Origin of the sequence: Vibrio sp. RC586 (genome assembly GCF_000176715.1) — a bacterium.
Classification (GTDB): domain Bacteria; phylum Pseudomonadota; class Gammaproteobacteria; order Enterobacterales; family Vibrionaceae; genus Vibrio.
Genome location: NZ_ADBD01000010.1, coordinates 459,815 through 513,369, shown reverse-complemented (window position 1 = coordinate 513,369; position 53,555 = coordinate 459,815). Strand labels below are relative to the sequence as shown.

Sequence of the window (53,555 nt, the reverse complement as noted above, 5' to 3'; positions counted from 1 at the left end):
ACTAACAGCCCAATTGCGTGGGTGTTGGCAATGTGTGCCATTACCGCAATCAAGGTTTCTACACTATGTCGTTTTTCCACGTAGCGACGTACGTAATTCGTGGCGAGCACCGCGTCAATTTCCCGAAAGAAGTTATGGCACAGGCTTTTCAACGAACCATCATGCGGGCAGTCAATTTTAAGGAAAACGATCTGAGTGAAGTTGTAGGCTTCGTGATATATCAACTGGGGATAGGTTGCCAGAATACGGTTCAATGAGCTTGTCTTGCCTGAACCAGAACAACCAATAAACGCCAGGCTCTTAGCGGTGGATTCCACGTGCTCGAACCGGAAAACTGTCAAATCCCCCTGCATGACCCGCTCATAACCATTCTGAATGTGGGCATTCAGTTCGCCTGTCGCCAGATTTCTGCCAACATACCCTTGTCGAAGCATGACCGATAATTTTGACTCCAACTCAATGTGACGGGATAGCGGCTGGAAAAAATTGTCGAGTAATTGAGATATGACATGAATACGGGTCTGGCCATCAAGATAAACATCGGTTGGGCGAAACGTAATTTGACCCGATAACCCGTCCTTTAGCTGACGCCGGTCCAGGATTGGCGGCAAAGCTTCAATAAGAGGGTTTCCCTGATACTGACTGATCCCGGTATCATTATAAATCGCCTGTACCATGCCTTTGGGTAGTGTCATTCATCATCTCCAAACAGGTCATCCAGAAAATCAGGGAAAGCCCCGTCTTCGGATTGATCAGTCAAATACCTGACATCTGCTTTAGGTTTTGACTCAGTAGGCTTGCTATCTGCTCGACGTTTCTGGCGTTCCTGCTCACGGGCTTCCCGCCGGTTTTGGTTGATGCCGGCCAAAGTTTCTGTTTTCGATTCACCAAAGTAGGAAGGACGTAGCTTTTCCGCGTTTTGGATAGTTTCCTGAATCAGATTTTCCAGCGATCTTTTACTTTCCCTCTCCTTCAATTTAGCTGCCGCTGTTGATTTTCGTTGTTGCTGCTGACTGTCCCATAACTCCCACATAGACCGCCCCCTAAATTCCCTTGAGCGGTCGGTTAGCGAGCACCCCCAGTAATCTGTTTTTGTTGCATCTGGGAAGACATAAATGATGTCGGCAACCAAGGGGTCATACGCCGCCCAAAAGGGGCCAGGTCGCTGCTGCCCGGTTCTATGGAGCCAGCCTGACGCCAGCAGTTCTCTACAGGTATAAAAGGCACCAAAGCATTGAATGCCGTAATCGGAAAGGGTTACTTTTTGACGAGGCAACAATGCCAACTTCAACGCCGACTCCGATGTGTTACGTAGCCGTCCGCTACGATTTTGAATACCCCATTGCCAGATATTAATCGGTACAGGTGCGAGGGTATCCGGCATATCCGGATCGCGGTCATACTTGACCAATACCGAACTCTGGTTGCGATGCAGGATAGAGCCAATAATGATTTTAGTGAAATCATCCAATGTAAGTGTTGCATCCAACCGATAATCTTTCCCGCCGCGCTTTTTGATGGTGGTTCCAGCAACCACTCCTGGTGCAAACGGTTTGAAGTCTGCTTGAATAGTACGAAAATGCCGCTCAACGATACCCTTCGCATCCCCACGATAAGGTGGTGTATTTTCAATCCGAACACCAAAGGCCTGCTCCAGATATTCAATTTGATGACCCAGCAACTCACCGCGATCAGCCAAAACTGCGTCCGGCAGTCCAATCGATGGCCAATCCTCTGGCTCGATGTCATAACCGAAAGACTGGCATAGCTGAGATTTATCGATCATGGCGTTCACCAGTGCCAACATAGCAGTCACATAGGAGGGGTTTTCAAGTCCCACATAGAAACCAGCAATCAATCTGCTATAGACATCGACAACCACGTACAGGGTTGGTCGGCCAATAATCTTTTGTCTGTCAGCGGAGAGCAGATAGATATCGGCAATAGTCGCGTCGATCTCGTAGCGTGCACCGGGACCATGAACTCCGGTTGTGGCTGTTCCTTGTAACGGCCTGATGTCCTTTTGATATTCGATTTTATTGACTCTCAGCCGGATACGTTCAGGCCGGACATATTCCCGCTCGTAGAAATAACGTAGTTGAGCAACTGTAGGGAAGTTTTCTTTCGGTACATCGGGATGAGCTGTTTCAAACATGCCCTCGAAACGTCGATGAGCATAAGGTAGAGAATGATTCTTCTCGGTCAGATAGTGGCGATCAAGTACAATGCGAAACATGCGTTCAACACCAGTATCTACAATTGCGCCGGTACCCGGCGCTATACTTCTCGGACGCCCTAATTTTTTCCCTGAAGCTGTGCGTTTCTTTCCTCGCCCGCCTGATTTATCGTAATCCGGAAGAAGCGCATTTGGTGTGCAACCTCGCTGCCAATATTGGCGAAGATAGGCATATATTGTTTTTTTAGCTGTTCCAGATTCAGTAACAACCTGCTGAACCAGTGCGCCTCGACCGCTGCGATAATAGATATCCGGTTGGTGTATTAAAGGCTCAATAACGGCCATACGCTTGTCCCGGATTTGCTGTGCTACTGAGCCTTGTTCCGGGAGCTGAGCGGCAAGATGCGAATAGGGGTCATCAACTTTTTTTAAAGTCTCAGAAAGAATGAAGTCTTCCACCTCTGCCAGAGAAACCCGTTCAGGAAATGCTTTGTCAGAATCGATATTAATCCATGTATATCGAATATCTGAGACATCAAGAATACGATACCGAGCCTCTCCGAATACCACGACATCATTGATTCGCAACATAATAATTCCTCAATGATTCAATATCTGAAGATGCTTGTAATTCCCCTACAGACAGAGTTGACCAAGGCTTGGTGATATCGAATAAGAAAACCCTCAAAGCTAATAGCGAACGTATCTTTTGCAGGGATTCGCCTGGAGAGAGTGAATAGGCTTGATCGAGCATCATTGCAACCTGAGAAATCAGCAAAGTTGGATGATTTATAAAAAAGCTCAGATAAAGGGAAGCCATATTCAGAGTATCTTCGATCCCATCCAGAACCAATTGCGCTGGATACATCCAGGCAATATTCTTGGTGACAGTCTTGGGGATTTGTTTTTCAGTCAGCAAATACCATGGCACTTCCTTTAACGCCCAGTACCGCCGTTCAAGTTCCAGTTTTTCGATGGTTCTAGGGTTTGAAAGATCTGAAGAGGTTTTTACCTGAATAGCCATTCTTGGAAGCTCAGGCTTATTAGTGTCCACTAGAAAATCCGTGGACATGACTTGAATTTGTCCTCGTACTTCGGGATGATGGATACGCGCTTGCACTGCAAGTTCAATGGTATCTTCTAGTCGGAGAGGATATTGCTCCCGGATATCAGTGACAGATGGATTCCAATCAAACAGAAAGAACGCTGCCAGCTCTAAGTCTGACAACAGATGGTGGGTTCGTTGAGTCTGAAATCCCCAGATACGGTGAGATCGTCCTGCAGAAGGCAGGTCTCTGACTGTCAGCCAGGGTTGGTAATCTTTTCCTGAACCCTGTCCGCGACCCTGTTTAACCCATTTCAGGGAACGAGAATCAAGGGATAAGCTGGTCAAGCTCCGTACCTCCGACATTTGCGAATAAAGTATACGGAGCCAAGTTACCAGCTTTATTTACTAGTTACCAACTATATTTAAAAGTAACCTACTTTATTTTAATCCCACAAAAATTGATATTAATTGTAAATAAATGAGGTTATTATGAAATTTAAAGTGTTGTCAATTAGTCTGGTTTTAGTGTCATCTGCTATTGTTACTAATGTATATGCAAATTCTGGTACGATTTTATTTAGTGGTGAAGTCGTTGATTCAACGTGTGACGTTAGTGTCAATGATGGTAACAATTCAGTTGTGTTGCCATCAGTGGCATCGAGTCAGCTTGCAAAGCTAAATGATGTAGCAGGACGAACCAATTTCACTATGAGCTTGACTAACTGCTCAGGGGCTCAAAATAACGTTTCTGCATTTTTTGAGTCTGGTACTGATGTTGACCCAGCTTCAGGAAATTTAAAAAATAGTGCTGCAACTAATGCTGCTACTAATGTTCAACTCCAGCTAATTGATAGTGACGGTTCTATAATTAAAGCAGGTAATACTAATCAGATTACTGGAAACGAAAAGGCAGAGATTAGTTCTGGTGCTGCAACTTTGAATTATGCAGTGCAGTATTTTGCAACAGCAGCCGCCGCAGCGGGGGCAGTTACAAGTTCAGTAACATATTCACTAAGTTATAATTAACTAATCATGGCACGTAGTTTATCTACGTGCTATCAAACGCTTAATTAAATAAGAGGTTCTTGATGTTGGTTATGCGATTGGTAGTACTTTTGTTTGGAATGCTAATATTTCACCAATCTTATGCAGGAGTTGTTCTAAACGGAACAAGAGTCATTTATAAAGAGGGTCAAAGAGAAGCACAAGTTCATATAGATAATAATGATGAAAAGCCGTATCTCTTACAAAACTGGATTGATGATGGTCAAGTTGATGCTTTGCCTACTGATATACAAGTTCCCTTTGTTATCTCTCCACCAATTAGCCGAATTGAGGCAAATAGTGGATTGGTTTTAAGAATTTTCTATACTGAAAATTCATTACCAGATAATGTTGAATCAGTGTTTTGGTTGAATGTGTTAGCTGCACCATCAAAAAATAAGTCATTAGAAGGTAAAAATCAACTACAGGTTGCTTTTAGAACAAGAATAAAATTGTTTTATCGCCCTAAATCGCTGAGTTCTCTATCTTTATCTAAGTCTTTAGAAAGCATCATAGTTAGACGTGTGGGTAATGAGGTGAAAATTAATAATAAAACCCCATTTCATCTCTCTATTTCTAAGTTGACTATTCAGTCAGAAGGTAAAGTCTATGAAATCGAAGGAAATATGATATCACCAAAGCAAACTAGTACTTATCGTTTCTATAACTTACGTAAATTACCCCAAGGGGCTACATTTAATATCTATTATATTAATGATTACGGTGGGACATCTGTAATTGAGCGAACTCTTGAATAATATTTATGGCCGTAGGGAGATTAATTTTGTATTTTATTTTAATCGCGAATTTTTTGCTGTTTTTCTCATTCTCAGTATTTGCAGATGATAATATAGAGTTTGATTCATCCTTTTTAAGGCTAGAAAATGTTGATATTACAAAGTTTTCTCAATCAACCTATGTTCAACCTGGAGTGTATAAGTCTACAATTTATTTGAATAATACTTTTTTTAAGTACGATTCGATTGCTGTTAATAATAATGGCTTGTGTTTACCTGCTTCTATTTTTGTTGAGATTAACCTTGACTTCAATAAGATACCTGATGAACTAATTGAAGATATAAAATCAGGCAGTAGCTGTATTTATTTAGAAACACATATCGAAGGTTCTTCTTTGGACTTTGATATTTCATTATCGAGAGTGGACATACAAATACCACAGGTTTACTTGTCTAAAAATCCTCGGGGGTATACAGATCCTGCTCTTTGGGATGAAGGCATTGATGCTGCATTTGTTTCATATAATATCAATGCGTATAATTCAGTATATAATGATAGTTCATCTGTCAGTGCTTATATTAACTCCGGTTTGAATGTAGGAGGATGGTATTTCAGGCATAAAGGTAATGCCATTTGGTCATCAGCGGATGAGTTTAATTATTCTAATATTAATAGTTTTTTAGAAAAACCAATACCTGAGATTAATGGAAAAGCAACGGTTGGTTTGGTTAATACGGAAGGTAAGCTTTTTGATTCTACAAGATTCTTTGGCGCACAGTTAATAAGTCAAACACAAATGCTACCAGAGTCACAACGTGGTTACGCACCTCAAATTCGTGGTGTTGCTAGAAGTAATGCTCGTGTAACTGTGTCTCAGAATGAGAAAGTTATATACGAAACAACCGTCTCTCCAGGTGAGTTTCTTATTGATGATTTATATCCTTCAGGGCATGGAGGATACTTAGATGTTGTCATTTATGAAGCGAATGGTTCTGAACAACATTTTTCAGTTCCCTATGATTCTATGCCTCAGTTACTACGGTTGGGTGCTCATGAGTATTTTGTGGCTCTAGGTCAATATGATGATGATTCTCTTCTAAGTAACCCATTGTTGCTAGAAGGAGGGTATCAGAGAGGTGTTCATAATTCAGTGACCATCTATGGAGGTTTACAAGGAAACCAAGATTATATCGCAGCAAAAGCCGGTGTTGCAGTAGGTACCCCTTTTGGTGCTATTTCTGCTGATATTACTCAATCCCACACACAACTACCCCGAGAATATGAAGATCTCAATGGGCAAAGTTATGAATTACAATATAGTAAAAATATTACTTCTACAGGAAGTAGTATTTCACTAGGTGGCTATCGTTATTCAACGGAAGGCTATTTAGATTATAAAATGGCAATGAGAGCAAGAGATGCTATAGAAAGAGGTAGTGAACTTAAAACATATAATTCAAAAAATAGATTTGTTTTAAATGCTGGTCAACAACTATATGGTTCATTTGGACAGTTGCAGTTTACTGGTATTTTTGAAAATTCTTGGAAAGATGAAAAATATTTAAATCAATATCAACTGTCTTATTCGAATGGTTTTAAATCAATAAGTTATGGGATAGGTGTTAATAGAAATGAAGATGAGAATCGTAAATTTGAAACTAACTATTCATTTAATTTTTCTCTGCCGTTGAGTGTTTTTTCTAATAATACTCAACCACAACTTCGTATAAGGTCTTTTCACGATGAGGCGGGCAGTCGGCAGCAAATTGGGTTAAGCGATATTGTTGGGGATGAATCTCAATTTAGCTATGGAATTAGTACGACACGGGATAATAGATTTGATGATTCTTCATTGGATTTAAGTGTTGGCTATATTGGTAAGTCTGCGACTCTTTCTTCGCGTTGGAGTAGAGGTAATAACTACAATACTCAAAACATTGGTGTCTCTGGCTCGATAATAGGGCACTCAGGAGGTGTTACTTTTACGCCTTTTACTGGCGATACATTTGCTCTGATTGAAGCTAAAGGAGCTGAAGATGCTTCAGTTAAGGGATATAGAAAAATCAAGATTGATAGCAATGGATACGCTGCAGTTCCTAATTTACAAGGATATAGAGAAAATAACCTTGCTTTAGATTTAACAACAGCTCCTTTAGGAATTGAGGTAAATAATGCTTCTAGGCGGGTTATTCCTTTTGAGGGTGCAATCGTAAAACTTAACTTTGAGACTCAATTTAGTGTACCTATCTTGGTTCAAAGTCATTCTTCTGGTGGACGTCTTCCCTTTGGATCGGTAGTGAAAAATGTAGAAGATGAAACAGTGGGGTATGTTGCTCAAAATAATCAACTCTTTGTACGCGTGGGTAAACCAGAAGGGAAATTATTGGTAGATTTGGGGGAGCGAACTTGTTCAATTGCTTATAGCCTCTCAGATGAACAACTGAATTCAGAAAGTCTAGCTATTGTGAACTCAAATTGTCTGTAAATATAGGAAGACTAAGAATGGTTTTAGATTTTCTTTACAGGGTTAATCAAAGTATCGGTATTAAAATGAAAAAATGTACTTCGACCTTGCTTATATTGTTGTGCCCATCCACTGTTTTTGCCCTATCAGGGAATGATAACAGTATATATCCGCATCTGTTTATCGGATTAAGTGGTGAATATATTAAGACTCAAGGCAGTGATAGCTCAGAAACATCAGCTTTGGGTGTTAATATAGGAAATCAAATTAACCGAAATGTGGCTTGGGATGTTGGTTATCAGTATGTATATGATCCTTATAGCAATAAAAGTGCAGATACAGGTATTTTTAGTGTGGCTGGTCGTTATGATTTATTCCTTGGCCAGAAAACCAGCTTATATTTTAGGGGGGGGATTGGTTACTGGATGATGGATTCTTATGCCGATGCGATAGCGAATAAAGAGAGTGCTAATGGAATTTCTCCTTTAGGTGAGTTAGGCGTTAATTACCGACTAACACCACAGGTGTACTTAAATATGGGTTACAAGTATATTAATGGTATCGGAAGGATAGACACAGGCATCTTTAACCAACATGCTTTAGTTTCTAGTGTGACTTATCATTTTAAAGGTAAATCTTTTGAAAGTATCGTTACGGCTCCATTGCCAAAAAAAGCTCCTGAGCTAACTTACGAACCTCAGAAGCTACTGGCAGTAACACTTGATTCTAGCGATATTCACTTTGACTTCGATAGTAGTGAAATAATTTTAACTAGATCCCTGAGTAAAAAAATTAGTCAGGTCATAAAATTCTTATTTGATAATCCAGAAATAAAAATAGAAGTTATTGGTCACACTGATTCTGTTGGTAGTCAAGAGTACAACCTCGTTTTATCGAAACAACGCGCTACATCTATTGCTCAATTAATTATTGATGGTGGCGTGAGTATTAATAGAATTAATATTATTGGTAAAGGGGAAGACGAACCAATTACAACTAATAGTCATGCTATGGGCCGAGCCCAAAACCGACGAGTAGAGATTAAAGAATGAATTTTAGAACGAAAAATAGACGTTAAGATATGGGAACATATTTTTATCCTCGCATTATATTAAAATCATACTATTAGTGGGAAAGTAAGAGGGTGTAATGAAAAGTATAATTTTCTTGTTTTGTTTAGTTTTGTTAGGGAGTAATAATGCTTTGGCATTTAGCTGTACATATGCAAATAACAATTCTCATTCAATAAGTCTTGGGGATGTTAAAGACATAGGGAATGAGATTGTTTTATACAATTTTCTTGCACAGACTTGCTCCGGGAATTTGCATATAGATTATCAAGATGCTTTGCGGATCTCTGCTGTGGTAAAGTCTACAGCTTTGATTGGAAGTGGCTTAGAGATTCTATTTAAGAGTGAAGCTGGTAGCTACTATAGTTGGGATGATGGTTTAAAAGGGCGCTGTATTTGGCCTGTGGAGGGAACCTACTGTCAAGGATCCAATTACAATAATGTGAATCATTATACTTATTCGATGAAAGGTAAAGTAGTGTTAAGGCGTGTCTCTGGAACAGAAAGTGGCGTAACAATACCAGCTGGGACAGAACTTGCGTCACTGCAATTTCAGCAGAGAGGATATTATCCATCTAGTCCTGCTACATGGGGAGGAAATTATTATACAATCGCTTTTAGAAATACGGATTCGTTAGATTTTCCAACCTGCAATATAGACAGTGCAAACTTGGATAAGTCAGTAATACTTCCTTCAGTAGATAAAAATGCTTTCTCTAATGTTGGTTCAACAGCAGGATCTACTCAGTTTCAATATGATCTTGATTGTGAATCTGGGGTGGCTGTAAATGTAACCTTGGAAGATGGTAATAATCTTTCTAATACGAGTGATACTTTTGTCTTGCAAAATGATTCAACGGCTAGTGGAGTTGGAATTCAAATGTTACACAATGGTGCACTTATTCGTTTTAAAGAAAGAAATGTTTTAATTCCCAGTGCGGCTCAAGGGAGTAACGTGATCGCATTTAGTGCTCGTTATATTAAAAATGCTGTAAATGTAGAGCCAGGTTCAGTTAAAGCAAATGCTATTATTTCATTTGATTATTTATGAGTGTATAAAAATTCCTATTAATGAATACCTTAACTAAAGTTTGGTTTTTTTGTGATCTGTTGTTATAAAAACGTATTGTTTTGTCTGTTTTCTTCACATTTCTTCTTTGTCTAGGTCGGAAATCAGCTATTTCTCTTCTAGTCTGATTAACGGTAAGAGGTCGGACTTCTTGCCTTTTGATGACCTACCTTCATTTTGTGAACATGGCATAACGCCTGATGTATTCAAGGATTGGAGGCAAAAATGAGAAGGAATATCCCTTGAATAAAAATATATTACTCATTGCTCTCTCTCTGTTTTCTCCCTTCCTGTGGGCAGGAACCAGTGCTACGGCATTAAATCAACAAGGCTATACTCAAACTCGTTATCCCATTGTTTTGGTTCACGGCTTATTTGGCTTCGACTCTTTGGCAGGAGTGGAATACTTTTACGGCATTCCGCAATCTCTGACTCGTGATGGAGCAAAGGTGTACGTGGCGCAGGTTTCGGCGACAAACAGCACTGAGCGTCGAGGCGAGCAGTTACTCGCGCAGGTGGAATCGCTATTGGCAGCAACCGGCGCAAAAAAAGTGAACTTGATTGGCCACAGCCACGGAGGGCCAACGGTTCGTTATGTGGCTTCTGTTCGACCAGATTTAGTGGCCTCGGTGACCACTATTGGTGGTGTGCATAAAGGCTCGGCAGTGGCCGATCTATTGCGCGGCACCATTCAGCCAGGCTCGATCAGTGAGCAGGCTGCAGTCACGGTGACCAAAGGTTTTGTTGCCTTGATTGATTTACTGTCTGGCGGAGAACCTCATCCGCAAGATCCTCTCGCATCGCTTGCCGCACTTACGACAGAAGGCTCACTGAAATTCAATCAATACTATCCGGAAGGCGTTCCTACATCCAAGTGTGGAGAAGGCGCGTATCAAGTGAATGGTGTGCGTTACTACTCATGGAGTGGGAGTTCCACCGTGACGAATTTGTTAGATCCGAGCGATGCCGCGATGGGGGTGTTAGGGTTGGTATTTAATGAGCCGAATGATGGATTGGTTGCCACTTGTAGCACTCATCTTGGCAAGGTGATTCGTGATGATTATCGAATGAATCATTTAGATGAAATTAATGGGTTGTTGGGTATTCATTCTTTATTGGAAACCGATCCGGTGACGCTGTATCGCCAGCATGCCAATCGTCTCAAACAAGCCGGATTGTAGGAGTTCGCTATGAAGAAGTTCGCATTGAGTTTTGGTGCATTGGTGGTTGTGGGAGGACTCGGTGCGATCTTTTGGCTTTCAACGCAACCCGCTATGCCGATATCTGTGACCCCATCGCAAGCGGATATTCAGCCTGATAAATCTAGCTCACGAGACTTGTTAGAGTATTTTCTCTCCGGTTTAGGTGAGTCCTCAATGCCAGAGATCACTCAACAAGTGCAGCAGTATGAGCAGGAAAACCAAGGATTTTTGATTGATGGTGATCTGTTTGAGCGCTATGTGCGTTATAAGGCAGCGCTTGCTGAATTGACCTTCCCCGAGATTGATGGCGCGCTCACTGCACAAGATTGGTTGCAATTGCACCAAGCTTTGCTTGATCTCCAAGCTCAGTATTTTTCAACGGAGCAACAGGCGCTCTTTGCTGAAGAGAATCGCTTACGCGAGTTAGCTATTCAAAAACAGTTGATTCTTGAGCAGTATGGCGAGGAAGAAGGGCAGAAGCATTGGCAAGATTTACTCGCAGAACAGCCGGATTTTATTCAACGCAGTGAAGCGGCAACGCAACTGTTACCTCAATTAACTCAAATTGCACAAGGTGATGAGCAACAGCGCTATTTGGCGCGTGTCGCTCTCGTTGGGGAGCAAGGAGCGCAACGTTTAGCGGAGTTGGATGATTCCCGTAGTCAGTTTGAACAGCAATTCAGCCAGTATTATCAGCAGCGCTCGGCTATTTTAGCTCGTGCTGATCTTTCTTCATCAGAGCAGCAAAGCCAGATTCAGCAGTTACGAGAAACCTCTTTTGCGCCAGAGCAGTGGCGGCGTATTGAGGCTTTAGAACGTTTGAGCGATAACGGGCAGTAAAAAAGGGCACCCAAGGGTGCCCAAAAATGTGAAGGAGAAGAGAAAATTACAGTTTAACTTTAATGATTTTAGTATCTACCGCACCGCGGTTATCCATCACTTTCAATACCACTTCGTGCTTACCATAACTTGGGAAAATAGCGGTGAAGATGCGTCCACGTTTGACTTGGCCGTTTGGCAGTGTCCACTCGGTATCCACTATGCGCCCATCACGATCGGTACTGGTTGACCACATAGTGACCCAACGACCCAAGTGAATATAGCTAGCACTGGCTTTGGGGGCCATATTCGGTTTTTCTACCTTGATGGTTTGGTGATGAGTGTCCGTTGCTCCTTTATCATCGGTCACCGTGAGAGTGACTTGATAAGTGCCCGCTTTCGCATACGACCAAGTGGGAGCTGCTTCGGTACTGGTTTCGTGATTACCAAAGTCCCACAAGTAGCTAACGATGCTGCCATCACTATCACTGCTGGTGTTTTGCGAAGTGACGTTTAGCCCTTCCACTTTCAGTTCAAAACGAGCAACGGGCGCGATGTTTTCTGTGGTAGCTTTAGACAAACGCACAACACCGTATTCATTCTCTTTACTTTGTGAGAGCAAATCGATCTTCAAGCCAAATGGCATCACTTTGCGGCCAGAATCTGGCGCTTGTGGTGAGCTGTAATCTTGATCATCTGAGAAGGAAGCGTTACCCGTTAAGTTAACATCTTCCAGTGTATTGCCATCGGTAGTGACCAGTTTCAGTGGCGCTTGATCAAACAGAGAGAAAGCGGCATCACGTACTTGGAAGCGAGTTTGCGCGGCTTCACCCGTTTTCGACCACACCAAAGCATTTTGGTCGGCATCGACAACGCCTAGCCAGCCTTCACCGGGATGTTTGCCAACCCAGTTATCTGCGTAGGATTCATCCACATACCACACCAATAAACCCGGTTCGAACGACATTAATTGCCCAAAGCGTTTCAAATTTGCTAAACCTTGGTCAACGTCATTGTGGCTACGCCATTGCAGCAAGTAGTAATGGTTAGCTTCATGGAAGCCGCCGTTTTTGGTAAAACCATTGAACGCAAAGCTGGATTCACCTTCAGCGTTATCAATCAGACTTTCGCTACCATCCACATCAAGACGTAGGTCATCCACATACAGACCTTCCATAGCGAGGCCGCCATCGGTCACGTAATCAAACGCCAGTTCAACGGTTTGTCCTGCCCATGCGGAAAGATCAAACTGCGCATCCACCCATCCAGAAGAGTCACCGGAAATGGCAGGCACTAAACCTGTATTATACGGATCGTCCAAGGTGGTGATGTTGCCTGCAATTTGTTGGCCGTTAATCAGCACGCGGGCATAGTCGTAATCTTGCTCAATCTGGAACCATGCCTTAAAGCGCAGTGTCGCGTTGCTACCAGCAGGGATCGTTAGCTGACGGCTCATGCGGTTTTTCAAATCATCGCCACGATTGGAATAGAATGAAAACTCGCCTTCCGCGGGTTTTATCCCCTCAACACGTTTGAGCGGCAGAGTGACTTTCACCATGTTGGGGCGAGTGTTGTCCGTGGTTTGGAACAGTGTCATTACCCGAGGTTTGGCTTCCAGTTCATCGATCGACAGTTGTTCATCATTAATCCAGCGACCGCCGATCGCGTTTTGTAAAAACTGTTTTGACCAAGAACTGAATGCGGTGGGTTGTGTTCCGCCAATTTTTCCTGCCCAGCTACCGGAAGACATGATTGACCAGTAGGATACTGGTTCACCAGCGCCTGTGTATTGGGTGTCGTACTCATCGGGTAGGCCTAAGTCATGGCCATATTCGTGGGCACAAACCCCAGCTGCAGCATCAATCGGTTGGATGGTGTAATCAAACGCAGCGTATTGTCCGCCAAAGCGTCCAGGAACATTACTTTGAGTGCCTTGAAGTACATGGTATCGGCCGAGGTTAAAACGGTGTGACCAAATCGCATCCGCCCCTAACACGCCTCCGCCGGCTTCTTCACCGACCGATGCATGGAAAATCATCAAGTGATCGATAACCCCATCAGGTTCACGGAAGTTACCGTTACCGTTGTAGTCGTAACGATCTTCGATGTCGTAATCGGCAAGGTTGATATTAGGGTCGCGTGCTAACTGGTCGAGAGCTTCACGCACTAACTCTTGTGCGTGTTGATCGTTGTTTGTCGTGGGTGAATTGCCCCCATAGTAGGCGGCATTTTTTGACGCACGATACCAACCAGCGGCTTGGCCCGACACGCCATAAGTGTTGCCAGACTCGCTTTCGTAGTACTGACGCATCGAGATGAAGTTTTCACCATTGGGTCCGGTGTAACCTTTATCGGAAAACAGTAAGTCTTGATAGTGAGAAGGCTCATAGCGCTCGTAGAGCATTTCGGTATGCTCTTTGGTGAGGCGGTTGTCATCCCATGGTAAGTCTGGGAAATCAATCAACAAAGCCAACACTTTATCGGTGCGTTTTTGGCTTACATCCAAGGCGAACACGCGTGCTTTGTGCGGGCCTTTTTGCTTATCAATCACTTTGAGAATTTTGGCTCGCTTCTCAAGTGCTTTCTTGCCAAATTGCGCATCGCCTTTAAAGCCTGAGCGAATTTTGTTATCCAAATATTGCTCTAATGCAATCCGTTTATCACTGTCAGAAGCATCCGCTGGAATTTGCCCAGTACGAATTAACATTTCAATTAATTTGTCCTCATTCACCACGCCTAAGTCAACGGGTGTTTGAGCATATAAACCACTACTAAAACAGGTCGCTACAGCGGCAGCTAATAGCGTTTTTCTGATTGTTTTCATTTTATTTCCTTAATATTTCCTTATTTAAGGTGTGACATAGCTAACCGAATTAATTCAGTTAACCAATTAGGGTGAGATTACTCCGTGTCTGGATTAATACAGTGTTGTTTTAATGCGCTATTTTTATTTGTATTTTCCTCATTAATTGAGGAAGGAGTTTCATTCGAAGGTGTATTAATGTTCTTCTTGCTGAACTTCTGTTGTAGATAAAGCGAAAGGGCTTTCTGCTGTTGTTCGTAAGAAAGTCCATCACAGATAACACCTTGCTCAATAAGGGATTCAATCAGCTTTTCATCATTAGGGAGAACATTGGCAAACAGCATGCTCGATTGGCATGCAGCCCAGAGCCAGAATAAACGATGCATAATACATATCCATATGTAAAACATTTGTAACAATTTATGATTGTCGTAAATTCATAGCAAGTGTGAATTATTGTAGCTTTTAAATAAAATCACATTTACAACAGTTTTGGTAAACAAATGGAAATGGAGTTTAATTATAAATAAGACAATTAAATATGCGTCTATTTTACATTAATAATGATATCTATATCGATATAAAATGCTATAACTGCTATGCGGATTATGTAAATGCTGAATAATATCGGATAACAGCTATCATTAATCTTTATTGAAAGAGAAGTAATATGCTGAATATTTTCAAGTTACAGAGTTAGAGGTAATGATCAGGAATTTGATCTTGCTTCAATAATGAGTGGGCGCACTTATACCACGCAATCGCAGTGGGCTCCGCACTGAATAACACCGATGCGATCGGGAAAAGTGCATCGGTCGTGCGGTGTTCTGTTCCATACAGTGAGCCGTTGAACGCGGTAGAGAAATCGGCCATAAGCCTTATCGCGTCAGCGTTTAAATTGACGTTGGGTAATATTTTTCTTCCCGTATTGCGCACTGTAACTAAACATGCTTTATTGAAATCAGTAGTATTTTTTACAGGACGTGGTTATGTGTCGCTGGCTGGCTTATCAAGGAAGCCCCATCTATTTAGAGCAGTTAGTTTATCAACCAGAACATTCATTAGTTCATCAAAGTTTGGAAGCGCGCAAAGCCGTCACCCGTGTCAACGCGGATGGCTTTGGGTTAGGTTGGTACACAGAACGTAGTACGCCGGGGCGTTTCCACGAAGTGTTGCCCGCGTGGGGTGATGAGAATCTCCGCTCACTGGCACATCATATTCGTTCGCATCGTTTTATGGCGCATGTTCGTTCTTCTACGGGCACGCAAGTTTCCCGCTCGAATTGTCACCCCTTTATCTATAACCATTGGATGTTTTTACACAACGGCCAAATCGGTGATTATTGTGCGGTGAAATATGAATTGGAGCGTTCTCTGCCCGAGCATTTGTATATCCGGCGGACAGGGACAACAGACAGCGAATTGATCTTTTTATTGATGCTCAAACATGGTTTGGAGCGTAGCCCAATTGAAGCAATTCGCTTAACCGTAGGGGAGATCGAAGATTTGCTGAGCTCAAAAGGTGTGGTGTTGCCGTTTAAAGCTTCGATCTGCATTTCGGATGGAGAGCAGTTTTGGTTAGTGCGTTATAGCAGCGACGGTCAGCCACCAACGGTTTACCGAAAACCGTGGCAGGATGGCATTATTCTGGCGTCTGAACCACTGGATGCCTGTCCAAATTGGCAATTGGTTGAACCACAAACCATTACCCACGTTTTCGGCTCTGATTGCCAGCAATACACTATTTAAAACCTTTCCCACACATTTAATTGTACAAACTCTGGCCATTCTTCTGAATTGGCTAGGGTTTTGTTGTTTCTCTCATTTCTCAACGGTTGCATTGTCACGATGGTTTTGATTATAGTACCGTCAATTAATGAGAATAAGTATCAAAACTATTCGCTTTGTATTTTTAACCATGATCGGAAGAAACATATGAAACCTCTTTTTCATTGGGCTACTTTAGGATTGCTGGCTTCGTTTGCAGTACAAGCCGAAACTGTCACGATTGAACACCGTTTAGGGAAAACAACGCTAGAGCAGAAGCCACAACGTGTGGTGGTGATCGGCGTTGGCGCTTTGGACGCAATGGACAGTTTTGGTATTGAACCTGTTGCGATATCCAATTTTGATGGTATGCCAGAGTATCTAGCGAAATACAAAAGTGACCAATACCCGAAAGCGGGTTCGCTGTTTGAACCGGATTTTGAAACCATTTATACCCAAAAGCCGGATCTGATCATCATTGGTCCTCGTGCGTCAAAGAGCTACGACGAGCTATCGAAAATCGCACCAACCATCGTTTTTGCCGCAGAAGCTGACCAAGGCTATTGGCAAAGTACCCAACAGCAGTGGCGCAACTTAGGCAAAGTGTTTGCGATTGAATCTGCGGTAGAAGCCAAAATTGAGCAAGTTGACGCGCAATTTAAATCGATCATGCAATACAACCAACACAACAAGAGTGATGCCATGTTGGTGATGAGCTCAGGCGGCAACCTGACGACGTTTGGTGCGAATTCGCGTTTCTCTTCTGTGTACAAAGATTTTGGTTTTAGCGAGACCGTGCCTGTGAGCAAAGAGAGCAGTCATGGTGATCTGATCTCTTTTGAGTACATCCGTGAACATAACCCGAAAACCTTGCTGGTGGTTGACCGTGATAAGGTCGTCAGCAAAGCAGAATCGAATATCCGTCAAACGTTTGAAAACGATCTGGTAAAAGCGACCACAGCGTACAAAAACGGCCATATTGCTTATCTTGATGTTACTGCTTGGTACATCGCAATTGCTGGAGTGAAAGCCACAGAGCAGATGGTTGCCGATATGAAAACATCGGTCGGTATGCAGTAGTAGATGCGGAGGAGGGGAAACCCTCCTCTGGTTGACAAGCTGAGGTTAGCTTTGAAAAAGTTATTGCTTGTTTTAGGCGTGATGAGCTTTTGTTCACTGTTTGTTGGCGTGGGGCATTTACCGCTCGCCAGTTTGATTCAAGGTGATGCTGCCGCTTGGCAGTTGCTGCTGACCAGTCGAGTACCAAGATTATTGGCCATTCTCCTGTCAGGCGCGGGTTTAAGTATTGCCGGTCTTATCATGCAGCAAATCAGCCAAAACCGATTTGCCGCTCCTTCCACCTCTGGCACCGTTGAATGTGCCATGCTCGGTTATGTGCTGAGCCTCGTGTTGTTTGGTCATGGCGATAATTTATGGCTGATTTTTGGTGTCGCCATGTTGGGCACCTTAGTGTTTGTGTTTTTTATCCAACGTATTCAGTTTAAAAACGTCATTTTTGTGCCGTTAATCGGCATCATTTTTGGCAATGTGATTGATTCTCTCGCGACCTTCATCGCCTACAAATACGATGCGATCCAAAACCTTTCCGGTTGGGCTGTGGCTAATTTTGCCAACTTGCTTAAAGGTGATTTTGAATTGCTCTATTTGGCAATTCCGGTGGCGATTTTTAGTTACCTGTATGCCGCACGGATTTCCGCTGTCGGAATGGGGAAAGATTTTGCGACCAACCTTGGCCTGAAATATCAACAAGTGATGATCATCGGTGTGGCATTGGTGTCGGTGATGTCGGCGACCGTGGTGATGATTGTCGGTCAGTTACCTTTCTTGGGGTTAATCGTGCCGAATTTGGTCAGCCAGTATTACGGCGATAGCCTGCGTAAAAATATTCCGCTCACCGCCATCTTTGGTGCGTTGTTTGTCTTGCTGTGTGATTTGGTGGGGCGAGTGATCATTTTCCCTTATGAAGTGTCGATTTCCATGATCATCAGTATTTTGGGTGGTTCGGTGTTTATTGCTCTGATTTTGCGAGGGCAGCGTAATGCAGGATAGAACCAAACTACTGCTGCTGATCGCCGTTTCGTGTGTCTTTGCCGCGCTGTTTATTGGCGTTGGGTTGAATGCCGATAACTATCAGTATTTTTTGTCACGCCGTGTGCCGAAAGTGCTGGCGATGGTGTTTGCGGGCATTGCGATCGCGCAATCTTCATTGGCGTTTCAAACCATCACGCATAACCGAATTCTCACGCCGAGCATCATGGGATTTGACTCCTTGTACATGTTTACCCAAGTGCTGGTGGTGGTGCTGTTTGGAGGCATGAGCAGTATTGCGATGAATGTGTATTGGAATTTCTCACTTTCTGTTGCCGCAATGCTGAGCTTTTCTACCTTGTTGTATGCCTTTTATTTCCGAAGTGGGCATCGCAACTTGATCGTGCTTTTATTGCTGGGTGTCATCTTGGGGCAGCTCTTTTCTAACATCGCCTCTTTCTTTGTGATGTTGATGGATCCGAACGATTTTGCCTCAGTGCAAGCCAATATGTTTGCGAGCTTTAATAACGTCAACACCAAGCTGGTGTATGTGGTGTCCCCATTGCTGTTATTGGCCTGTGTGTTTTTGTATCGCTTACACCGCGTGCTCGATGTGTTTTGGCTGGATCAGGACAATGCGTTGAGCCTTGGGGTTGATGTACACAAGGTGACGTGTAATGTGATGTTGCTGAGTGCGCTGCTGATTTCGATCTCCACCGCCTTAGTGGGGCCGATCCTGTTCTTCGGTTTGCTGGTGACGAATCTGACTCGTGAATGGTTCCATTCTTATCGCCATTCCACTTTGCTGATCGCGGTTTCTGCCATGTCGGTATGTGCTCTGCTCGCAGGGCAGTGGGTGATCGAAAAAGTGTTCCATTTCGGCACTACCTTGAGTGTGGTGATCAATTTTATCGGCGGGATCTATTTCCTCTCGCTGTTACTTCGCAATAAAGTGGTTTAGCTATGATTCAACTGGAAAAACTCACCAAACATTTTGGCACTAAGCGCGTGGTGAATGATGCCAGTGCCCAGTTTGACAAAGGGCAAGTGACGGCGATTATCGGCCCGAATGGGGCAGGTAAAAGTACCCTGCTTTCCATGGCGAGCCGTTTGGTCAACCGTGATGCCGGAAAAGTGTGGATTGAACAGCGTGAATTGGTGGATTGGAATACCAAAGCGCTGGCTCAAAAATTGGCAGTCTTGCGTCAATCGAATGTGCTCAATATGCGTTTTACGGTACGTGAACTGACGGCTTTTGGCCGCTTCCCTTACAGCCAAGGGAAATTGACTGCGCAAGATGAACAGATCATCAACCAAGCGATTGAGTACCTCGACCTAGAAACCATTCAACATCAATATTTGGATGAATTGAGTGGCGGCCAGCGCCAACTGGCGTTTATTGCTATGGTGATGGCGCAAGATACGGATTATGTGTTCCTCGATGAGCCATTAAACAATCTGGATATTAAGCACTCGCTGCAAATCATGTCCACGCTGCGCCGTTTAGCTCACGAGTTGAATAAAGCCGTAGTGGTGGTGATCCACGATATTAACTTTGCCTCTTGCTACGCCGACAAAATCGTTGCGCTGAAAAAAGGGGAAGTGGTAGCAACCGGTTCTGTACCAGAGGTGATCCAATCCGAAGTGCTGAGTGAAATCTACGAAACGCCGTTTAATGTGATTGAGATGCAAGGCCAGCGCTTGTGTCTTTATACTTTACCGGAGTAATAGATGTTACCCAGCCTGTTTTAATTCCACAAAAGCCTGCGGAGAGATACCAAAGGCTTTTTTAAATGCGGCAGTAAAGTTAGAAGGGTGAAGGTAACCCGCTTCATAAGCCGCTTCGGTAATCGTCACTAACCCACGCTCTAATTGTTGGCGAGCCATTTGCAAACGTCGATGACGAATGTAGTGAGCCAGCGTCATGTTTAGCCGAGATTTGAACTTGCGCTGCAAGTTGGACACGCTCATCGCATGCTGTTCGGCGAGCTGGTTCAAACAAATCTCCTCACGCAAATGCTGATCGATATAGCGTAGCAACTCGTTAATCACGCTTTCCGTTTGCGCATCGTGGATGTGAGCGGGTGCCGTTTCGTGTCCGGAGCATTGCAGTATGGCTTCATGAATCAAATTCCAAGTCAGTGCCTCACGCTCGATATGCTGACTCAATGTCGGCGAAGCTGGCGTTTTCAGCACCTCTTCGACCTTCTGCCAGCCAAGATCGGAAAGCGACAAACGAGCGAACGCTTTATCTTGCTGAATAAAGTTCAATAACGGGCAATCTTGAGTCGCGAATTTCTGTAGTTTATCGGGACTCAGGATGATGTTGAGTTTTCGCACCTGCATACCTTGGTGCAGGCGACGATGGAAAATACAAGGTTGTCGCAAGTTCACCATCAAGGCTTGAGGCCCATCGTTGGCACACAAGTCAAACTTGAGATCGTCATAGGCAAATTGCAGCGTTCCTTCCAACAGTAAGGTGATAACCAATGCCGGTGAGCTGGTGGTCATCACATCGCAATCCGTCAGCTCAAGGCTACAGCCACCATGCAGAATAAAACCACTTGGGCTGGCGTACTCAATAAATCGACCTTGAGCCATCACAGGCTTATTCAGGTGTTGAGCAACAATTTGCTCATCATTTTCTTTGACGACATGGCACGCCAAAGTGACAGCTTGCCGCTTGGGCATCGCTGGATTCTGTCTTTGCGCATTTCCCATAACTGATGTGCGATTTTGCATAACGGATTCAACTTCTCTATCGGTTCGGCTCAATTTAACATATATGCGAATTGTTATCATTTGTATTTTTGGGAATTGAGTTAGTATGGATATTTGCAAGAAGTCTGCGTTATGGCTTGCGATGACCGCAGCGATGTCAGCCAACGCGGTTGCTGAGCAGAAAGCGACACCTGAGCAGTACACCACGCCAGAGCAGGAAAACGTAGTGGTGTGGGGCACAAAAGTATCGAGCAGTTCGGAATCACTGACCACGGATGATTTGTCACTTAAGCAAGCGGATCATATGTCCGATTTGCTGCGTGATATTCCGGGGGTAGATGTAGGCGGAACGCACTCGGTCAACCAGCGCATCAATATTCGTGGCTTTGGTGAAACCGATCTGGACATTCGTCTGGATGGGGCTTCACAGCACGCCAACATGTTCCACCACATCGGCAATTTAACCTTGAACCCAGACATTTTGAAATCGGCGGATGTTCAGGTGGGCAACAACTCGGTCACTCAAAATGGGTTAGGCGGTGCGGTGTATTTTGAAACCAAAAACGCTAAGGACCTGCTGGTGGGCGACGAGCAGTTTGGTGCACGCATTTTTGGCGGCTATGCCTCTAACGATAGCCAACAAGGTTCGCTGACCGTTTACGGCCAATTGAGCGAAACCGTGGATGCCATGGTGTACGGTCAAGGCATTTCACGTGACAATTTTGAGGATGGTTCAGGCAAAGAAACCTTCGGTGTTGCGGGTGATACCTACAACGTATTGGCAAAAGTGGGTTTTGAACCGGCAGACGGTCACCGTTTCCAACTCTCTTATGATGTGTATCGTGACAAAGGGGATTATTCACCACGCCCTGACATGGCGGGCACCGCGAACGAAGGTTTGACCAAAAATCGCCTGATTCCAACCCGTTACGATCGCGATACCATTACTGGCTCATATGAACTGAAGCAAGATCAGCATCGCGGTAAAGTCACCCTATACAGCAGCCAAACCGAAATTGATCGTGATGAAACCGTGATGGCTGGCGCTTGGCCGGGTAACCGTGTTTCTCACAATACGGCAACCAACCGTAACGTGGGCGCGAATGCGCTATTCCAGTCAGATTATGAACTGGTCGAGTTTCGCAACCAGGTGACGTATGGTTTGGATTACATCGATCAAACCAGCAAAGCCACTTATGGCAGCACGCCATTTATGGAAGAATCGGCCATTTCCACCGCATTGTTTGCCGAGAACAAACTGTATGTCACCGAGGCTTGGTCAGTCACCGCTGGCCTACGTTTTGATGATTTCAAACGTAAAGCCATGACGGGAAGTAAAGATTTCGATGAACTGACTTGGTCACTGGGCACGGAATGGGATGTGAACAGCGATTGGACACTGTTTGCCAACGCCCGCTCGCTGTTTAAAGGCCCTGAGTTACTGGAAACCTTCGTTCGCTATCAAGATGTTGCCCGTTTAGATGACAATATCAAAGCGGAAACGGGCCTGAATACTCAAGGTGGTGTGCGCTTTGATAAGAAGTTTGGTGAGCATTTTGTTGGCGCTAACTTCACCCTGTTCAACACCAAAATCGATGATCATATCCGCACCAATAACAGCTACCTGATCAGCAATGTGGGGGATATGGAAATCAAAGGCTTCGAGCTGAGCACGACATACGCGTATCAAGCCGCAAGTGCCAAATTCTCTTACGCTCGCTCGGATGCGGATGATGTCACTAACGGTGGTCCAATGCTCAACTCGGTGGGTTCAAGTGCCGACATGGGTGATAGCCTTGCACTGACGCTTGGTTACCAAGCCGATTCGTTCGATACCCTGTTTGGCTGGACGTCGATTGTGGTATTGGATGAAGACAACGTGGTTGCAGGTTCAGACAAGAAAGAAGGCTATGACGTACACAACCTCTATGCGCAGTGGACGCCATACTCAGTCCCCAATCTTGTCCTGACTTTCGGCGTGGATAACGTGTTTGATGAGCTCTATGTTTCTCATGCATCACGTATTGGCTTAGCGAGAAGCTTTGTGGCCGATGATTACGAGCCGGGCCGTAGCTACAAGTTGTCTGCCGCTTACCAATTCTAATATCTCACCCATACTATCAAGCCCGCATTGTGCGGGCTTTTGCACTGGAAAAATTCTATGCCATACCAATCAAAAGCTATCTTACAATCCGAACATGTTGCCAAATACTTGGTGACTTTATGCCGTCATTTTGCCCGCAAAGTTCCAGCAACATGGGATGAAGCTCATGGGCGAGTTGAATTCCCCGCGGGTATCACCACTTTAACCATTTGTGAGCAAAGCCATACACTCACCTTTGTGTGTCAGGGAGAAAGTGAACAAAAAGTGGCTGCTCAGCAAGCGGTGATCAACGCACACATCGATATGTTTTCACGCCGTGAATCGATCACGCTCGATTGGCAAGCGATACCGTTTGCATAGTCACTAAGCATCAGGTTGCCTTTCGGCATTCATCCCTTACTGCATCAGCGTTCGTGGTCGTTGACGAACGCTGTTTTCTTTCATTAAAAATTGAAATATTTCTCGGCTAAAAAGAAATCGGTTCTTGCTTAAGATCAACAAAAAAACGTTTCTATTGCACAAAAAACTAAAACAAAGTTGAAAGATTAAAAAAATATTGAATAATGCTAGTTCTATAATGACGAAGCAAAAATGCTTCCCTTTAACGTCTGAAACAGGATACAGCCCCCATGTCGAACTCGTATGTGTTGGTCATAAACTCTGGTAGCTCATCATTGAAATTTGCAGTGATTGATTCCCAAACGGGGGACGCTCTGATCTCAGGCCTCGGCGAGTGCTTCGGCCTGCCTGAAGCAGTGATCAGTTGGAAATACCAAGGTGAAAAAACGGAGGAAGCGATTACCGCTGCCGATAATCATCACCAACATGCGATCAACCGCATTGTGGGCTTAATGGAAAGCTTGGGCTTTGCTCAAGACTTAGTAGCGGTAGGACACCGTATTGTGCATGGCGGTGAGAAATTCACTTCAACCGTTCGTATTGATGAAGAAGTACTGGCAGAAATCGAAAGCTTGTCCGATCTTGCTCCGCTCCACAACCCAGCCGGTGCAATCGGTATCCAAGCTGCTATGGCCGCTTTCCCAAGCTTGCCACAGTTTGCTGTGTTTGATACCGCCTTCCACCAAACCATGCCGAAAAAGGCATTCACTGGTGCTATCTCTCATGAACTGTACAAACAATACGGTATCCGCCGCTACGGTTTCCACGGCACTAGCCACTACTATGTAAGCCGTGAAGCTGCCAAGATGCTCAACAAACCGATTGAGCAAGCCAGCTTCATTTCGGTTCATCTGGGCAACGGTGCTTCAGTCTGTGCGATCAGCAACGGTCAATCAGTGGATACCTCAATGGGCTTCACCCCATTGGCGGGTCTGATGATGGGCACACGTTCAGGCGATCTAGACCCAGGTATCATTGAATTTTTGATGAAAAAAGGCTGGAGCCAAGAGAAAGTATTTGAAACCCTGAACAAGAAATCAGGTTTCTTGGGTGTATCCGGCCTCACTTCTGATGCTCGCGGTATTTTGGAAGCGATGGAAAACGGTCACGAAGGGGCGAAACTGGCGTTTGAAGTGTTTACCTACCGTGTTGCGAAATACATCGGTTCTTACTTGATCCCGCTAGAGCATCTGGATGCTATCATCTTCACCGGTGGCATTGGTGAAAACTCGCTGCCGATTCGCCGCGAAATTCTAAGCAACCTGAAGCTGCTTGGTTTCGTGGAAGATGAAAAAGGCAACGAAGCCGCTCGCTTTGGTAACGCCGGCATCATTGCTAAATCTGAATTGCTTAACGCAGTGGCTATGGTGATTCCAACTAATGAAGAATTCGTGATTGCTCAGCAATCCGTTGCGCTGCTGTAATCATCTCTGCAATATCTTAATAAAAGGCGAGCCATTGGCTCGCCTTTATTTTTCCCTACCATTCAAAAGAACTGAATAGTTTGTATTTCAGGCTTTGTTGCGTAATTCGGTCAGAGAACCAAAATACCTGCAATTGAGTAGTTCTTATACAACACACTGTGTTTCAGGCATACCAAGCCCTGTAAGCTTGTTCAGCGCTTTAATCATGGCGTAAGTTTCACCAACCTGAGCATTGTTGTTTCTCAGACTTAATCGCCCACCTAACAACTGCTTCACTCGATACATTGCTGTCTCTGATAGTGAGCGTTTATGATAGCCGTACCGCTTTTTCCACTTATTGTTGGACCCGTAGAGCTTCTGGCAACCTACCGCTAAATTTCTAGGGTGACCATTCTCCCAGAAGGCAGCCCCTTCTCTAGGAGGGATGAGTGGAATAGCTCGCTTGAACCGTATGGCATCGTGGCAATCCCTTGTGTCATAAGCGCCATCACCAGATATCTTGATAATTCTTCGGCGTGTTTGCTTGAGCAAGTTAGGAAGGACTTCTGCATCGGTAACATTCGATAAACAATGAGCTATACAAACAAATCCGAGCGCGTAGTGCGCTCGGATTTGTTTGTTTTTAGGTATGGTTAACCACGGCCCAGCATGCGTGCCATGGTTGAATCTTTATCAATAACTTGGTGTTTGATCACTGCCACTATATGCAATACGACAATCGCGATAATGATGGGCGGTGCAGTTTTGTGGATTGTTGAACCGAGCTCTTGTAACCAAACTACTTTTTCACCAGCCGCAACGAGCGTATAACCAAACACATCGAGCGCACGTCCACCGGCAATATTCATGGTAATGCCTGAAAGTGGTATTGCTAGTGTGGCAAGCAGTAGTAAACCATGTACGGCTTTAGCCATTTTTTCCTGCCATGCCGGCATCACAGAGGCGGGTGGAATAGCCCCCTCGCGGATACGCCAAATGACGCGTGTTAAAGCAGCGAGAAGTACGATGACTCCAAACGATTTATGTAGGGCAATTAACTCCATTTTTTCTGGCCCTCGTGGCAAATCGGCCATATATGCCCCGACAATAAATACGCCGATGAATGCTAAACCAATTATCCAATGCATCGCGATTGACGTTTTTGAGTAAGTTTTTGTGTTATCCATAATCTAATTCCATAGGTTTCATAAGGTCATGGCTATTATGGGCGATTTGACGGTTTTGTGAACGGTGTGTGAGTAAATTTACGTAAATGTATGAAAAGGTAACGAGAAAAAGTAAGGGAAAATACACACGAAATCATTTGTGAATGTGAAGAGAGAGTAGCAGGGGGAGCTGCTACTCTGAGGCTTGAAGTTAAAATTTACTTAGTGCGATAGTGTCAATGAGCATATTTAGATCACAGCTCTACACTTTTCACCATACCCGCTTCAGCATGCCCCGGGATGTTACAAGCAAATTCCACTTTGTTGTCACCTTGGAAATGCCATAACAGCTCTTTGGCTTTGCCCGGTTTTACGGTGACAGTGCTGCCGCTGTCGTGTTCATGGTTACCCATTTGACGCATCATTTCACGGTGTTTCAGTTGCTCCGCGGCTGAACCAATCGAAAATTCGTGATCGATTTTGCCTGTGTTCATCACCACAAACTGAACCACATCGTTAGGCTCAATGGTAACGTCTTTCTTGAACGTGATCTTCATGTCATCACTCAAAATCACGTGTACCACTTTGTTTGCTTTCGCGCCCGGTGCTGGCATTCCCACATCAGACATGCCTTCCATGCCCATCATCTGAGAGTGATCCATGTTCATCATGCTGTGGTCCATTTTGCCACTCATCTCGGTTTTGCCCATGTTGCCATGATCCATCTTGGAGTGATCCATGGTGTTAGCAAAAGTGGTGGTTGCGGTGAAAGTCAGTGCCATCGCAAGCAGTGTTTTCTTCATCATTGTCATGTTCCTTTTTTGGGTTTCGTTTTGTTTGATTTTTACGTTATTGAGCGGGGCGGTTTGCCCCGCGATCTTAGTGTTTTGGAAGCTCTTTGCTTTTCCAGAGTTTGAAAATGGCGGGCAACACGAGCAGAGTCAGCAAGAGTGCGGATGCCATGCCGCCAATCATTGGGGCTGCGATGCGTTGCATCACCTCCGATCCTGTACCTTCGCCATACATAATGGGGATAAGGCCAATGATCACCGTCAGAACCGTCATCATGACTGGGCGCACGCGTAAACCGGCCCCTTCACGAATAGCCTCAGTGAGATCTTTCATGCTCAGTGGCTGATGATTCTCTTCGGCATCCAACTTTTTGTAGTGCCATGCTTGGTTGAGGTAAACCAACATGATCACGCCAATTTCAACGGCAACCCCAGCAAGGGCAATGAAGCCAACGCCAACTGCAATCGATAAGTTATAGTTTAGGTAATGCATTAACCACAGGCCACCGACCATAGCGAGGGGAAGTGTCGCCATGATGATCAGCACTTCACCCACGCGTCGGAAGCTGAAGTAAAGCAGCAGCATGATGATGGCGAGCGTGATTGGCACCACGACACTTAAACGATCTTTGGCGCGTTCCATGTATTCATACTGACCAGACCAAGTCAGCGCATAACCAGCAGGCAGAACTAATTGTTCTGCGACAGTTTGCTGTGCTTCTTGCACGTAAGTCCCCAGATCGCGACCATCAATATCCACAAACACCCAGCCATTTGGGCGTGCGTTTTCGGTTTTGATCATCGGTGGGCCATCTTCATAGCGAATGTCGGCAACATCGGCTAGCGCAATACGCGCACCGTTCGGAGTGACGAGCGGTAAGTTTTGCAGTTTCACCACCGAATCACGGTAATCTTGCGGGTAGCGAACGTTGATTGGGTAACGCTCCAGTCCTTCAATGGTTTCACCCACATTCATACCACCGACAGCAGTGGAGATGACTTGCTGCACATCTTTAATGCTCAAGCCATAACGTGCGGCGGCGCGGCGTTTGATATCGATGGTCACGTAGCGTCCACCTGCCACACGTTCAGCGTAAACCGATGCGGTGCCTTGAACACCTTTCAGGATCGGTTCAAGTTGCGCGCCAATTTTTTCAATCTCCTTCAGCTCTGGGCCTGAGATTTTGATCCCGATGGGCGTCTTAATGCCAGTCGCAAGCATGTCGATACGTGTTTTAATCGGCATGACCCAAGCGTTGGTTAAGCCGGGGAACTGCACCAGATTATCAAACTCCTTACGCAGCGATTCGGTGGTGACACCTTCACGCCATTGATCACGAGGCTTTAACTGAATAACCGTTTCAATCATGGTGAGCGGCGCAGGGTCGGTGGCGGAATCCGCACGGCCAATTTTTCCCCATACCGTTTGTACTTCCGGCACAGTTTTGATCAGCTTATTGGTTTGTTGCAGCAACTCACGCGCTTTACCTACCGAGATGCCCGGATAACTGGTAGGCATGTACATCAAATCGCCTTCATCCAGTGGTGGAATAAACTCACTGCCGAGTTGACTGGTGGGGTAATAAGCCGACACCATCAAACCCAAGGCCAACACAATCATTGACTTAGGGTATTTCAGGCTGAGGTTCAAAAGCGGGCGATACAGAGCAACTAAACCACGGTTGACTGGGTTTTTATGCTCTGAAAGCACTTTCCCGCGGATGAAATACCCCATCAGTACCGGCACTAAAGTAATGGCTAGACCTGCTGCCGCCGCCATCGCGTAGGTTTTGGTGAAGGCGAGGGGAGAGAACATTTTCCCTTCTTGCCCCTCCAGAGCAAACACAGGCACAAAGCTTAAGGTGATGATCAGCAACGAGAAAAACAGTGGCGCGCCGACTTCTTCTGCCGCTTTGCCAATCACTTGCCAGCGGTTTTTGTCCGTGAGTGGCGTTCGCTCAATATGCTTGTGAACGTTTTCGATCATCACGATCGCACCATCCACCATCGCACCGATCGCAATCGCAATCCCCCCCAGTGACATGATGTTGGCGTTGATACCTTGCCAATGCATAACGATAAAGGCGGAAAGAATGCCGACAGGCAGACTCAGCGCGATCACCAAGGAAGAACGGATGTGGAACAGAAACAGCGCGCAGACAATCGCTACGACGATGAACTCTTCCGCCAGCTTCTTCCAAAGGTTCTCAACCGCAGCATTGATTAACGTTGAGCGATCATAGGTGGAGACGATTTCTACCCCTTCCGGCAAGCTGCGTTGCAGTTCTGCCAACTTGGCTTTGACGTTGTCGATCACCTGACTGGCGTTTTCACCAAAACGCATCACGATGACGCCGCCTACCGCTTCACCTTCGCCGTTAAACTCGGAAATGCCACGGCGCATTTGTGGACCGATGTTGATGTCAGCAATATCGCCCAGCAGCAGTGGTGTGCCTTTATCGGTCACTTTAAGTGGCAGTGATTGAATATCTTCAATGCTGGTTAAGTAACCCGTGGTGCGCACCATGTGCTCCGCTTCGGCGACCTCAATAACTGATGCGCCGGTTTCTTGGTTACCGTTTTGGATCGCCATGTTGACTTGCTGCAAAGTCAGGTTGTACGCGCGCAGTTTTGCCGGATCGATCTGCACTTGATACTGCTTGACCATGCCGCCAACGGTCGCGATTTCCGAAACTCCTTCCACCGTTTGCAGTTCGTATTTTAAGAACCAATCTTGCAGGCTTCTGAGTTGGGCTAAATCATGCTTGCCGGTTTTATCTTGCAACACATAGCTGTAAATCCAGCCCACCCCAGTGGCATCTGGGCCCAATGTCGGTTTAGCATTGGCAGGCAGTTTTGGGGCAACTTGGCTTAAATATTCCAACACGCGCGAACGTGCCCAGTACATGTCGGTTTTATCATTGAAAATGATGTAAACGTACGAATCGCCAAAGAACGAGTAGCCGCGAACGGTTTCTGCCCCCGGCACCGCTAACATGGCGGTCGTCAGCGGGTAGGTGACTTGATCTTCTACCACTTGCGGTGCTTGTCCGGGATAGCTAGTTTTGATGATGACTTGCACATCCGACAGGTCCGGCAACGCATCCACCGGCGTCATTTTCACACTATAAAGACCACCCAAGGTGAGAAAAAGGGTAGCGATGAGCACGAGAAATCGGTTGTTGAGAGACCAACGAATAATGGCTGAGATCATTGTTGACCTCCGATGGCTTCCAGTTGTTTCAGTGAATATTCAGAGCCATTTTTAGCCACTAGAAATCGGACTTTCTGGCCCTCTTCAAAGCCGGAAAGGTTGATGTTATCGCCCACGGAAAAGTTGATTTGACCTGCATCCCAGCTCCATTCAGCAACCGGGAGGTGTGATAGCGTCACCATGCCGAACTCGGCCATTAAGGTTTGTATATCTCCTTTGAGCCAGACTTCTGCCGCGATTTGCGAGTCGCTGGCTTTAACATCAATGATCTCATATTGGCCGGAGTCGTTTTTCTGCATTTCAAACTCAATTGGCTGACCTTTTTTCAGTCCGCTCAGATCAACGCTTTTAGCAACATTGAAGTTCATGGTCATGGCAGGCCAATTCCATTGAGAAACCGGTTGATGGCTGATGGTTAACATGCCGTGATTGGCCATCACATCGGTAATTTCACCTTTGGCCCATGCAGTTTCTGCTGGGGTTTCAACACCATTGATGCGCGAAAGATCCGCCGTTTGGCTTGATTCTGAATCGAGCATGAAATGCGCGGAGGTGACGATGCGATCGGTTTGCGTTAAGCCTTGCAGCACTTCGATTTTGTCATCCGCCTCGCGGCCAATTTCAATACGCGCTGAGCGATATTTGCCTTCGCCTTCTGCCAGTACCACACGAGTCATCCCACCTGAGCGGATCACGGCCGATTTCGGCACCGTAAGCACTTTGGAATCACTCACTGGCTGCAAGGTGATATTGGCAAACATATTGGGCTTGAGTTCGCCATTCGGGTTGGCAAATTTCAGGCGCATTCTGAGTGTGCGCGTTTTAGGGTCAAGAATGGGGTAAACATAATCCACTTTGCCTTGCCACTCTTGGCCGGGAAGGGCATCCAAAGTCATGCTGGCTTGGCTACCTTTGTTTAACCAGTGAGCTTGGCGCTCAAACACTTCGGCATCCACCCACACTTCGTTGAGTGGGCCTGCGCTGATCACGGCTTGCGCTGGAGATAAATATCCCCCTTCACGAATATTCAGGCTGGCAATCACGCCGTTGGCTAACGCTTTCACTTCGATGGTTTGGGAAGCTTTGCCACGACGAATCACTTGATTGATCTGCTCACGGTCGACGCCAAGTGAGCTGAGCCTTTCGGTTGCCCCTTTGACCAGACCCTCACGACCGGTTCGCACCGCGTTCAACAACTCTTCTTGTGCTTTTACCAACTCGGGAGAGTAGAGGGTAAACAGCACATCGCCTTTTTTCACTTGCTCGCCCACCGCGTTGATGTAGAGCTTTTCTACCCAACCGGAAACGCGCACGTTGGTTTGCCAAAGTTGGCTTTCGTCAAACGCGATATAACCTACAGTTTCAATACGAGGTGACAATTTGCTGAGTTCGACCTGTGTCGTTTTCACGCCCAGATTATTTTCGACCGCCGGATCGATTTTCACTGTGCCCGGTTTGTCATTACGGCTCGCTAAATCTTCGGCATAAACTGGGATCAAATCCATCCCCATCGGTGATTTGCCCGGTTTATCGCGTTTGTAATTCGGGTCCATCGGTGCAACCCAATAAAGTGGCTCATTCCCCCCTTTACTGTCTGCAGTGGAAGCCATCGCACTCATATCGTGGCTATTGAAGTATTGGTTAGCCGCAAAGCCCAGAGTGCCGCCAATCAGTAAAGCAATGGTTGTGGTTTTTAATATTTTCATGAGGTTATTCCTTGGCAGATGAGCGACGACTAGATTCAGCATTCAGTTCAGGTTGGGTGACGGAGTAATCAAACCCGCCAAGCAACATGGCTAAATTACTGCTGACTTGGTTGTAGTCAGTGATGAGGCGCTGCCATTCCAATTCGACAGCCAGTTCATCACGAGTGGCGGTAATCACATCATTGAACTGCGAAGTATTGTTTTGATAGCCACGTTCCACTGCTTTGGTGCGTGCTTTGGCTTGATCAAGCAAAGTGGTTTTGTAACGTTCGAGGCGTTGCTCAAGATTGGTACGGTCAACCAATAGGGCATTGACCTTGGCATTCATCTGCGCAAGGAGCAGATCTTTTTGCGATTTGGCAGCCCCCACTTGATATTGCGCAGCGGCATGGTTGCGATCTTGGCGATTCCCCGTAAATAACGGGATGTCCATCGTTAAATAGGCGCTCACCAGATCGGAAGCGGGTTCTCCCTTCATGTTGTTGGCTTGGCGATAGGCGTACATCACTTCCACCCCAAATTGTGGCGTGTACGATTGCTCGGCCAATTCCACTTGAGTTTGGTTCACCGCAATATTGGCATCGGCCATACGCACCATAGGGTGCTGTGCCAAGAGTGGGAAATACTTGCCTGATGACGTGGTTTCGAGCAAATCATCCAGCTTTTGCCAATCCAACTGATTACTGGTTTTCAACTGAACTTGATTGGAGAGCCATTCACTGCCCAACCATTCGGACATTTGTGAGAGAAGTCGACGCTGCATTTGCTGGTTCGCTTGCAGTTTTTCTTCTAACTGGCTGACTTGCAGTTGAGCATTCAGCAGATCTTGCGCTTCATTTTTACCGATGGAGTAGTTGGTGCTGATGAAGCTTTCTAGCTCGCGCATTAAGCGCTGATTTTCACGCAACACACGTTCCGCCTGTTGCTGATAACCCAACTCCAACCAGAGTTGAGTGATACCGTTGGCGACTTCGCGCTCCCGATTTTCGACTTGCAAAGCCATACCATCGGCTTGTTGTGAGGCTTTTTTGCCTTGCAAATCTAAGGTATCGCCGCGCTCAAATTGTTGCATTAAACCAACGGAAATATTGGTCATCGCATCTTCATCAAATTTGAAGCTATCGACCGGCAAACCACCAAAACCGACTTTGAGTTTGGGGTCCATGAGGGTAGTCGCGGCAACGCCGGTTTCTCGCATGGCTTGGGATTGGGCATAAAACTGCTTACGGCTTGCATCGTTGGCGAGCGCTTGTTCAATAAGCAGAGTCAAAGGATCGCTTTGGGACAGTAACTGCCCTGAAGAAGTCGCAGAAGACTGCGCCATCACAGGTGTTACGACCAGAGCGGAAACGCTGATACACAGCGCCAATAGGCTCGGTTTCATTTTTTCTAATCCAATCTGCACGTCAAAAAAGACGTGAAAACACACGTCACGGCTCACAGGAGCACAGTGACACGACGAATTTGTGATTGAATTAAGCTATTGGAGGTCGATAGAGGGATTGCTGCCTTTGCACCACGGATTTGGCGGATTCATAGGGAATCAAAGCCAGTTGGTATTGTGCAGGTAGGCTATAGGCGGTTTGCGGTAAAAACGCGAACACACTCACGCATGCAGCGGTACAACAGTTATGGATCGAGGGAGCATCACTCATGCAATGGTTTGAACTTTCCTCCATTGAGGAGTGGCTCATCGGCATGGAGTGAGACATTTGGCTGCTATCCATCATCACGCAACCGGAAGGTGCTTCAGCTTCAGATTGGTGAACGGAGGCACTGATCATTTGCCAAGTCATTAAAGGCGCGCTTGAAGCAATACTGGAGCTCAGCATGGTAAACATGCTGATGATGGAGATCCAGAATATGCGAAGAGGAGATAAGCGCATTTTGTGCCTTGAATGAAAAACTTAGCCGTAATTTAAAGCTTTACCCTAGGGTAAGGTCAAGTGATGTTTTGGGTATATTGAGATAGTATTTTGCGAGAAATCGCGCATAATCCTGCTATTCAACACTCAAAGAAGAGATGACCTATGACTGATTTTCAATATTACTTTCATCAACTTCCTTGTTTTGACTGTAAAAAAACCACAGTAAGCACGGATCTGGGCTGGTTAACGGCAGCAATGAAAGAGGATGTATTAGCACAAGTGGCAGAGCTGATTGCACAAGACAACGTTGAGCCAGATCTTTCCGTGAACATAACTTGTACTAAAGAAGAAGCGCGCGATTACTTATTGCTGAATTTCTACGGTTACTCAGAAGAAGAACTGGCAAATCAAGTAGAAGCGGAAGATGAGCAAGAAGTCGTGGATGAAATCGCTGAACTTGTGGCAGAAGGCAATGGCGCGATTGTTTTTGAACACGAAATCGCTCTGCAAAGCTGTACTGATTGCGAAATGGATGAAGAGTAAAACAGATTTAATCCAGTGACTTTCTGTGCGGGTGGCGATGAGATTTTTCTCTAGCTCAAATAAAAAATCCCTCAGTGTTGGCTGAGGGATTTTGTGTTTTAGGGAGGGGAAATTAGAGTTTATCCCACGCCATTTCCCAATGGCTGCCTGTACCCGGTTGGTACTGAGTGGTATTGGTTGTCCATTGTTGACAGTAGCCAGAGTATGGCCATGGCTTACATTGGTAGATTGCGCCATCCGAACCTAGCACTTTGGTGCCAGCAACATACTCTTTCAAACCGTTAGGGAAGGCAAAGTCATAGTCACCTGGTGTTGGTGGGGTTTGTGGCTCAACCAACATAAAATCAAGAGTTTGCTGATCTTGCAGATTGCCATCGCGATCTTTGATACGAGAAACCAGCATGTGGTGCCCCGCTTTGGCTTCACTCAGTTCTAAGGTTACTGATTTCAGCTCGCCATCCGTCATCGCTTGAGTCCAGCTCGCTAGTGGTTTTTGGTGGTGGTTATAAACCGTCAGTTCTGCGGTCATTTCACCTTGTGCTTCTAGTGTCAGGTCAAGTTGAACAGGCTGCTCGCCAATTTCATATTCTTTCGCTAGACCTGAAACCGTCAGTGAATACTCAGGCTGTGGCGCTTCAATTTGGTAGCCAATTTCAACACGTTTCAAACCGCTGCCTTCTTTCAGGTAAATCGGGTTAGTGCCGTAAACTGGAACAAATTGATCGCCATTAAGCTGACCAGCTCGTTGCTGTTTTTGCGTTTGGTTAATTTTAGTCGCCAGAGCGTAAGACCATTGATTAGCTTGGGTTAGCATCTCAGAGTCGATTTTCAGCTCGGTACGGTAAGCTGGGTTTTCTCCGGTTGCATCAAATACTCGTGTGTACACGGTATCGCCAATGCTGAGATCCATGCTTGGAATGATTTGTCCGGCTTGGTTCCAATCTGGTAACACAGGGCCGTTACCATCAAATTTTACATCAATCACGTTATAGAAAGAGGCCGCAGTATCGCCCACATCCCATACCGCGAGGATGACTTGGTAACCTTCACGTTCTGGCACAATACATTCGTGGCTAACACGTTTCGGTGGTTGCACCATATTGCCTTCCACCACGCAGAATGGATTCAGATCAAAAGAATCGCGTGACAAAGCTTGGTTTGGGTTCCAGTTTGGCTTGGTGATGTAGTATTTCCAGTCTTTAGTGACGTGGTTAGCGGTAAATGTCCACTCAAAAGTTTGTGGACCTGCTTGGATTGGGCGTTTTACCCAACGGTCGGCGGTTTGTTCATCTAGTGCTGCGGCCAATGCCGATTCGGCACTGGCAATTTTGCCATCACGAGGGCCAGCGACTGGGAAGCCATCAGGGCCTTCCACACTTTGTGGTTCGTACTGAATACCACCACAGTTGGTATTTTTTTCTCCAGTTCCATTGGCGGCAAATTTACATAAAGTAGCTCGTCCCTCGGCAATGCCGTTTTCCACTGAAGAGACATAGCCGTGTCCATAGGCTAATCCACTGATACCGGAAAGGATCAGCGCGATAGCGGTCATTTTAGGTTGTTTTTTCATCACAGACTCTTTTTTGTTAGCTGACATAGTTTGACTGACAGATCGTCAGACGTAGTTCAGAGCTAATCTGAACTTTGGCACATTCAGCAACGCATAAGACAAAGCGGCGTAAGCCGAATTGGCAACCCCGCTATCATAGGTTTAAGAGGGCTTTATGAGCTTTCTTGACCGACAGACCGGAAGCTTTGCGTCCCATTTTTTCAAATGGTTTGCCGAAGTGTGACCGAAAGCAAATTTACTTAAGGTCAGAGGAGAAAGCGAAGTCATTACTAGGTTTGTGGAATGAAGCTCTCACGCTTAATTTTTAGAGTAAAATAACTAATATCTAAATGAAATAACTCACATTTATTTCATTTGAAATCCATATGCCATGCTTGTATTTGTTATTGCATATTGTCAATGGCTCACTGATCCAAATTGGGTGCCAGACGTAAATTCAGGCTAATAGCTTGAAGCACATCCTACAAAGTTCGCTCTTAACTTTACAAGAAGCACCATACACCATCCGGTTGCTCGATTGATATTGGGGATCAACTCAATCATGCTCACTCTGAAACGGCTATTGAAACTTATCGTGTTGCTCAAGGTGGATCTACTTAGCTCAAATAGAAGATTTTGCGCGGTAAATTTGGGGCTTCTGACTGAGTGCAATCCGGATCAAGTCGATGCATGGTACTTAGGGATTTATATTGATGCGATTGAATGGGTGGATCTTCCGTATACTCGTGGTATGGCGTTATTTGCGGATGGCGGTTTAATTGCCACGAAACCTTATGCCGCGAGCGGCTCTTACATCAAAAAATGAGTGCTTACTGCACTTCGTGTTTCTATCAGGTTGAACAGAAATCAGGTGAGAATGTCTGCCCACTGAGTTCACTCTATTGGCGCTTTATGCTCAAACATCGTGACTGACTCGCTAACAATCCTCCAACTGGGATGCTATATAAAACATGGGATAAGATGAAAAGTAGCGATCAACAGGTGATTTTAGTAACCGCCGAAGCATACATTAACCAGCTTGAAACTTTGTAACACAGGCCGAGCCAAGCCAATAAATCACAATTCGGCGCAATATTTGCTTGGTATTTTCAGTCAGAAGTTGGATTTCAAGCCCGAGCTTGGGCGGTTTGCCCCATGACAAGGTGAGCGTAAAGCTAACGCTTCGACAAAATAGTATAAAGAAATGGTGTGTTTGCTCTAATGAGTGAAAGGCTAATAAAATAATGTTTTATTGATAATGCATTGTTTTTATAGGTGTTTATGACTTACAGGTTACGCATGTACGCCCGAAAGTCATTGCAGCTTACTGTGAAGTACTTCAAAATTAGGGCGTTTCTATTTCTTCTTGGTTAAGAATGAGGTTTTGATGAGAGTCGCTGATCTACTAAAGCATCGAGCTGAAAACTTGGTTAAGCACACTGAATTTAAACAGTGGGTGTCTCCGTCTGTGCGCGAGTACTGGGATGACATTTTGCACAAAACCAATCGTCGCCCACTGTTTGCGTGGGTGAAAGATCTGCACCTGCCTGCCAATGAAGAAACGCCGATTCCGGAACCGATTGTGCTCAAACCGGAAGCTCAGGCTTTGTATGATCGACTGCAAACCCAAGTGGGGGAAGTGATCCACACTGGAGACTGGTTGCTGGTCGATCAAGAGCGTATCAATCAATTTGGTATGGTGACTGAAGACATGCAGTGGATCCATACCAATCCAGAGCGTGCGGAATCAGAGTCGCCGTTCAAAACAACGATCGCCCACGGCTTTTTAACTTTGGCCCTGTTGCCTCGTTTGACGGACAGTGTTGATGAAGAGAAATCGCTGTTTCCTACCGCAAAAATGGTAGTGAATATCGGCCTCAACTCTGTACGCTTCCCTTATCCAGTGAAATCGGGCAACCGAGTACGTGCTGTGAGCACGTTATCGAAGGTGACACCAATCAAGAAAGGTCTTGAGATCGAGCGTGAAATCAAGGTTGAGATCGAAGGCGTTCGTCGCCCTGGTTGTGTTGTGGTTTCGGTGATTCAACTGCATTTCTAATGTGCTTATATTTGAAAGCGAAGAATAAAAACGAAGATTAAAGACAAGGAGAGTTAATTTAATACTCTCCTTGCTTGTTTATGGCAGAACCCAATTAATCGATATCATTGGGCATAATATACCCATATTCAACGATCAGCTTCTTGGCGCGATCTGATTTCACAAACTGAATAAATCGTTGGGTGTCAGTATCCGCTTTGTCTGAGTAGTGCAGAATCAAAAACGGGCGAGAAAGCTGGTAACTGTGTTTTGCTATGTTGTCGGCTGTCGGATCGGTTTTCTCAAATTGCAGTGGTTTGACCGATTTATCGACTGAACCAATCGAAATAAAGCCAATTGCTTGGGTGTTGTGGTTAACCAGAGTTTTCATCATGCTGTTACTGTTAACCACTAACACGGAAGGGCTGATATCAGAAACTTGACGATCTTTGATCACTTTAGTCAGCCCCAGTAGGCTTTCGAAGCTATAGCGAGTGCCGGAAGAAGCTTCACGAGTTACGACAGCAATTTTTTGGTCATTACCGCCTACTTGTTTCCAGTTCGTTACCTGTCCTCTGTAGATTCCGTAGAGTTGTTCACGCGTTAAGTTGCCGACCGGATTGGCTTGGTTAACCACAGCAGCAATTCCATCATAGGCGAGGATAAAACTGTTTAAATTATCTTCTTCTTCACTTTCGGTAAGATAGCGCGAACTCATTGCAATATCGGCTACTCCTTTCTTAAGTAGGGTAATTCCTGCTGTTGTCCCCACTCCTTGTACTGCCACGAAAGATTCGGGGTGGGTCTTGTTATACTCTTCAGCCAGTACATCCATGATTCTGGCAACAGAAGTTGAGCCTGAAACGGTAATTTCACTTGCTTGCGCAGAAGAAGTCATCGCAGAGATGGAGAAGAAAAGTGCGCAAACGGCGGCAAGTGCCTTCCTATACATAAAGTCGCTCCCATAATGTAAAAAAATCCTGTGCAGTATGCCTGAAACGTATGACAAAAATGTGAATGAGTTCCTCGGTTTAGTTTTTGATTTGTGAAGTCTGCAAGGAATGTGGCTATTGCTTATACTCAAATGACACTAAGATCATGGAATCGATTTCTACAGATAGCCATACTGAGTAAATCTAATTACCCGCGAGGTTAAAAATGATTGTCAACCTTCTACAGCGACAGCTTGAACGCCGTGCCGAGTTACTCTGCATGAGCCGCAATCAGAGCGTGCCTGCTGAGTTAGGCAAATCTAGCTTTGAACCAATTGAAAATGGCGTTCTGTTTTCTTTGTGTCATTACAAGCTTGATTCGTCCCATTGTGATTATGAAAGTCTGGTGGCAAAGATCATTTGGGAAGAGGCATCAAAACAGTGGGCGCTCTATGTTTATGATGAAAAGCTAGCGAATAGCGAACCTTGGATCCCTTATCCTTTTTTAGCACGCAGTGAGGATTTAACCGCCATGATGCGTGAAGTGGAAAAAGACCCAAAAGCCTATTTCTGGGGTTAGCTTCAAGAGACGAAATCACAATCAGGTATTCTTGAATGCCTGATTAGAAAGCTCAAAATTGCTGACATGAGATTGAGGGAGAAGCCGCTGAGGTTCTCCCTTTCTATTTATATCAATCCACCGTTGACGGATATGACTTGCCGCGTTATATAGCCTGCAATATCGGACATTAAATAGCTTACAAGCCCTGCAACTTCTTCCGGTTGCCCCATTCGAAGCAGCGGAATTTTCGGCAGCGCGTGCTCTTTAACCTGTTCATCGACTATGCCGGTATCTATCAAGCCGGGAGCTACACAGTTAACGGTGATTTTGCGTTTGGCCAATTCAAGTGCCAATGATTTGGTTGCCCCTATCACTCCCGCTTTGGCCGCAGCATAGTTGGTTTGTCCTCGATTTCCCATTAGTCCTGAAACGGAGGCTAGCGTAACAATTCGCCCACCTTGGCGTTTTTGCACCATTGGCATCACACAGGGGTGTAGTACGTTGTAGAAGCTATCTAGATTGGTGTGGATGACGCCATCCCAGTCTTGTTCACTCATCGCTGGAAAAGCGGTATCACGAGTGATACCAGCGTTGTTCACTACGCCATAATAAGCACCGTGATTGGCGATGTCTGTCTCAATTTGCTGGCGACACTGTATTCGGTTGCTAATGTCAAACTGAAGTAAACGACCTGTTCCGCCGTTGTGTTCTATGTTTGCTAATGTCTGTTCTGCCCCCGCTTTATCACCCATGTAATGAACAATAATAGAAAAACCATCTTTGGCTAACTGAATGGCTATCGCTCGGCCAATGCCTTTACTTGCTCCTGTCACTAACACTTGCCTTGTCATACTTGGCTCCTGATTTTCATCGAGGTTAACTTTTCTTCGTTGGGTAGATAAACATTGAATTGGCATTGCGCAAGGGTGTGACCAGCATGCCCGATATGACCGCTAAACACGGCCATACCGCCTTCTTCTAAGATTTTTTCCGCGAACACGTCCAAGGTTTGCCCTTGCGAGAAAACGTGGCATTGCGTGTGGTAGCGGCGGCAGCCAAGTAGAAAACCAATGGGGGGGAGCGCACCATTTTTTCGTGCATGATAGCCTGACCATGCAGCAATAGATTGCGCCATAAACTCAATACCAATATAAGCGGGAATACTCTGGCTATCAGCCGAAAAAAACAGATTATGTTCACCAACATCCACTTGGCAGTGAATACGAGTTGGGAACACCTCCATGATGCGGTCGATCAAAATCATCGGTGCATCATGGGGGAGTAGACTAGCAATATCCGCCAATTCACTCATGGGCATACCCGAATATCAGACTGATGTTGTTGCCACCAAAAGCAAAGGAGTTGCTCAAAATGGCTTTGTTGCCTAATTTACAAGGTGCTTCGACTAAGCTCACTTGAATATCTGGTGCTTTGTTGCGGCAGCCTTGCTGAGGCAGGTTTAAATCGTATTTTAAGATGTGCCAAGCAATGGCAGCTTCAACAGCGCTTGCTGCTCCGAGTGTGTGGCCAGTTAGGTGTTTGGTTGAGCTTACTGGCACTTGGTCGCCAAACACGCGATAGATGGCTTTACTTTCCATACTGTCATTGAGTGGCGTTGCGGTACCGTGTGCATTGATGTAACCAATGTCTTGCTCTGTCAGATGTGCATCCTTGAGTGCATTACGCATCGCTTCTTCTGCGCCGTGTCCTTCGGGATGTGGTGCAGAAATATGGTATGCATCAGAGCTGTCACCGCTGCCGAGCAGGGCAATGTCACTCTTTTCTAAGCTCAGTAACATAAAGGCTGCGGCTTCACCGAGATTTATCCCATTACGGTCTGCACTAAACGGTTGGCAATGTTCACTGGAAAGTGCTTCAAGCCCATTGAAGCCATTAAGGGTCAGGCGGCATAGGGTATCTACGCCACCGATAATTACCGCATCGGCCATTCCTGCTAACAGCAGTCGTTTCGCAGAAATAAACACTCGCCCACTGGAAGAGCAAGCGGTTGAGATGGTGTAGCAAGGTCCGGTTAGCTCAAAATAATCTGCAATAAATTGGCTGATGTTACCCAGTTCTTGTTTACAGTAATGGTAACTTTCAGGAAAAGCACTCTGTTCCATTTTTACTTGATAGGCGTTTTCACCATCGGCAATGCCTGAGGTACTTGAACCAATAATCACGGCGATGCGGTGGTGGCCAAAGCGCTGTTTAGCTTCTTCTATCTGAGGAATAATTTGTGTCACAGCAGACAGCGCCAAACGATTGTTGTGAGTGTCGTAGTTCGCCGGTTTAATGGGCACTGCAGGTAATGGCTGAGTCACTCTGCCAACGATAGTGCTAGTTCCGCTATTGAGCAGGGAAGCTTCAACTTGTATCTGCTCGTTGCGATTTTGCTCTAGGCATTGGTGGACCTGCTCTGGAGTTGAGCCGAGCGCCGAGTGAAAGCCACAGCCATGAATAAAAACAGGTTGATAAGATTGCGAAATCATAGGCTTATACCATTATGGTTGTGTGATTCGGGGATTCCGTGTCTGGATCCACAGTGGTTGAATATACGCGAGTTTTTGTCGGGTCAGCATGGATAAACGCCATGCTGATGCCATTGAGAGATACGCTCAATCAAAACCGAGGGAGAGGCGAAACGCATCACTTGATCCTCCATTCCCACCGCAACTTGTGTGGTATGGCCTTGTGCCATGCGTTGCCCTGTTTTGGCATCGCTAATCACATATTGCACGCGCAAGCGGTTCTCCCATTCGGTCAAACAGGCTTTAATACAAATTTCATGGTTATAAGGAATGGCACGAACATACTTCACCTGAACATCAATTACTGGCCAGAGAAAGCCAGAGTCTGACATCTTCCGATAGCCATAATCGATTTTTTCCATCATGGCTCGGCGAGCCTCTTCGAAGAAGCGAAAATAGTTGCCGTGATAAATCACACCCATGGGATCGGCATCTTGAAACGAAGTGACGAGAGTCACTTGCGCTTCTAGTGGATAAAGTATGTTCGCCATATGACCTCTTAGTAGAGTGACCAGTGGCGCTGCTGAATGCGAGCGATGAAGTGACGCAGATCTTTCTCTAATGGACGATCTTCGCTGACAAAATCAAACTCTTCCCAAACATTGGCACACATAGCTTGCAGCGGTGCACTCAACTGTTGTTGGTTTAACTCATTACGACGATGGCGAATTTCAATCGCTTGCGTTGCAGCTAACAGAGAAGCTGCAGCGACTTGTTCGGTTAACTCCAAAACACGTAAACAATCGCGAGCGGCAATGGTGCCCATGCTAACTTTGTCTTGGTTATGGCACTCGGTGGAACGTGAAAATACGCTTGCAGGCATGGTGTGCTTTAATGCTTCTGCCGTCCAAGCTGAGATGCCGATTTGTACCGCTTTGAAGCCGTGGTTGATAGGTTTGCGGCTTCCTTCAGCACCACTGAGGTTAAATGGCAAGCCGTTATTGAATTTGTAGTCCATGAGCTGTGCCATTTGGCGATCTAACAGGTCGGCCAAATTAGCGATGGCGGTTTTCAGTGTATCCATGGCCATTGCGATATGGCCGCCGTAAAAGTGACCACCATGCAGAACACGTTCGTTATCACCATCGATGATTGGGTTGTCGTTAGCGCTGTTGAGCTCATTTTCAATCAGCTGACGTAACCAAGGCAGTGCATCTTGCACCATGCCGATCACATGAGGAGCGCAGCGCAACGAGTAACGATCTTGTAAGCGGTCGCTATTCATGGGGGGGCGTTCAGCTTGTAAATCAGAGCGTAGCCAAGCGGCAACTTTCTGCTGACCAGGGTGTGGTTTAACGGCAAACAGAGCTTCATCAAAATGAAAGTCATTACCTTGCATCGCCACTGAAACCATGGCGGTGATCTTGGTGCTGAGTTGGGTTAAATACTCGGCACGCTTATAGGCAAGGCAAGCTAGTGCTGTCATCACTGATGTCCCATTCATCAGGGCAAGACCTTCTTTTGGGCGCAGCTTTATGGGTTCTATGCCTAGTTCAGCAAATACCTCTGCAGTAGGTCTTTCTTCACCTCGGTAGAGAACATCACGCTCACCAATTAAAGTCGCCGCCAGATAGGAGAGTGGCGTAAGGTCACCACTTGCGCCGACCGACCCTTCTTCAGGAATGCGCGGTGCAATATCGTAGTTAATCAAGGTCACGATTTGGCTCAGAAGTTCGTGGCTAACACCCGAAACACCTTGTGCAAGAGAACAAAGGCGAGTGGCCAATACGGCTCTCGCCTGCTCATGGGTTAAGACTTTACCCAGACCACATCCGTGAAAGCGGGTGAGATGGAGTGGGAGGTCTTCGACTAATTGTGCTGGAATAGCAACGGTACAAGAGTCGCCATAACCAGTGGTGACACCGTATATCACGCCTTCATCCTTAAGCAGTTTTTCTAAGAAAGCGACACCGCGATCAATTTTTGCGGTGAACTCAGCGGATGGGTTTAAGCTCGCCTTCGCTCCTTGAGCGATTGCGCTGACGTCTTCAATCGTCAGCCGACCTTGGCCAAAGGTAATGTTATTTACGGTTTGCGTAGTCATAGTGTTGTTCTGTCCGATTCCCATAGTCGAAAAAGTGATGCCGCTACAAAGGGGCAGTTGTGTTTAGATTGTTAAAGTCTCTGGTTGCTGTTGGTGATGTTGGCTAATTGCACCTTGCCTGAAGAGTGCGCGATGAGTTGACCATCGCGCTCAGAATGGTAGGCAAAGTGTAATTTGAGTTTTTCGGCATCCCACTTTAGGTGCAGAGCAATTTCTGCATCAGGCAGAATTGGCTCTTGAAATTTAATCACCTCCATCCCCTGAAATGTGCTAGGAACATGCAGAATGTCTTGAGCATAGAAAATGGCCCAATCAATTTGAGTGACACCAGGCAAAAGTGGGAATTGAGAAAAATGCCCAGAGAAATCCAGAATGTCGTGATCGGCGCGCAGCCGTAGTGTGGCTTCCGCAGTCGATGATGTTTCAGTGGAATTGATGACAACAGAGAGCACCGTTGGTTTTCTTTTTATAGCCATAACGTTTAATTCACGGATAAAGGAGGTGTTTGGAAACATTGTTCGATTTCTCTGCTAAGCCGCTTACCTTGGCTATTGAGTGGAATGTGCGATACCACACGGAAACGACGTGGCACTGCAATCGGCTCTAACCATTGGCGAAGCTCATTGCGTAGGTGTAACCAGAATTTTCCGTTGCCAATTTGTGTGGCCAGTTGTTCCCCTTCTGGGCTCAAAACCAGCACTGAGGCCAGAATTAAGCGATCCTCTTCTTGTAACGGGATAACGGCACATTCTGTAATCCATGGCAGTTGTTCGAGACGTTTTTCCACTTCAGTAAGAGAGATGCGCTTTTCCTCTAACTTGATGACGCGATCGGTGCGTCCTTTGAGAATAAATTGTCGGTCATTCAACAATTCACATTGGTCGGCCGTTTGATACCAGTGGTGTGGGTCAATATGTGGTGAGAGCAAACACAAACAGTGCTCTTCATTAAGTTGTATCGTGATACCGGGAAAAACGGACCAAGGTTGAGTTGGGTAGAACTGTTGTCGGTAGGCAATCCCCCCTGTTTCTGTACTGCCATACACTTCCATAGGCCACTGGCCAAAGAGCTGATAAGCATGATGTGCCGCCTCCTGAGTCAGCGGTCCACCTGAAGAGAAAACCGCCGCAAAAGGTGCGTGCTGGTACTGTGTGGCCAAACGTTTGAGCAGAGCAGGACTGCTGATCAAAATGATATTTTTGCCAGCATGCGTAATCAGTTGTTCTGGAAATTCGAGATTGAAGCGCGCGAAAGGATGGCCAGCACACAAAGGCCAGAGCAATCGAAACAGTAAGCCGTAAATATGTTGATGAGAGACGGTACTTTCAAATCGACAGGGCTGAAAATTATGTCCAAACAACTGCTGCAGAATGTTGATTTCAGTCTCGAGTTGTTGAAATGTTTTGCGGATCGCTTTCGGTGCACCACTGGAGCCGGAGGTAAATAGGATCAAGTCGATGGTATTGATATCGAACGCTAAACCATCAGGGACAGGGTACCGTTCATCGGACTTAATCAACAGATGTTCGAGAGAAATGGAGTGAGCTATCTCTTGGTCGCACAGTAAAAGATCAAATTCCGAGCTTAGCTCCGTTAGCGCCGCAGGTTGGTAGTTGCTTGGGAGGACTAATGATTTTTGGCTGTAGGCGATAGCAAAAAATCCCACGGCAAATAAGTAACTGTCAGAGCTACATAGGGCGATGTGTTGTGCTGCATGAGCACGGATGCGTTTTCCAAGGGTGCTGACATCAGCAGAAAATTGCGACCAATGGATCTCTTTCTCCGCACTAAACGCAACAATATGATCGTAAGTTCGACCAACCATAAATAGTGCTGACAAAGAAAGATATTGTGGAAGTTGGCTCATATCGTGTTCAGTCCCTGTGAACCCATTGATGCATGATTCATTTACCAATCAAGAAGAATCTGTTGCTACTTACTCCCCAGTAACCGGTTAGACCAAGTGGAGTGAGGATACAAAGTTCGAATTTGCAACGTTGGGATATCGATACAGAGAGTGATCACTACGTTGCAAAATAACAACAGATCCTGAATGGTCTATGGGTTAAAGCATGTTTTGTGAAGAAACATAACTTGCCAATTTAGCGACCGAGGCAAAGTGTTGACGAGTGTTGTTATCATCAGCATCAATAACAATGTTGTATTTCTTTTTGAGTGCCAAACCAAGCTCTAACGCATCAATAGAATCCAATCCAAGTCCATCACCAAATAAAGGGGATTCAGTTTCAATATCGTCAATCGTGATATCTTCAAGATTGAGTGAGTCTATGATGAGTTGTTTGATTTCGTTGTGTAGCTGTTCCATTTTTACCAACCTAAAGTTTTGATTAGAAATAAATATTAATAGATGAAGTTATTTTGTAGTTTGGATTCAATGTTGATACTAAATAATGAGTATTAGCTCAATATATCTTTAATATAAGTTTATCCATTAAAAGATATAGTTTGTTTGACCATACTGGATAAATAGCCTTATTCATAGTATGTGATTCACAGTATTGAAAATGCTAGTTTCCGATAGAGTACCCCATATAGTTGCCTTAACAAAATAGTCAAATTCAATTAATTGCGAGGCAAGTAACATATAAAGAAACAAGGTTGATTATTTATAATTAACTCATTTTCTAACGAGTGTTTCTCCATCTGATAATAGCTGTTTTAAAAATTGTAAAGCTTGTGGTTGCGTGTTTTTATTCTTCGGTTCTGCCGCTGTTGACCAATGAATAGGTTCTTCACTCAGAGTGAGGATTAATCCCAATGCGTAAGCACGATAGGTTTGATATTCATACTGCTGATAATCCTCTGGTAGGGTTTCATCAAAATCGAGCAGTAGCACTTTTGCGCCCGGATTCTGTTGTAAAAAGCCGTAAGCTTCGATGAGTGCGCTGTGGAATGTATTCTCACCAGCTGAAATGGAGGTTAATGGGATCGCTTTTTGGGTTGCAATCGTAGTTAATCCTGCGGCCGTGTTGTGCACAGTTTGAGAAAATGCCATTGGTGATGCTTCCTGTCCTAGCAATATCTCCTTGATCAGTATATTGCTGCGGTGCAGCTCCCCGTGCCGGCTAGAGAAGACTAAATAATCAACCCGTGTTTGGTTAAGCAGTTCACTTGCGGTTTGAACGGCATGCTTGCTAACCTCACTCATCCTACGTCGCATCATTGCGGGAATATGATGAAATGAGCATTCTAGATCGTCTGGATAACGATCCGTCACTGCCCATTCCTTCCATGCTTCTTGGCTATTTAGACCTGCGGAGTTTGCATACCAGTTTTCTATATTTAATTTGATTGGATAAGATGAATTTAACATAGGTTTTATAGGATCCAATGACGTGTATAATTGTGTTCTGTTAATTTATCATGATGAAGCTATACCTCTATAGAGAAAGCTTCATTATCGATTAATTGATGATCTTGTTAATTTAATATGAGTGATTGTCACCAATAGCTTAAAAGAAGATTAACGTTATTAGCACCGATATTCAAAATAAAAAATCAAAATCGCGATAGAGTTATCAGCAATAAGTTAGTGCTGAGAGCATGATTTTCACCATTTTAAATGAGGTGTTATTGATAACATCGAAGAGTGAAAGAGGTTTATTCATCAGGATTTTAAATAAGCATGGATATTAAATAAGTACGGATATTAAATAAGGTCTTTATGCGGATGATAATTGTATTGCTACGGAACATGCGGTTAAGTAGCTTGATCAAATGGGTAAACAAAAGGGCGATGGATAATCCATCGCCCTGTGACACAGTCAAAGCTGATTAAGCTTAAGCTTGTTCTGCTGGCTTATCGATATCGATTGTCGCTTCAGAAGTCTCTACTGTTAGATCGGCAAACACTTGCGTTGGCTTACCCACTAAACTGCGGTTTTCTTGATTCACTTCAGCAAGAACGATTTCCAGTACATCACCGAGTTTGTACACCACTTCTTTATCAATCGACACCGTACCGTCTTCACCATTACACTCAATACGCTCTTTGTTATCGAGGATCAGAGATCCTGGAATAAAGGCCATTGCGCCGTTTTCGAGTAAGCGAACACGCATACCAGGGCGGTTGATATCAAAGATCTCGGCTTGGAAGCGAGTTTCTTTCGCTGGCTCATCGGCCAGTGTGCGAGCATAGAGCCAATCTGCCACATTACGTTCGGCAATTTTGTGGTGCTTACGATGCAGTGCAAGTTCTTCACCAACAGTCTCATCCGGCGTCTGCACAGGGGCTTTGCCCAGAATGTGTGCTTTCAGCAGACGGTGGTTAATCATGTCGCCGTATTTACGAATCGGTGAAGTCCAAGTCGCGTACACATCAAGACCCATCGCGAAGTGGGGGAGAGGCTGGTTGCCAATCTCACTGTAGCTCTGGTACTTACGAATACGGTTATCGAGGTAGCTAGTTTCTTGTGTTGCCAGCCAGCGGCGCAGGGCGGCAAAGCCTTCCACCGTCGCCAGTGTTTCAGCATCGGCATTCGGTGCACCGTGTGCTGCCATCAGCTCCACCACATCGGCCATTTTCTCGGCTTTGAAACCAGCATGGGTATTGAAGACACCCAAACCGAACGTTGCTTGCAGTGTTTTACCCGCACAGATGTTCGCAGTGATCATCGATTCTTCGACCAAACGGTTAGCAGTGCGGCGCATGTCCGCATGGATCGCCACCACATCGTTATCCGCGCTCAGTTCGAAGCGGTAGTCTGGACGATCTGGGAACACCACGGCATGGTTTTCACGCCAGTTCGCACGTGCTTGTGAGAAGGCATAGAGATCACGCACCACTTGGGCGATTTCTTCGCTTGGTTGCCATTGCTCCGAGCTGCCAGTTTCCAACCAGTCAGAAACATGGTCGTAAACCAGACGTGCATGTGATTTGATGTTGGCTGAGAAGAAGCGAATATCATCGCCAATCACGCCATCTTTACTGATAGTGACTGAGCAGCAGAGCGCTGGACGAACTTGGTTTTCCATTAGTGAACAAAGCTCATCAGCTAGATCACGCGGCAACATGGGAATGTTGCGACCCGGCAAATAAATGGTAAAGCCACGCTCGCGTGCCACTTTATCCATTTCATCTTCTGGTGTGATGTAAGCGGTTGGGTCTGCAATCGCGATGGTTAGCGCAAAATCACCGTTAGGCAATTGTTGTGCGTACAACGCATCATCCATATCTTTGGTGGATTCACCATCGATCGTCACAAAAGGCAGGGCGGTCAGATCTTCACGAACCAAGTCGGCATCATCTTTCAGTTGCCAGTCGTCAATGCCGGCTGGTTCGCTGTTAGGCAGATCGTTTTCCGCGAGTGTTACCCACCAAGGTGCAATTTTGTCATTGGCATCGGTAATTTTGTGTGAGATTTGCGCGAAGAAGCCGTCGTCACCTTTAAGAGGGTGGCGGACAAGATTAGCGACCACCCAGTCACCTTCTTGGAAGTCAGCTTCGTTGAGGCCTTTTTGGGTTTTTGCCTTAAGCGACATTTTTTTCAGTTGTGGATGATCGGGCGCAACGTTCAGTTTGCCTTTAAATAGCTTTACGCGGCCAATGAAACGAGTCAGTGATTGTTCGATAAGCTCAGAAGGCTCTGCAACTTCACGTTCATTTTCGGTGCGGATGAAAGCCACGACTTTGTCGCCATGCATACACTTCTTCATATAAGGTGGCGGAACAAAGTAGCTGGTTTTGTTATCGACTTCGAGGAAACCAAAACCTTTGTCACTGGCTTTGATGGTGCCTTCTTTTTTAGGCAGAGTTTCTTGGATTTTTTGCTTAAGCTGCGCGAGGAGCGGATTGTCTTGGAACATCTTTTTTATCTAACCGTTTAAGTTGGGCACACTATAATCATTGAGGGACTGGATTACTACCGAAAACGTGAGTTCGAGCATCGTTGGCTGTTTATTTATTCGCTGAAATTGTCAGCAAATTTGGTGTTTTGAAGGGTTTTTTCGGTCAATGAGGCGTCATTTTTCCTTTGCTAAGAAAATTTTGTGATGAAATTCAATTTTTCCTAGCTTTTTTTATGCATTTAAGGAATAATCCGCGTCCCTTATATGTCCCTAGCGGCTTGATGCGTTTTAATACTTATCCGCATCTGAACGGACTCAGCAATTCATTGGATTGGTTGGAAATGGTAGAGCACGTGGGACCTTGGTTATTTCTTCATTTAGTGGGATCCCCATGCAAGATACTGCAATTCAATTCAGTGATTTAGCACTGAACAGCGCCATCCTTTCTGCCCTAACTGAAATGGGCTTTGTATCACCTACACCTATCCAAGCAGCAGCGATTCCTGTTCTGCTCGAAGGTCGTGATGCATTGGGTAAAGCGCAAACAGGTACGGGTAAAACAGCGGCATTCTCACTGCCTCTGCTGAACAAACTTAATCTATCTCAACACAAGCCACAAGCTATCGTTATGGCGCCAACGCGTGAGCTGGCGATTCAGGTAGCGGCTGAGATCAAAAACCTTGGCCAAAACATCAAAGGCCTGAAGGTTCTTGAAATCTACGGTGGTGCTTCAATTCTTGATCAAATGCGCGCTCTGAAATCTGGCGCTCACATTGTTGTGGGTACTCCGGGCCGCGTAAAAGATCTGATCACTCGTGATCGTCTACACCTAGACGAATGTCATACTTTCATCCTTGATGAAGCAGACGAAATGCTCAAAATGGGCTTCGTTGATGACGTTACTTGGATCATGGAGCAAGCTCCAGAATCAGCACAACGCGTACTGTTCTCTGCAACTATGCCTCCAATGGTAAAAGAGATCGTTGAGCGTTTCCTACGTAACCCAGAATGTGTTGACGTAGCCGGTTCTAACCAAACTGTGGCTAAAGTTGAGCAACAATACTGGGTAGTAAAAGGTGTAGAGAAAGATGAAGCGATGGCTCGTCTGCTTGAAACCGAAGAAACCGATGCTTCTATCGTATTCGTACGTACTCGTCAGGATACTGAGCGTCTAGCGGATTGGCTGTGTGCACGTGGCTTTAAAGCGGCTGCTCTGCACGGTGATATCCCTCAGTCTCTGCGTGAGCGCACCGTTGATCATATCAAGCAAGGTGTGATTGATATTCTGGTTGCGACCGACGTAGTAGCACGTGGTCTTGACGTTCCACGTATCACTCACGTATTTAACTACGACATCCCGTTTGATGTTGAATCATACATCCATCGTATCGGCCGTACTGGTCGTGCTGGACGTAAAGGTAAGGCGATCCTGCTGGTTCGTACTAACCAAATTCGCATGCTGCGCACTATCGAGCGTGTCACTCGTTCTTCTATGGAAGAGATCCAACTGCCGCACCGCGATAAAGTGGCTGAATCTCGTCTGACTAAGCTGGGTCAAGAACTGGCAGCAGATAAAGAGTTCAGCTCACTGGAGCGTTTCGCTGAGTTGGTTGAAAAACTGCAAGCGTCACTGGAAATCGATGCAACAACTTTGGCAGCAATCCTGCTGAAACGTCAGCAAGGTAAGCGTCCTCTATTTTATGTTGGTGCTGATCCAATGATCGAAGCGATGGAGCGTGAAAAATCACGTCGTCGTGAGCGTCGTGATGACCGTCGTGATGGTGATCGTCCTGCTCGCCGTGAATTCGGTGGCCGTGATCAAGAGAACCACGATTGGGATACTTACCAACTGCAAGTTGGCCGTGACCAAGGCGTTCAAGTGAAAGACATCGTGGGTGCACTCGCAAACGAACTGGGTCTAACTAAAGGTTCTATCGGTGCGATCAAACTGGCTCAAGGCCATACGTTTGTTCAGCTGCCAAAAGCGATGTCGAGCGACGTTTCTAACAAGCTACGTAAACTGCGCATTCGCCAAAAAGAAGTCGGCGCAGTTGTGTGTGACTTTGATGATTTCCGCGAATCTCGTGGTGGTGCCCGCCGTGAAGGTGGCCCACGTCGTGACGGTGGTCGTCGTCCAGAAGGCAACCGTGAAGGCGGTTTCCGTGGTGGTCGAGAAGGCGGCCGCGAAGGTGGTCGTGGCCGTGGTGGCGAAGGCCGTTCTTTCCGCGAAGGTGAGCGTCGTTTCGATCGCAACCGCAGTGGTGAGAGCAGTGGTAGCTACCGTGGTGAGCGTGGTCATAGCCGTCGTCGCGAAGAAGCATAATTCACTGATGTGATTTGAATTGATAAACCCGCAGGTAAAACTGTGGGTTTTTTGTTATCTGCATCGCATACATTCGTTTCATTGCTACACTTTAAGCGGGTGATAAATAAGCAGAACAACCAATTCAACCGATGAGGTGATGCATGCGCAAATGGCTATGGATATTTTTACTGCTGACCACTAAGGTTTCTGCGGTTGAAATTGCCCCTTATATCGTCAATGGCACGAGTGCGAATGTGGCGAATTACCCTTCTTTTGCTAGCTTGGCGATTTATATCTCTCCTTATCAATATAGCTCTAGAACCTACTGTGGTGCGACGGTGCTTAACTCACGCTACATCCTCACCGCGGCACACTGCATTTATGGTGATAGTTATGCCATGCTCTACACGGTCGCCATCCCCCAGTTACAAGATGAAAATGATTACCCGAATGGCAACATTCAGTTTGCGCGTGGTGCAGAGTTTTATTATCCAGACAACTATGTGAATTCCTCTTCCGTTTATTGGCCGAATGATATTGCGATCATTAAATTAGAAAGTGACCTTAACGTGAGTAATTTTGTCGGGGTGCTCAACAGTACGATCAATGGCAACTATGACGTCAATGGTGTTTATAAAGCGGTGGGTCATGGCAATGTGTATAGCAACGTAGCGGGTGGAACTCAATTATTAGAAACCACGCTAACGTTTGTTCCTTTTTCGACGTGCTCGGCCTATTACGGTGCCAATTTAGGTTCAGGACATATCTGCTTTTCGGGGCCGCAGAGTGGTTTGTATCAAAACTCAACTTGTTCGGGTGATTCAGGAGGGCCAGTCTACTTCGATAATGGCTCAGGCTATGTACAAATTGGGATCACCAGTTTTGGCCCTTCAGTTTGTGGTGATGCCTCTCAGCCTGTTACCTCGGTATTCACCGAAGTTTCAGATTATTACAGTTGGATTCTGCGGGTGATGAACGGGCTAGAGAGCCCAAAGTATTACGTTACAGAGAGTAACGGAGTGCGTACATTGATCCCAGGGGGAACTACGGCGACCACAGTGAGTGAAAGCTCCGCGAGTGGCGGCGCAGCTTCTTTGTTTTTAGTTTTCTTGTTGGGGGGGCTGAGCATTATTCGGCGCAACAAGCTGAATATTTGAGTTTTATGTTCAAGGGTGGTTTGATTTTAGGTGTGAATCTGACATTATCGCAGTTCATTCTTTCAATCTATAAACGATCCTAGGTAACAACGTTGAATAAACTAAAACGATTCTTTGGCCCTCTTTATCCTGTTGTTTGCGCTCTGCTTGCTTTGTTAGCCATTTTTACACTATCTCGTTTAGGGTTAGCGATTTGGCATTTTGACCGCGTGACGGATGCAGAAGGTTGGGTACGCATTTTTGCCAGTGGTTTACGGGTGGACTTTGCGTCAATCTGCTATTTGTTCATTTTACCTGCATTTTTGACTAGCTTGATTTCTGGTGAGCATTGGTTAGGCCGCATTTGGAATTGGATTCTGCGACTCTGGATCACCGCAGGCTTGTGGATCGTTGTGTACATGGAAGTGGCTACTCCTCCTTTTATTATTGAGTACGATCTGCGACCTAACCGCTTGTTTGTGGAATA

The 53,555-nt window shown here is 45.5% G+C and carries 46 protein-coding genes, 2 pseudogenes and 1 riboswitch (1 of these 49 cut by a window edge); of the genes and pseudogenes, 22 read left to right on the top strand and 26 right to left on the bottom strand.

Annotation, left to right across the window (positions count from 1 at the left end):
• From VOA_RS0118460 to VOA_RS05740, 3 genes are all read right to left on the bottom strand, one after another.
• Positions 1-695: ATP-binding protein (locus VOA_RS0118460; RefSeq protein WP_000174563.1), on the bottom strand; the 695-nt coding region annotated here is incomplete at its 3' end.
• Positions 692-2,767 carry a DDE-type integrase/transposase/recombinase gene (locus VOA_RS05735; protein ID WP_000944484.1) on the bottom strand — a complete coding sequence of 692 codons (2,076 nt, stop codon included), beginning with the start codon at positions 2,765-2,767 and terminating at the stop codon, positions 692-694. The genes VOA_RS05735 and VOA_RS0118460, both read right to left, overlap by 4 nt.
• Complete coding sequence (locus VOA_RS05740) at positions 2,751-3,569, bottom strand: TnsA endonuclease N-terminal domain-containing protein (protein WP_000202887.1); 819 nt, start codon at positions 3,567-3,569, stop codon at positions 2,751-2,753. Before VOA_RS05740 ends, VOA_RS05735 begins: the two co-directional genes overlap by 17 nt.
• 144 nt (positions 3,570-3,713) lie before the next feature.
• Here VOA_RS05740 and VOA_RS0118455 point away from each other — a divergent pair, with 144 nt between their 5' ends.
• The 7 genes from VOA_RS0118455 (at position 3,714) to VOA_RS05770 (ending at position 11,651) form a co-directional block, all read left to right on the top strand.
• Positions 3,714-4,250 (top strand): fimbrial protein, encoded by a 537-nt coding sequence (locus tag VOA_RS0118455; RefSeq protein WP_000669848.1) that lies wholly within the window; start codon positions 3,714-3,716, stop codon positions 4,248-4,250.
• A 62-nt stretch (positions 4,251-4,312) separates the two neighbouring features.
• A complete protein-coding gene (locus tag VOA_RS05745) occupies positions 4,313-5,026 on the top strand; it encodes a fimbrial biogenesis chaperone (protein ID WP_000960784.1) in 714 nt (237 codons plus the stop codon).
• A gap of 26 nt (positions 5,027-5,052) precedes the next feature.
• Positions 5,053-7,491 carry a fimbria/pilus outer membrane usher protein gene (locus VOA_RS05750; protein ID WP_009732836.1) on the top strand — a complete coding sequence of 813 codons (2,439 nt, stop codon included), beginning with the start codon at positions 5,053-5,055 and terminating at the stop codon, positions 7,489-7,491.
• A 17-nt stretch (positions 7,492-7,508) separates the two neighbouring features.
• Complete coding sequence (locus tag VOA_RS05755; RefSeq protein WP_000242082.1) at positions 7,509-8,522, top strand: OmpA family protein; 1,014 nt, start codon at positions 7,509-7,511, stop codon at positions 8,520-8,522.
• Between the two features lie 97 nt (positions 8,523-8,619).
• Complete coding sequence (locus VOA_RS05760) at positions 8,620-9,591, top strand: fimbrial protein (protein ID WP_000835749.1); 972 nt, start codon at positions 8,620-8,622, stop codon at positions 9,589-9,591.
• Between the two features lie 260 nt (positions 9,592-9,851).
• Positions 9,852-10,790: a lipase family alpha/beta hydrolase gene (locus VOA_RS05765; RefSeq protein ID WP_001038822.1), complete on the top strand. Its 939-nt coding sequence runs from the start codon at positions 9,852-9,854 to the stop codon at positions 10,788-10,790.
• Positions 10,791-10,799: 9 nt separating this feature from the next.
• Complete coding sequence (locus tag VOA_RS05770) at positions 10,800-11,651, top strand: lipase secretion chaperone (RefSeq protein ID WP_000712689.1); 852 nt, start codon at positions 10,800-10,802, stop codon at positions 11,649-11,651.
• A 46-nt stretch (positions 11,652-11,697) separates the two neighbouring features.
• On the opposite strand, the gene prtV is transcribed toward VOA_RS05770, so the two are convergent.
• The 3 genes from prtV to VOA_RS19905 all read right to left on the bottom strand — a co-directional run bounded on the left by prtV (position 11,698) and on the right by VOA_RS19905 (position 15,306).
• Positions 11,698-14,454 carry a M6 family metalloprotease PrtV gene (gene prtV, locus VOA_RS05775; protein WP_000849469.1) on the bottom strand — a complete coding sequence of 919 codons (2,757 nt, stop codon included), beginning with the start codon at positions 14,452-14,454 and terminating at the stop codon, positions 11,698-11,700.
• 77 nt (positions 14,455-14,531) lie between these two features.
• Entirely contained in the window at positions 14,532-14,819 is a 288-nt protein-coding gene (locus tag VOA_RS05780) for a hypothetical protein (RefSeq protein WP_000554890.1), read from the bottom strand.
• A 310-nt stretch (positions 14,820-15,129) separates the two neighbouring features.
• Positions 15,130-15,306: a hypothetical protein gene (locus tag VOA_RS19905; RefSeq protein ID WP_009732835.1), complete on the bottom strand. Its 177-nt coding sequence runs from the start codon at positions 15,304-15,306 to the stop codon at positions 15,130-15,132.
• Positions 15,307-15,422: 116 nt separating this feature from the next.
• Here VOA_RS19905 and VOA_RS05785 point away from each other — a divergent pair, with 116 nt between their 5' ends.
• From VOA_RS05785 to vctC, 5 genes are all read left to right on the top strand, one after another.
• A complete protein-coding gene (locus VOA_RS05785; protein WP_000336879.1) occupies positions 15,423-16,181 on the top strand; it encodes a class II glutamine amidotransferase in 759 nt (252 codons plus the stop codon).
• Between the two features lie 186 nt (positions 16,182-16,367).
• The gene (vctP, locus tag VOA_RS05790) at positions 16,368-17,279 is read left to right on the top strand and encodes an iron chelate ABC transporter substrate-binding protein VctP (protein ID WP_000803034.1); all 912 of its coding nucleotides are present in this window, start codon (positions 16,368-16,370) and stop codon (positions 17,277-17,279) included.
• Positions 17,280-17,330: 51 nt separating this feature from the next.
• A complete protein-coding gene (gene vctD, locus VOA_RS05795) occupies positions 17,331-18,269 on the top strand; it encodes an iron chelate uptake ABC transporter permease subunit VctD (RefSeq protein ID WP_000735131.1) in 939 nt (312 codons plus the stop codon).
• Positions 18,259-19,209: an iron chelate uptake ABC transporter permease subunit VctG gene (gene vctG, locus VOA_RS05800; protein WP_001154101.1), complete on the top strand. Its 951-nt coding sequence runs from the start codon at positions 18,259-18,261 to the stop codon at positions 19,207-19,209. Before vctD ends, vctG begins: the two co-directional genes overlap by 11 nt.
• Positions 19,210-19,211: 2 nt before the next feature.
• Positions 19,212-19,976 (top strand): iron chelate ABC transporter ATP-binding protein VctC, encoded by a 765-nt coding sequence (gene vctC / locus VOA_RS05805; RefSeq protein WP_000615310.1) that lies wholly within the window; start codon positions 19,212-19,214, stop codon positions 19,974-19,976.
• 6 nt (positions 19,977-19,982) lie between these two features.
• Here the strand turns inward: vctC and VOA_RS05810 are convergent, their stop codons facing one another.
• Positions 19,983-20,990, bottom strand: a complete 1,008-nt coding sequence (locus tag VOA_RS05810; RefSeq protein WP_001181433.1) for an AraC family transcriptional regulator — start codon at positions 20,988-20,990, stop codon at positions 19,983-19,985.
• A gap of 85 nt (positions 20,991-21,075) precedes the next feature.
• Here VOA_RS05810 and vctA point away from each other — a divergent pair, with 85 nt between their 5' ends.
• The 3 genes from vctA (at position 21,076) to VOA_RS05825 (ending at position 24,896) form a co-directional block, all read left to right on the top strand.
• Positions 21,076-23,073 carry a TonB-dependent iron chelate receptor VctA gene (gene vctA / locus VOA_RS05815; RefSeq protein ID WP_000350334.1) on the top strand — a complete coding sequence of 666 codons (1,998 nt, stop codon included), beginning with the start codon at positions 21,076-21,078 and terminating at the stop codon, positions 23,071-23,073.
• A gap of 57 nt (positions 23,074-23,130) precedes the next feature.
• On the top strand, positions 23,131-23,433 hold the full coding sequence (locus tag VOA_RS05820) for a DUF2218 domain-containing protein (protein WP_001146846.1): 303 nt from the start codon (positions 23,131-23,133) through the stop codon (positions 23,431-23,433).
• 269 nt (positions 23,434-23,702) lie between these two features.
• Positions 23,703-24,896, top strand: coding sequence for an acetate/propionate family kinase (locus VOA_RS05825; RefSeq protein WP_000072088.1), 1,194 nt, complete (start codon positions 23,703-23,705; stop codon positions 24,894-24,896).
• Positions 24,897-25,040: 144 nt separating this feature from the next.
• On the opposite strand, the pseudogene VOA_RS0118450 reads toward VOA_RS05825, so the two are convergent.
• The 7 genes and pseudogenes from VOA_RS0118450 to VOA_RS05855 all read right to left on the bottom strand — a co-directional run.
• Positions 25,041-25,463 (bottom strand): annotated as a pseudogene (locus VOA_RS0118450) (IS5 family transposase); the annotation flags it as partial.
• Between the two features lie 65 nt (positions 25,464-25,528).
• The gene (locus tag VOA_RS05830) at positions 25,529-26,062 is read right to left on the bottom strand and encodes a cytochrome b (RefSeq protein ID WP_000370598.1); all 534 of its coding nucleotides are present in this window, start codon (positions 26,060-26,062) and stop codon (positions 25,529-25,531) included.
• A 233-nt stretch (positions 26,063-26,295) separates the two neighbouring features.
• The gene (gene copI / locus VOA_RS05835; RefSeq protein ID WP_000976698.1) at positions 26,296-26,847 is read right to left on the bottom strand and encodes a copper-resistant cuproprotein CopI; all 552 of its coding nucleotides are present in this window, start codon (positions 26,845-26,847) and stop codon (positions 26,296-26,298) included.
• Positions 26,848-26,920: 73 nt separating this feature from the next.
• Positions 26,921-30,046 (bottom strand): efflux RND transporter permease subunit, encoded by a 3,126-nt coding sequence (locus tag VOA_RS05840; RefSeq protein ID WP_000622193.1) that lies wholly within the window; start codon positions 30,044-30,046, stop codon positions 26,921-26,923.
• Positions 30,043-31,752, bottom strand: coding sequence for an efflux RND transporter periplasmic adaptor subunit (locus VOA_RS05845; protein WP_000698122.1), 1,710 nt, complete (start codon positions 31,750-31,752; stop codon positions 30,043-30,045). Before VOA_RS05845 ends, VOA_RS05840 begins: the two co-directional genes overlap by 4 nt.
• Before the next feature lie 4 nt (positions 31,753-31,756).
• Positions 31,757-33,136, bottom strand: a complete 1,380-nt coding sequence (locus VOA_RS05850) for a TolC family protein (protein ID WP_000804816.1) — start codon at positions 33,134-33,136, stop codon at positions 31,757-31,759.
• Between the two features lie 91 nt (positions 33,137-33,227).
• A complete protein-coding gene (locus VOA_RS05855) occupies positions 33,228-33,593 on the bottom strand; it encodes a hypothetical protein (RefSeq protein ID WP_009732831.1) in 366 nt (121 codons plus the stop codon).
• 189 nt (positions 33,594-33,782) lie between these two features.
• Here VOA_RS05855 and VOA_RS05860 point away from each other — a divergent pair, with 189 nt between their 5' ends.
• Positions 33,783-34,163: a hypothetical protein gene (locus VOA_RS05860; protein WP_000129237.1), complete on the top strand. Its 381-nt coding sequence runs from the start codon at positions 33,783-33,785 to the stop codon at positions 34,161-34,163.
• A 112-nt stretch (positions 34,164-34,275) separates the two neighbouring features.
• On the opposite strand, the gene gbpA is transcribed toward VOA_RS05860, so the two are convergent.
• A complete protein-coding gene (gbpA, locus tag VOA_RS05865; protein WP_000744643.1) occupies positions 34,276-35,733 on the bottom strand; it encodes an N-acetylglucosamine-binding protein GbpA in 1,458 nt (485 codons plus the stop codon).
• 117 nt (positions 35,734-35,850) lie between these two features.
• Positions 35,851-35,957: riboswitch (cyclic di-GMP riboswitch) on the bottom strand.
• Between the two features lie 401 nt (positions 35,958-36,358).
• On the opposite strand from gbpA, the pseudogene VOA_RS19635 reads away from it, so the two are divergent.
• A pseudogene (locus VOA_RS19635) lies at positions 36,359-36,765 on the top strand (cryptochrome/photolyase family protein); the annotation flags it as partial.
• Positions 36,766-37,099: 334 nt separating this feature from the next.
• Positions 37,100-37,771 (top strand): MaoC family dehydratase, encoded by a 672-nt coding sequence (locus VOA_RS05875; protein ID WP_001261549.1) that lies wholly within the window; start codon positions 37,100-37,102, stop codon positions 37,769-37,771.
• 94 nt (positions 37,772-37,865) lie between these two features.
• On the opposite strand, the gene VOA_RS05880 is transcribed toward VOA_RS05875, so the two are convergent.
• Positions 37,866-38,702, bottom strand: coding sequence for a phosphate ABC transporter substrate-binding protein (locus VOA_RS05880; RefSeq protein ID WP_000285803.1), 837 nt, complete (start codon positions 38,700-38,702; stop codon positions 37,866-37,868).
• Between the two features lie 206 nt (positions 38,703-38,908).
• Here VOA_RS05880 and VOA_RS05885 point away from each other — a divergent pair, with 206 nt between their 5' ends.
• Positions 38,909-39,262, top strand: a complete 354-nt coding sequence (locus tag VOA_RS05885; RefSeq protein WP_000636806.1) for a DUF3024 domain-containing protein — start codon at positions 38,909-38,911, stop codon at positions 39,260-39,262.
• A 107-nt stretch (positions 39,263-39,369) separates the two neighbouring features.
• Here VOA_RS05885 and VOA_RS05890 read toward each other — a convergent pair whose 3' ends face one another.
• The 10 genes from VOA_RS05890 to rnb form a co-directional block, all read right to left on the bottom strand.
• Complete coding sequence (locus VOA_RS05890) at positions 39,370-40,095, bottom strand: 3-ketoacyl-ACP reductase FabG2 (protein WP_000198310.1); 726 nt, start codon at positions 40,093-40,095, stop codon at positions 39,370-39,372.
• A complete protein-coding gene (locus VOA_RS05895; RefSeq protein WP_001292019.1) occupies positions 40,092-40,556 on the bottom strand; it encodes a hotdog family protein in 465 nt (154 codons plus the stop codon). The genes VOA_RS05890 and VOA_RS05895 overlap by 4 nt, the downstream gene beginning before the upstream one ends.
• Positions 40,549-41,736, bottom strand: coding sequence for a beta-ketoacyl-[acyl-carrier-protein] synthase family protein (locus VOA_RS05900; protein WP_000625512.1), 1,188 nt, complete (start codon positions 41,734-41,736; stop codon positions 40,549-40,551). Before VOA_RS05900 ends, VOA_RS05895 begins: the two co-directional genes overlap by 8 nt.
• Positions 41,737-41,819: 83 nt before the next feature.
• Positions 41,820-42,266 (bottom strand): acyl-CoA thioesterase, encoded by a 447-nt coding sequence (locus VOA_RS05905; RefSeq protein ID WP_001284152.1) that lies wholly within the window; start codon positions 42,264-42,266, stop codon positions 41,820-41,822.
• Positions 42,267-42,274: 8 nt separating this feature from the next.
• Positions 42,275-43,819 (bottom strand): HAL/PAL/TAL family ammonia-lyase, encoded by a 1,545-nt coding sequence (locus tag VOA_RS05910; protein WP_000211845.1) that lies wholly within the window; start codon positions 43,817-43,819, stop codon positions 42,275-42,277.
• Between the two features lie 71 nt (positions 43,820-43,890).
• On the bottom strand, positions 43,891-44,295 hold the full coding sequence (locus VOA_RS05915) for an ApeI family dehydratase (protein WP_032468324.1): 405 nt from the start codon (positions 44,293-44,295) through the stop codon (positions 43,891-43,893).
• A gap of 5 nt (positions 44,296-44,300) precedes the next feature.
• Entirely contained in the window at positions 44,301-45,686 is a 1,386-nt protein-coding gene (locus tag VOA_RS05920) for an AMP-binding protein (RefSeq protein ID WP_000080823.1), read from the bottom strand.
• Between the two features lie 198 nt (positions 45,687-45,884).
• Positions 45,885-46,145, bottom strand: coding sequence for a phosphopantetheine-binding protein (locus tag VOA_RS05925; protein WP_000436652.1), 261 nt, complete (start codon positions 46,143-46,145; stop codon positions 45,885-45,887).
• A gap of 312 nt (positions 46,146-46,457) precedes the next feature.
• Complete coding sequence (locus VOA_RS05930) at positions 46,458-47,153, bottom strand: beta-ketoacyl synthase chain length factor (protein ID WP_009732826.1); 696 nt, start codon at positions 47,151-47,153, stop codon at positions 46,458-46,460.
• Between the two features lie 467 nt (positions 47,154-47,620).
• Entirely contained in the window at positions 47,621-49,645 is a 2,025-nt protein-coding gene (gene rnb / locus VOA_RS05935; protein WP_000484940.1) for an exoribonuclease II, read from the bottom strand.
• 373 nt (positions 49,646-50,018) lie between these two features.
• Here rnb and VOA_RS05940 point away from each other — a divergent pair, with 373 nt between their 5' ends.
• The 3 genes from VOA_RS05940 to VOA_RS05950 form a co-directional block, all read left to right on the top strand.
• Positions 50,019-51,950, top strand: coding sequence for a DEAD/DEAH box helicase (locus VOA_RS05940; protein ID WP_001154242.1), 1,932 nt, complete (start codon positions 50,019-50,021; stop codon positions 51,948-51,950).
• A gap of 143 nt (positions 51,951-52,093) precedes the next feature.
• Positions 52,094-53,089 carry a GlyGly-anchored extracellular serine protease VesA gene (gene vesA, locus VOA_RS05945; protein ID WP_001233635.1) on the top strand — a complete coding sequence of 332 codons (996 nt, stop codon included), beginning with the start codon at positions 52,094-52,096 and terminating at the stop codon, positions 53,087-53,089.
• A 92-nt stretch (positions 53,090-53,181) separates the two neighbouring features.
• Positions 53,182-53,555 carry the beginning of an LTA synthase family protein gene (locus VOA_RS05950; RefSeq protein ID WP_001037564.1) on the top strand. 1,591 nt of this gene lie beyond the right edge of the window, so the window shows 374 of its 1,965 coding nt (coding positions 1-374); it begins with the start codon at positions 53,182-53,184; the stop codon falls past the right edge of the window.

What these genes read in the sequence shown, in the direction of transcription:
- VOA_RS05825 (WP_000072088.1), top strand. Translation starts at nt 23,703, where the DNA reads ATGTCGAACTCGTATGTGTTGGTCATAAACTCTGGTAGCTCATCATTG.
- VOA_RS05810 (WP_001181433.1), bottom strand. Translation starts at nt 20,990, where the DNA reads ATGCAAAATCGCACATCAGTTATGGGAAATGCGCAAAGACAGAATCCA.
- rnb (WP_000484940.1), bottom strand. Translation starts at nt 49,645, where the DNA reads ATGTTCCAAGACAATCCGCTCCTCGCGCAGCTTAAGCAAAAAATCCAA.
- VOA_RS05855 (WP_009732831.1), bottom strand. Translation starts at nt 33,593, where the DNA reads ATGTTTACCATGCTGAGCTCCAGTATTGCTTCAAGCGCGCCTTTAATG.
- VOA_RS05860 (WP_000129237.1), top strand. Translation starts at nt 33,783, where the DNA reads ATGACTGATTTTCAATATTACTTTCATCAACTTCCTTGTTTTGACTGT.
- VOA_RS05785 (WP_000336879.1), top strand. Translation starts at nt 15,423, where the DNA reads ATGTGTCGCTGGCTGGCTTATCAAGGAAGCCCCATCTATTTAGAGCAG.
- copI (WP_000976698.1), bottom strand. Translation starts at nt 26,847, where the DNA reads ATGATGAAGAAAACACTGCTTGCGATGGCACTGACTTTCACCGCAACC.
- VOA_RS05840 (WP_000622193.1), bottom strand. Translation starts at nt 30,046, where the DNA reads ATGATCTCAGCCATTATTCGTTGGTCTCTCAACAACCGATTTCTCGTG.
- VOA_RS05890 (WP_000198310.1), bottom strand. Translation starts at nt 40,095, where the DNA reads ATGACAAGGCAAGTGTTAGTGACAGGAGCAAGTAAAGGCATTGGCCGA.
- VOA_RS05755 (WP_000242082.1), top strand. Translation starts at nt 7,509, where the DNA reads ATGGTTTTAGATTTTCTTTACAGGGTTAATCAAAGTATCGGTATTAAA.
- vctA (WP_000350334.1), top strand. Translation starts at nt 21,076, where the DNA reads ATGGATATTTGCAAGAAGTCTGCGTTATGGCTTGCGATGACCGCAGCG.
- VOA_RS05930 (WP_009732826.1), bottom strand. Translation starts at nt 47,153, where the DNA reads ATGTTAAATTCATCTTATCCAATCAAATTAAATATAGAAAACTGGTAT.
- VOA_RS05940 (WP_001154242.1), top strand. Translation starts at nt 50,019, where the DNA reads ATGCAAGATACTGCAATTCAATTCAGTGATTTAGCACTGAACAGCGCC.
- prtV (WP_000849469.1), bottom strand. Translation starts at nt 14,454, where the DNA reads ATGAAAACAATCAGAAAAACGCTATTAGCTGCCGCTGTAGCGACCTGT.
- gbpA (WP_000744643.1), bottom strand. Translation starts at nt 35,733, where the DNA reads ATGAAAAAACAACCTAAAATGACCGCTATCGCGCTGATCCTTTCCGGT.
- VOA_RS05735 (WP_000944484.1), bottom strand. Translation starts at nt 2,767, where the DNA reads ATGTTGCGAATCAATGATGTCGTGGTATTCGGAGAGGCTCGGTATCGT.
- vesA (WP_001233635.1), top strand. Translation starts at nt 52,094, where the DNA reads ATGCGCAAATGGCTATGGATATTTTTACTGCTGACCACTAAGGTTTCT.
- VOA_RS0118455 (WP_000669848.1), top strand. Translation starts at nt 3,714, where the DNA reads ATGAAATTTAAAGTGTTGTCAATTAGTCTGGTTTTAGTGTCATCTGCT.
- VOA_RS05780 (WP_000554890.1), bottom strand. Translation starts at nt 14,819, where the DNA reads ATGCATCGTTTATTCTGGCTCTGGGCTGCATGCCAATCGAGCATGCTG.
- vctG (WP_001154101.1), top strand. Translation starts at nt 18,259, where the DNA reads ATGCAGGATAGAACCAAACTACTGCTGCTGATCGCCGTTTCGTGTGTC.
- VOA_RS19905 (WP_009732835.1), bottom strand. Translation starts at nt 15,306, where the DNA reads ATGGCCGATTTCTCTACCGCGTTCAACGGCTCACTGTATGGAACAGAA.
- VOA_RS05845 (WP_000698122.1), bottom strand. Translation starts at nt 31,752, where the DNA reads ATGAAAATATTAAAAACCACAACCATTGCTTTACTGATTGGCGGCACT.
- VOA_RS05770 (WP_000712689.1), top strand. Translation starts at nt 10,800, where the DNA reads ATGAAGAAGTTCGCATTGAGTTTTGGTGCATTGGTGGTTGTGGGAGGA.
- vctP (WP_000803034.1), top strand. Translation starts at nt 16,368, where the DNA reads ATGAAACCTCTTTTTCATTGGGCTACTTTAGGATTGCTGGCTTCGTTT.
- VOA_RS05905 (WP_001284152.1), bottom strand. Translation starts at nt 42,266, where the DNA reads ATGGCGAACATACTTTATCCACTAGAAGCGCAAGTGACTCTCGTCACT.
- VOA_RS05760 (WP_000835749.1), top strand. Translation starts at nt 8,620, where the DNA reads ATGAAAAGTATAATTTTCTTGTTTTGTTTAGTTTTGTTAGGGAGTAAT.
- VOA_RS05880 (WP_000285803.1), bottom strand. Translation starts at nt 38,702, where the DNA reads ATGTATAGGAAGGCACTTGCCGCCGTTTGCGCACTTTTCTTCTCCATC.
- VOA_RS05900 (WP_000625512.1), bottom strand. Translation starts at nt 41,736, where the DNA reads ATGATTTCGCAATCTTATCAACCTGTTTTTATTCATGGCTGTGGCTTT.
- VOA_RS05745 (WP_000960784.1), top strand. Translation starts at nt 4,313, where the DNA reads ATGTTGGTTATGCGATTGGTAGTACTTTTGTTTGGAATGCTAATATTT.
- VOA_RS05885 (WP_000636806.1), top strand. Translation starts at nt 38,909, where the DNA reads ATGATTGTCAACCTTCTACAGCGACAGCTTGAACGCCGTGCCGAGTTA.
- vctC (WP_000615310.1), top strand. Translation starts at nt 19,212, where the DNA reads ATGATTCAACTGGAAAAACTCACCAAACATTTTGGCACTAAGCGCGTG.
- VOA_RS05820 (WP_001146846.1), top strand. Translation starts at nt 23,131, where the DNA reads ATGCCATACCAATCAAAAGCTATCTTACAATCCGAACATGTTGCCAAA.
- VOA_RS05875 (WP_001261549.1), top strand. Translation starts at nt 37,100, where the DNA reads ATGAGAGTCGCTGATCTACTAAAGCATCGAGCTGAAAACTTGGTTAAG.
- VOA_RS05915 (WP_032468324.1), bottom strand. Translation starts at nt 44,295, where the DNA reads ATGGCTATAAAAAGAAAACCAACGGTGCTCTCTGTTGTCATCAATTCC.
- VOA_RS05920 (WP_000080823.1), bottom strand. Translation starts at nt 45,686, where the DNA reads ATGAGCCAACTTCCACAATATCTTTCTTTGTCAGCACTATTTATGGTT.
- VOA_RS05830 (WP_000370598.1), bottom strand. Translation starts at nt 26,062, where the DNA reads ATGGATAACACAAAAACTTACTCAAAAACGTCAATCGCGATGCATTGG.
- VOA_RS05925 (WP_000436652.1), bottom strand. Translation starts at nt 46,145, where the DNA reads ATGGAACAGCTACACAACGAAATCAAACAACTCATCATAGACTCACTC.
- VOA_RS05910 (WP_000211845.1), bottom strand. Translation starts at nt 43,819, where the DNA reads ATGACTACGCAAACCGTAAATAACATTACCTTTGGCCAAGGTCGGCTG.
- VOA_RS05895 (WP_001292019.1), bottom strand. Translation starts at nt 40,556, where the DNA reads ATGAGTGAATTGGCGGATATTGCTAGTCTACTCCCCCATGATGCACCG.
- VOA_RS05850 (WP_000804816.1), bottom strand. Translation starts at nt 33,136, where the DNA reads ATGAAACCGAGCCTATTGGCGCTGTGTATCAGCGTTTCCGCTCTGGTC.